Source organism: Thalassospira permensis NBRC 106175, from assembly GCF_000714555.1.
GTDB classification, from domain to species: domain Bacteria; phylum Pseudomonadota; class Alphaproteobacteria; order Rhodospirillales; family Thalassospiraceae; genus Thalassospira; species Thalassospira xiamenensis.
The window spans coordinates 1-57,671 of sequence record NZ_AUNC01000067.1 but is presented as its reverse complement, the minus strand read 5'-3'; the positions used below and the strand labels follow the sequence as shown (position 1 = coordinate 57,671).

The following is a 57,671-nucleotide window of genomic DNA, read 5'->3' as shown; positions in this document are numbered from 1 at the left end:
TCGAAAGCGTTTCAATGCACTGGGTCTGGCCCATGTTATCAACCTTGATCCAGCAAATTTCGGTGCTGCCGCCGCCGATATCAAACACCACCGCATAGGGGCGCTCGTCAAGCAAAGCAGAACAGGCCTGAAGTGCCAAACGGCTTTCTTCGTCCGGATTGATGATTTTAAGTTCAATACCAGTTTCGTCAAAGACCTTCCGGACGAATTCATCGCGATTTTTGGCCGTCCGACAGGCTTCTGTCGCCACCGCATGCAGTTTTGCACCGGGATGCTTGCGCAGTTTTTTCGAACAGACCTTTAACGCGTCAATCGCACGATCCATTGCCGCCTGACAAAGATAACCTTTTTCACGCACACCTTCGCCAAGACGCACAACGCGCGAAAACGCATCAATCACCTTGAACCCGTCTTTGCAAGGGCGCGCGACCAGCAGACGGCAATTCGAACTGCCCAGATCAATCGCGGCATAAAGCGGGGGATGACTGGTCGTCGGGTGCAGCGGGCGATCCACAACAAGGCTGTCGGCAGGCAAACTCGATGATGGCACAACACACGGCGCATCCATCACGGCATTTCCGGCCATGGCAGCACCGCCTTCAGGGCGGACGGCCCTGTGCGTGTCGCTATGGGGAGATACCTGTTTCACCTGCTCTGATCTGCCTTGCTTGTCGGTTACAAATTCTTTGATCGCATCAACACGACAATTATATGACGTTCCTGCGAATCACACATATGAGTTTACCGACAATGTTGCACAAGGCAAATCCCGTATGCATTTAACTCATGGAGCAGCGGCTTCCCCCCCGTACCCAAAGACGTAACGGGCAAAAAAGGTCTTGCCAAAGTGCCATCGGTTTAATAAATAGCGGCCCACGCCACACGGCGTTCAAGGCTCTGTTGGGGAATAGGTTAACGGTAGACCTACGGACTCTGACTCCGTCAGTCCTGGTTCGAATCCAGGTTCCCCAGCCAGCCTTTGCTTGCTTTGCAAGCTTTGGTGAGGTTCGTCTCGTACAAATATGTACCAAGCAGTAAATCGCACCAAAACCCCTGCTGGGGAATAGGTTAATGGTAGACCCGCGGACTCTGACTCCGCTAGTCCTGGTTCGAGTCCAGGTTCCCCAGCCATCTTTCTGATCTGCATATCCCGAACCATTACGATTTTTTTGCAGCACAACACCGTGATTGTCTTATGTGGTGCAACAGTTCTTTTCCTGTCAGGCAGGAAAGCCGGGAACGCAGAGAAAAGATATTCGACGCTTTTTGGAACCTGCCGCCTATGCGGCACGTTGGGCTATCACGATCTGTGACAAATCACAGGCAACGAATGCACATTTGGCAACAAAGGAGCATGAGATGCTTACCGATATGTACCGATCCCGAAACGCTTCCCATCCAACCATCATCGATCGTGTTGATCCGGTAATCTGGTCCGATCATGGCCATTGCCCGATGATCACGGCCGAGGATGAGAAGTTTTATGAAAAGAACGGATTTCTGTTTCTGAAAAATGTTTTCAGCGATGGGGAAATCGCCAAGCTCCGCCGCGAGGCAGGGCTGGTCGAAAATTCCGACCCGACCGACGAAGAGGTCATTTCAGAACCGGGCAACGACGAAGTCCGTAGCGTTTTCCGTGTTCATGACAAAAGCGATGTGTTTTCGAAGCTGATATCAGATGACCGCCTGGTCGCGATTGCCGAACATTTCCTTGATGACGATGTTTACATTCATCAATCACGGGTCAATTTCAAACCTGCCTTCAAAGGCAAGGAATTCTTCTGGCATTCGGATTTTGAAACCTGGCACACCGAAGACGGCATGCCCCGCATGCGTGCCCTTTCGATGTCGATCACTTTGACGGATAACTCGGCCCATAATGGCCCGTTAATGCTGATCCCGGGATCGCATAAAAAGTTCATTTCCTGCGTCGGAGAAACTCCCGATCAGAACTACAAAAACTCGCTCAAGATACAGGAAATCGGCACTCCTGATCAGAAAAACCTCTCGGAAATGGTCGATAAGAACGGGATTGTCGCACCTGTCGGCCCCGCCGGGTCGGTTCTGATTTTCGAATGCAATACACTGCATGGGTCGGGCAACAACATTACCCCCTACCCGCGGTCGAACCTGTTTTTCGTTTATAATGCGATGTCAAACAGGCTGGTTGCGCCGTTTGGCGGTACGAAACCAAGACCGAACTTTCTTGCCACGCGCAAAGATATTGTTCCGGTACGTAGCGGCCGTCAAAAAATACAGGCCGCCGAATAACCCGCTCAGGATGACAGGAAGCAGGGCGGCGACGCTCCCTCCGCCCTGTTGAAATCGCCGGTTGCCTTTTCGCTTACCGGGCGTATGCCAGCCTCGGTCAGGATGATATCGACCGGAATGTCATATTCATGTGGAAAGATATCGGCGATGCGCGTGGCTTCAAAGCCGACACCGATAACAAGTGGACGCACCGCCATCGCGGCAAGTGTCCGGTCAAAAAATCCGCCACCATATCCCAACCGATAGCCACGACCGTCAAATCCGACCAGTGGCGCGATCATGACATGGATAGGCACGGCTTTGGTCCCGACCGGTTCGGGAATTCGGGCAAAACCCGGCGCCATTTCGGTCTGTTGCGTCCAGTCATGAAACACCATTGGCTGATCCTTGCCCGATACTATTGGCAAGGCGGCCTTTCCACCATGTTCGATATGATCGGAGATCACCGGACGCAGATCGATTTCATTCTGGATCGGCCAATAAAAACCGATTGTGGCATTGGGACGCACGGAGAGGATATCGGCAAGTTTCGCGCAAATAGCAGCTGATCGTTGCGCGTAACACTTCGGGTCCATTTGACTGCGCCACGCCAAAAGTTGCTTGCGCACCGCCTTTCGCCACCCGGATACGGCGATATCGTCGGGCTTTTCAGGCGGGTTGGGCAAAATGATCCGGGTCATGGGGCGTAACCTGATGGCGATGTCGGAAACGGGCGTGATAGACAAATTTAACGCAAAAAGGCCCTGAAACGAATAACGCGCCGGAGACCGGCGCGTTAACGGTTGTCAGCAAAAGCTGCAATCCAAAATCAAATTACATGATGGAGAGTTCTTCTGCCGACATGCGGCCGTTACGACCTTCAATCAGCTCGAATTGAACCTTCTGACCCTCATCAAGTCCCTGCAAACCAGCGCGCTGAACAGCGGTGATGTGCACGAATGCATCCTTGCCGCCTTCGTCCGGGGTGATGAAGCCATAACCCTTGGTCGCATTGAACCACTTAACCGTTCCGGTAGCCATATCCGTAGTCGTCCTTAGTTTTGGTAATCGCATTTCCCAAGCGCGGAAAATGCTTAAGTTACGTCCCTGCAATACGCTTTTGAACCAGCGTTAGAAACCTCAACCAGAAGGCAACAACACAGACCAAAGATGCACTGCATCGTTTCAACATTTACGCGAATTTGGACCTTCACGCAACGAATTCGTGTTTGAAGTTCTTTATTCAACCCTGATGGTTAGCCGGTATTTTGCGAATATTGCTTGCTGATCGACGTTCAACTTTCAGCACAACCTGATCGCGCCGGGGAGCACATTGATTTCGAACGAATTTCAATTTTGACCTGCCTTGTCGTGACAAGCTACCGCCTGGCAACCTGATCAAGATCAGTGAACCCGGCCCAAACGCTTGGATTTCCCTTGGCTTCCGACGGAAGCGGCATTATTCGAACCACATTTTTCCGACCTCAGATCCGTCACCATTCCCATTCAGCCCCCCACACGCAAGAAGGCAGGCCGGATCAATCTGGCCATACCTGATTTAACAAGCAACAGAGCGGGCCATCCGTCGCATCAGGCGCGACGGCCAAATGTGAACATTTTCACAAAATTGAACATAGAAAGATTGTTTTTCAATGCCCCAACATATGTCAGAAATCACTTTATTGCACCGAGTCCCTCGATAGTTTTGCAAAACCAAACGAGAGGCCAAAAGCGAATCACATGGCGCTTGCCCCGGCTCCACACGAAGTACCACCCGCAAATACACGATGCATTCCCTGAACAATAAAACAGGAATATAAAGCATCAATATTCAATCAAAAGAACCAACCACCTGTAGCCGTTAGGATTTCTGGCGTCCCTGTCCGTTCGTATTTCGAATGTTCGATTTTGTCATAATTGTTGACGCGGTTTCTCGTGACAAGCAGAGGCAATTCGGTTGAAGATAGAAATAAATGTGTGAAAAGCAGCACGCCGTCACAACATATTAAAAAAACGAGCAAACCGGATAATTCCGGACGGATTGGGACACAAGCAGTTGGTAAAAAGGTTAAGCCGAAGACCGGATCGGAAAACATAAATTGACTGCCACGACAAAGATCGCCAATCCACGCGACATTGCGCACAATGTCATGACGCTGATCTCCGAGTTGAATCTGCAGCCCACGCCGCAGGTTTATCACGTATTTTACAGCTATCTGACCGATGAGATTCCCGAACTGAGCCAACTGATCAAGGTCTTGATCCGCAACACTCAGGAACTGGATGAAGAAACCGTTTTCCGGATTTACCACAAATTCCTTGGCACACATGCCCTGCAACAGCGACTGAATATGGGGGTCGAAGGATTACAGGCTGCGGTCGAACGGGTCGAAGAAGCTGTTCACAGCGTCCTTCGTGAAACCGAAGGCTTCTGCGAGCATCTGGACAATGCCTCTGATCAGTTAAGCTCGGACGATATCACGCTTGAAATCGCGCGCGATGTCACACGCGGACTTTCAAGTGCCACCCGCGATGCGCATGGCCGTTATAGTGAATTCAACGGTTGCCTTGACGAGTACCACAATGAAGTTCGCCGGGTTCGCAGCGAACTGGAACTGGTCCGCCGTGATGCATTGACCGATACCCTGACCGGGATAGCCAACCGTAAGAATTTTGATGCATCGCTTCGTGATGCGGTCACGACAACGATGGAAACCGGTGCCCCGTTAAGCCTTTTGATGATCGATATCGATCATTTCAAAAACTTCAATGACAATCACGGCCATCGTGCCGGGGACGGGGTTTTGAAGGCTGTTGCACGGGTTCTCGTCAATTCGACCAAAGGGGCGGATACCGTTGCGCGTTACGGTGGCGAAGAATTTGCCGTCATCCTGCCCGACACGACATTGGAAAACGCCACGAAGCTTGCCAACAAATTGCGCGACAATGTCTCAGGTCAAAGAATTATCAACAAGAAAACAGGCAAGGATTTCGGTAAGTTAACCGTTTCAATCGGCTTGACGTCTTATAAGCTTGGCGAGAATATACTGGAGTTTGTTGACCGTGCTGACGGCGCCCTTTATCAAGCCAAACAGGAAGGCAGAAATACCTGCATTATGATAATGTGACATATCTGTCAGGTTGAGACTGGAAACATCGATACGTTCTCCCAACCTTATCGGTATGAGAATATGGACACTACCAGTCCCGGGGGCTGCTGCAATAAACTGACTGTCAACCCTATCGCAGGAGCTGACGATAAATCAGACCAGCAGTACCAATCCGGGCGGAGCAAATAAATGAACAAACCGACGCGCGAACGGAAACTTGATCTTGAACACAAGGTCTTTAAATCGTTCGAGGAATGCCATTTCCAAAAGTCTGACCTTTCGGACGAGGCTCTTTTTGTGCTGAAAATGGCCGAAGGATCGGTTGTATCCCTGCCCCTTAAGGCGGTTTGCAAGGAATTCGGGATCGACCCGGATTCAAATGATGGTGAACTGATTGGCCTTGTCGACAAGTCACTGGATTTCGTCAATGTGCTGCGCCCCGGCGATGATTTGCCGCTCGAAGTTCTGACGGGCGAGGCGTCGTGGGATGTCGATGAAGATCACCGTGCAATCGCCTATAACCGCCTGACCATGCAGCTTGTCACCTGGATGTCCGGGAATGAAGAACTGATCACTGATCCCGAACAGCTGATGCAGATCGCCGAAGACCCCGGCACCAAGAAAAAGATCAATCAGGCATTCGACGAAGTCGCCGATAAACTCAATATCGGCCGCGAAAACCGCGAGGAAGTCGTCAATCTGGTTCATCAGGTCGCCGAGGAACTTTCTTATGTCGAAACGCTGCGCGACAAGTACCGCAATGTGAAAAAGATCGACACGAAGCTGCAGGAACTGCGCCGTATCTATGCACATGAAAAGGGCGTTCTGGAAACGGTCACACAGGTCATTCGCCTTATTGATGATGCGATGAAAAAGTTTGAAACCAGCTTTGACGAGATTGACGCCAATACCGGCGAAATCATGTCAGTCCTGCGTAACTTCACGACCCAGCGCCAGTATATCCGCAACAAGCGCGATGATCTGTATCGCCGTCTGCGGGCATGGGAACCGCTTTTTGAACGCTGGGATACGATGGCACTGGAACGGGGCGCACCGGCGGTGCGTCTGGTCCGCGATACATATCAGTTCCTTGCCCCACGCTTCATGAAGGTCAAGGAATGGCTGATGATGACAAAGGTGCAGGACGGGATTGCCGCAGGCCAAAGCTTCAAGAATGAAGACGAACGCATGGGCGCTCTCAAAGGCAAGATGATGCAGTGGTAACACTGATCCGACCTTGATCGCCCTGCCCTCAATTGCAAAAGCGCAGCCAATGCCGCGCTTTTTCTTTTGGGCGTTAAAGTCGTCCCTATTGCTTCATGATCTTTAGCGCGACATGCCCATCAATCATGGTAATCGACTTTTTCGAAGATGCCGGTACCGGCACGCGCACATCAATGCAATAGGCAATCAGGGCTGCCGCCAGTTCTGCACCTGCCGCCGGGACAATTATCGGGTCACCATGATCGGCAATGATATTGAGCCGTGCCGCAATTTCAGGAGATTTTTCAATTTCGAGCCTCCCGATCTGACCGGGCGGCAATGGCTTTCCGGTGCGGCGGCGATATCCGACCAGCGCCTTGATCAGCTCGCTTTCCTCGAAAATGATGCAGCGCAATTCGCGCATGATGGCTCTTCCTGCAAATAAACTTATACAACGATATAAGGCAGGATAATCCGATTTAAAGAGGTTTTACAAACAAATAGGCCCCTAGCTTGACGCCAGCCAGATCCCGACCGCGATCATCAGCGTCCCGGCGATCCGATTAAGGATACGGACATTCCCGCTTTTTTCCAGAAAGTGTCGCAACGACCGGCCGCCGGTCGCATAAAGCGTCATGCAAATCAGTTCTGTCACCAGAATGATTGCCACCAGCACGGAAAGCTGCGGCGCGATAGCATGATCCAGACTGATAAAGGGTGGCAATAGAGCCACCATAAACGCCCAGCCCTTCGGATTGGCAATCGCAGTCACAAACCCCTGAGAAGCAAGCGCAAATGGGGTCGCGGGGCGGGAGGCATCAATTTCAGCGTTAAATGCCATGCGTCCGCGCGAACGCCACATCTGGATACCCAGCCACGCCAGATAGGCGCCACCCACATATTTGAAAACAGCAAAGACCGCCGGATATTCCAGCATCACCGTTGCAACACCAAGGGCCGAGGCCACCACGACAATCCCCACACCGACAAGTTCGCCCATCATCATCCAGACGGTACGGCGCACGCCGATCGTCATTCCCATTGTCAGCGCAAGGGTCATGCACATGCCTGGCGTGATCGAGACAAAGAAGGCCGTCGGGATAAAGGCCCCGATCAAAGACAGGCTTACCATCGTGTATATCCGTAAGTTGGTGGCGGCACTTGATACGAAACGTTATCGGAAAATTTTCTGGGGCATTTCGCATCGATACTGCAACAGATAACCAAGAATTTGAACACTTCAAGCGCAATCTTTGGCTTGGGTGGTTTGCCATTCTCGTATTTGATCAATTTAGCTCTATCCTATGCTGCACGCCGCCATATGGGCCCGCGACAATACCGTCGCGCTAATTTCCACCCTTAAAAGCGCATCAAAGATACAAAAATTACTTGACCTTGGCGGGCCGTCCGATGAAATTGGGTGCGTCGCCAGCACAGCCTGGCACTTCGATACCATTTGATGAAGACCGATGACCGCAGACATTTGCAACATTCCTGCAATTGCCGATCGCACCGAAGCCGATGCTTCGGGTGCCTTTGTGTTGTCTGCTCTAAACCTAATTCTCGGTCTCCTTGGTCTCGCAGCGCTCGGGTCGCTACGACTTACCCGCCCCTGAGCGTACGAAGACGGTTCGGATTACCAAATAGGTCAATCCATTTACCGCAGCTCAGGGGAACAAGTCGCGCCAAAAGGCCCGCACTCTTTCCAAATTAACGTTTCAAATTTCGGGCAAAGTCCCGCTTGATCAGGAATTACGGTAATGGCTAGTGCTAACGACAATCGCGTCATCATTTTTGACACCACCCTGCGTGACGGCGAACAGTCCCCGGGTGCATCAATGACGCTCGATGAAAAACTGCGTGTGGCACACGCATTGGCAGAAATGAAAGTCGACATCATCGAGGCAGGCTTTGCCATCGCATCGAATGGCGACTTCCGGTCAGTCAATGAAATCGCCAAACAAATCAAGGGCCCGACCATCTGTTCGCTGGCCCGCGCGGCCAAAGGTGACATCGAACGGGCCGCCGAAGCACTGGAACCGGCAGAAAACAAACGCATCCACACCTTCATTTCCACAAGCCCCCTGCATATGAAATTCAAATTGCAGATGGAACCGGAACGCGTTCTGGAAAAGGTGATTGAAAGTGTTACACTGGCACGCAAATTTACCGACGACGTTGAATGGTCGGCCGAGGACGGATCGCGCACCGAGCATGACTTCCTGTGCCGTTGCGTTGAAGCCGCGATTGATGCCGGCGCGACCACCATCAACATCCCCGATACGGTTGGCTACACCACCCCTACCGAGTACGCCGACCTGATGACCATGCTGTTTAACCGTGTGCCAAATATCGACAAGGCGATCCTGTCGGTTCACTGCCATAACGATCTGGGCATGGCGGTTGCAAACTCGCTGGCGGCTGTCCATGCTGGTGCTCGCCAGATCGAATGCACGATCAACGGTCTGGGCGAACGCGCAGGCAACGCGGCACTGGAAGAAATCGTCATGGCGCTGAAAACGCGCAACGATGCCTTCCCGTATGAAACCGGGATCGATTCAACCAAAATCATGAACGCATCACGTCTGGTGTCGGCTGTGTCGGGCTTCGTCGTACAACCGAACAAGGCGATTGTCGGCGCAAACGCCTTCGCTCATGAAAGCGGCATTCATCAGGACGGCTTCCTGAAGAATTCTGAAACCTATGAAATCATGAAACCGGAAAGCATCGGCCTGAACAAATCAAGTCTGGTGATGGGCAAGCATTCCGGCCGTCATGCCTTCAAGGAAAAGCTCAAGGAACTGGGATTTGCCGAACTGGGCGACAATGCCATCGAAGACGCGTTCGCCCGCTTCAAGGAACTGGCCGACAAGAAGAAAGAAGTCTATGACGACGACATCGTCGCACTGGTCGATGATGGCATGCGTGATAACGAACATATCAAGTTCGTGTCGCTGGCTGTCACCTGTGGCTCCAAAGGTCCGCAGACCGCCGAACTGGAACTGAATGTGAATGGGGAAACCCGCACTGCCAAAACCACCGGCGATGGCCCGATTGATGCAACCTTCAACGCCATCAAGGCAATCTATCCCCATGACTGGAAGCTTAAACTCTATCAGGTTCATGCTGTCACCGAAGGCACGGACGCACAGGGTACGGTTACCGTCAAACTGGATGGTGAAGACCGCACCGTGGTTGGCAATGCATCGGATACCGACACCGTTGTCGCATCCTGCGTGGCCTATGTCACCGCGGTCAACAAGCTGATCGAGAAAAGCCAGAAAACGGCACCGGACGCCATGGCTTCCTGATCAGGCATTCTGCATTTTGAGAATAAAGGGGTGGTATTTGCCGCCCCTTTTTCCGTTTCAGGGCCGGTTTCCGTCAGGTACCCCTGCTGTTTAGCAGGTAAGATCGCTGTGAACCCGCGCATTCTGTGATACACTATGCCTCTTGAACGAAGGGGCCAGAGCCATGACCATGCAGCCTGTTCTTCAGTTTCATCACCGATCTGTTGCCATTACGATATTGGCGTTTTGTGCAGTTGTGATTGTCGCTATGACGCCACACGCAAAAGCCGCTGCGATTAATGATGTGCAGAAAATCGACATACCATCTCAACCTTATCCGGTAAGCGGACTGCGGCAGCGTTTGATTGACGCGGGAAAAGCCATTCCTGATGTCGATAGCAGCCTGCAATTCGATATTCCCGGCCTCTATTACCCGCCTGTGGATGAAAACGCTAAAACCGCAGCGGTAATTGCTGTTCCTGATTGTGACGACCGTTTTCCGGAAGACTGGATTACCGCGCTGCATGATGCAGGTCTTGCGGTTCTTCGCATATCGCCCGGAAAAGCCCACCCTTCGCAAAGCTATTGCACGGCCGGAACACTTGATAATCCGAAACACGGCGTGACCTATTGGGCCTTTGATGCACTAAGCGCGCTTGAGTATCTGGCAGGACAGGATGGTATCGATCCTGATCGGATTGCGATTTTCGGTTACGGATACGGTGCGGCTGCCGCCCAATTCGCGATCTATCGCCACGGTCACGCCAAACGATTTGATCAGCGGTTCGTCTCGATGGTGGGACTGCGTGCCCAATGCATGTCGGAAATGGATAATTTCGTTCCCGCATTGCTGGTGACGGTAACGGGGGATCGGCTAAACCCGCCGGCATGGTGCCAGTGGCGCATGGATCGGGACCTGCATGCGGATCGCGAACCGGTAATGTTTAAGATGCTTCAAAGCAATGAAACACCGGAAAAACAAGCGACTCGCAAATTTCTGAAAGTGGAAACCGGCCCCGAGACAACTGCCCTGGTCATGGATTTCCTGCTTAAAACTGGAATAATTCTCAGGGAAGATAAACCTTGAATGAAAACGCCAACACCATATGGCGGATCATCTTTTTGCATCTTATTTCAAGTCTTGTGACCCGTCTTAATTATTCCTCAATTCCCTGAGCAGATTATTCGTGCATCGACTGGCGCGTTACGCTATCAAAGCCGGTACATTCGTATTCAAGATTTTACTATTAACCGGGGCATAGGGCAGGAATGTTTTCCAAGCTTCTTGGGGTTTTATCCTCCGACATGGCGGTGGATTTGGGCACCGCCAACACACTGGTTTACGTCAAAGGGCGTGGCATCGTCCTTAACGAACCATCCGTGGTAGCCATCACCGACGAAAAAGGCAAGAAACAGGTACTTGCCGTCGGGGAAGAAGCTAAGCAGATGCTCGGGCGTACGCCCGGTTACATTCAGGCCATTCGCCCGCTGCGCGATGGCGTGATTGCCGAATTCCACATCGCCGAAGAGATGATCAAACACTTTATCCGTAAAGTGCATGGCCGTCGCAACTTCGCAAGCCCGGAAGTCATCATTTGCGTTCCATCTGGCTCGACCGCCGTTGAACGCCGCGCCATTCAGGAAAGTGCTGAAAGTGCCGGCGCCCGCAAGGTCTGGCTGATTGACGAACCGATGGCAGCCGCCATTGGCGCGGGTCTTCCGGTCACCGAGCCGACCGGCTCCATGGTTGTCGACATCGGCGGTGGCACCACCGAGGTCGCGGTTCTGTCGCTTGGCGGTATCGTTTATGCCCGTTCGGTGCGTGTTGGTGGCGACAAGATGGACGAGGCGATCATCGCCTATATCCGTCGCACCCATAACCTGCTGGTAGGTGAAAGCACCGCAGAACGCATCAAGAAAGAAATCGGTTCAGCCTGCGCACCAGACGATGGTGATGGTGCAACGGTTGAAATCCGAGGCCGTGATCTGATGAATGGCGTTCCGAAGGAACTGATCATTTCCGAACGCCAGATTGCAGAAAGCCTTGCAGAACCTGTTTCGGCAATCATCGAGGCGGTGAAAGTCGCCCTTGAACAGACCCCGCCGGAACTGGCAGCCGACATCGTCGACAAGGGTATCGTTCTGACCGGTGGTGGCGCAATGCTTGGCAATCTGGACTATGTCCTGCGCCATGCAACCGGCCTTCCGGTTTCTATTGCCGATGATCCCCTGTCCTGCGTTGCGCTTGGTACGGGTCGTGCACTCGAAGAAAAGAAGATGCTTCGCAACGTGTTGCACACCGCCTACTAAGGCGAAATGGCAAAAAACATCTCACCGGGTCATGTCCTGACTGGACGCGACTCGGTGATTTCGTTAAGGTTGAATATCCCACGGGGATTTCGGGACAACTTTTCTGATCTAATGCGGGGAATATAGTGGCTCAGCATGGCGGTCCGCAGCAGCGTATCTTTTCGCCGTTACGTACGGCGCTTCACCGCTTCGCCTTCATCCTTCTGATCGTTTCGGCGTTTGGCCTTATGCTTCTGGGCAAGGCTGATACCGTTCTGATCGAAAGGATACGAGCCGCTTCGGCCGATCTTGTATCCCCGATCATGAATGTTGTTTCCCGTCCCGCCGCCAGCATCAACGAGCTGACGGAACAGGCGACCAATATATTCAATCTCTATGAACAGAACGAACGCCTGCGTCGCGAAAACCGCGAATTGCTGGCGTGGCAGCAGGTTGCCCGTAATCTGGCGCATGAAAATGCCCGCCTGCGCGACCTTGCCGATTATACAAGCCCGCCGCCATTGCGCCTTGTCACCACCCGCGTGATTGCCGATATGGGCGGTGCCTATGCGCACAGTCTGATGGTATCGGCCGGTTCGCGCGATGGCGTGATCAAGGGACAGGCTGTTATGTCCGACGAAGGGCTTGTCGGACGTGTTGCCGAAGCAGGCTATCAGGCTTCGCGCGTTCTGTTGATTACAGACATCAATTCGCGCGTCCCGGTGATTGTTGAAAATTCGCGTGACCGTGCGTTTCTGTCGGGCGACAACACAGACCGCCCGCTTTTGACCTTCCTGACTGCGGATGCGGCGGTTGCGCCGGGTGATCGCATTCTGACATCCGGTCATGGTGGTGCCTTCCCGCCTGGCATTCCGGTTGGTGTCGTTTCATCCGTTTCGGAAAATGCTGTGCGTGTCGCACCACTGTTCCGCCGCCACCAACTTGAATATCTGCGCATCGCGGATTATGGCCTGCAAGGCATCCTGAGCGATCAGGCCATGCGCCGTGATCAGCAGAATGATGGCGTTATTCCCAACGGTGTTGGCATCGTACCCAATGACGGGAACGATGCAGCAGCAAATATGCCAACGCTTGGCCCCGCACAGCCAACGGATCGACTTCCGTGAAGCCCGGTGTCTGGCACAGGCTGGATATCATTGCGCGAGGCTTGTTTCCGGCATTCAGCGTTTTCATTCTGTTGCTGTTTAATCTGCTGCCGATCAGCGTGCCATTGCTCAGCACCGCATCACCTGCATTGCCTTTGATGGCTGTATTTTACTGGTCGGTGAACCGCCCGGATTTGCTAACCGCGCTGACGGCATTCTTTCTTGGACTGTTGCAGGATTTGCTGACAGGCCTGCCCCTTGGCGTCAGTTCGCTGGTCTTGCTGCTCGTGCAGACCGGATCTGCAAGCCAGGGCCGTTTTTTCCATAACAAGCCGTTCAGCGTAATGTGGTGGGGTTTTGCGTTGGTCGCGATCCCGGCACTGCTGGTTCAGTGGCTTTTGAGTTCGGCATTAATCGGGGCCTTCTTGCCGATCAAGTCGACATTGATTAGCTATGTACTGACTGCGGCACTTTTCCCGCTTGTTGCATGGGTTCTGGCACGGGCGCAAAATACGCTTCTGCGCCATATCTAGAACAGCACCAGCTGGATCAATATTGATGTTTTGGCAATAGCTACCGGCTATGTTTGAAAGACAGTTTTCAACATGCACCGCACAGGATAAAACGGGCACGCAAGTTTCCGGAATTCCGTCGGGGCACTCCGACCAGCAGGTTTGACGACGCCGATGTGGCACCGTGACTCAGACAGATATCGCATGTTTACCCGCCGCGCCCTGATGCTCGGCGCGGGGCAGGGTATATTGCTGACCGGTCTTGCCGCACGCATGTACTATCTGCAGGTAATGGAAAGCGACCGTTACAGGGTCCTTGCCGATGAAAACCGGATATCCCATCGCCTTTTGCCGCCACCGCGCGGCCTGATTACCGACCGTTTTGGTGCTCCGGTCGCGGTAAACCGGCAGAACTATCACATCATGATCGTTCGCGAACAGGCGCAGGATGTTCGGAGGACCCTGGAAATTCTGGGTCAGATCATCGAACTTGGCCCCGACACCATCGAACGGGTTGAACGTGACGTCGCGCGCAGACGGTCCTTTGTCCCGGTTACGGTGCGCGACAATTTAACTTGGGAAGAAGTTGCACGCGTCGGCGTTAACGCCCCGGACCTGCCCGGTCTGATCATTGATGCCGGTCGTTCGCGCGATTATCCCGAAGGTCCGCATCTGGCGCATACTTTGGGCTATGTGGCGGCCGTGTCGGAAAAAGAACTGACCGGCGATCCATTGCTTGAACTGCCCGGGTTCCGGATTGGCAAAAGCGGGATCGAGAAAGTTTACGATCTGGCACTTCGCGGCAGTGCTGGCACCAGCCAGGTCGAAGTCAATGCACTTGGCCGTGTCATCCGCGAACTTGACCGCGAAGAAGGCGACAGTGGCAACACGGTTGTCATGACCCTTGATCTTGAATTGCAGCGTTACGCCAACCAGCGCCTGTCAAACAAGGAAAGCGCATCTGCCGTTGTGCTTGATATTCATAACGGCGAAGTGCTTGCGATGGCATCGCATCCGACATACGACCCGAACGCCTTTACCAACGGCATTTCGCACAAGCTATGGAACAGTCTGGTCAATAACGAATACGCACCACTGTCTAACAAGGCCGTCACCGGGACCTATGCACCGGGTTCGACATTCAAGATGTGTGTCGCCCTTGCCGGACTTGAAGCCGGTGTGGTTACAGCCAATCAGCGTTTCTTCTGCCCGGGTCATCTTGATCTTGGCAATGCACGGTTCCATTGCTGGAAACGTGGCGGGCATGGCTGGGTCGATATGCATGACTCGATGAAACATTCCTGCGATGTTTATTACTATGAAATATCGCAAAAGATCGGCATCGACCGTATCGCCGCCATGGCCAATAAACTGGGCCTTGGCGAATTGACCGGTATCGACCTTCCCAATGAACGTTCCGGCCTGATCCCGACCAAGGACTGGAAGGAAATCCAGCTCGGCAAACGCTGGCAGGGTGGTGAAACCCTGATTTCGTCAATCGGTCAGGGATACGTCCTGGCAACGCCGTTGCAACTGGCGACCATGGTTGCACGCATTGCATCGGGCAAGGCTGTTAAGCCGCATCTGACACGCGATCATGTCACCGCAGAAGGCATCACCAGCCGGGCGAATGAGGAATTCCCCGAACTTCAGGTCAACCGTGCCCATCTGGCGCGTATTCGCGACGGCATGAATGGTGTCACCAACGAATTGCGCGGCACGGCACATCGGTCGCGGATTGATATCAAGGGCATGGAGATGGCCGGTAAGACAGGCACCAGTCAGGTCCGCCGCATTACCATGCGCGAACGCCAAACCACCGGGGTTCTTGATAACAATGATCTGCCGTGGAAATACCGCGACCATGCGCTGTTTGTTGCCTTTGCACCGGTCGACAATCCCCGCTATGCCTGCGCGGTTGTTGTGGATCACGGTGGATCCGGTTCGGGCATCGCTGCACCGATTGCACGTGACATTCTGATCAAGGCGCAGGAACTGAAATCTGCACGCCCGGGCATATCGGCGGCCAACATTCAATCCACCGCGCAATTATCGCACCCGTCACAGACAGACCGCGAAGAAGAAGGCTAGAACGATGGCAAGCCGCAGATATCGTATCGGCGAAGATCCGGATTACGTGCCAATCGGTCGCCGTCTTTTAATGCTTAACTGGACGCTGGTATTGCTGATTTCCGCACTGTCGGGGATCGGTTTTGCCATGCTGTATTCGGCTGCCAACGGTTCGGTTGAACCATGGGCGGAACGTCAGATGATGCGTTTTGCTGTTGGCGCCATCCTGATGATTGGTATCGCGGTTACGGATGTCCGTGTCTGGTTGAAACTTGCCTATTTTTCCTATTTCGTCGCGCTGATCCTTCTGATTGGGGTTGAAATCAAGGGGGATATTGGCATGGGGGCGCAACGCTGGATCAATCTTGGTTTCTTCCAGTTGCAACCATCCGAACTGATGAAAATCTCGCTTGTGCTGGCACTTGCGCGTTATTTCCACGGCCTGACTGTCGAAGAAGTGGGGCGCATTCCGCTTTTGATACCGCCACTTTTAATGGTTCTGGCTCCTGCGGCACTGGTGCTGCGCCAGCCTGATCTGGGTACTGCCCTATTGCTGATTGCCGGTGGCGGCGTCATCTTCTGGCTTGCCGGGGTTCGGATGTGGAAATTCGCCCTGATACTTGGCGCGGTTCTGGCAATCATTCCCATCGGCTGGCAGTTTCTGCGCGATTATCAGAAAAACCGCGTTCTGACGTTCCTGAACCCTGAAAATGACCCGCTTGGTGCGGGCTATCACATTACCCAGTCAAAGATTGCCCTTGGGTCGGGCGGCCTGTTTGGCAAGGGTTATATGCTGGGATCGCAAAGCCATCTGAACTTCCTGCCGGAAAAACAGACCGACTTTATCTTTACCATGCTGGGTGAAGAGTTCGGGCTGGTTGGCGGATTGGCGTTGCTGCTGCTTTATACCATGGTAATCATGTATGGTTATGTGATTGCGCTTCGGTGCCGCAACCAGTTCGGTCGCCTTGTCGCAATCGGGATCACCTCGACCTTTTTCCTGTATGTCTTCATCAACATCGCCATGGTAATGGGACTTATCCCTGTGGTCGGTGTTCCGTTGCCGCTGGTATCGTATGGCGGCACGGTGATGATGACCATTCTTGTCAGCTTTGGCCTTCTGATGAGTGTATCAATCCACCGCGATATACGGATTTCAAGACAGGGAAATGACGACGGCCGTCAATAGCCCCCAACTCAGGTGCTGATCTGATCGGCCAGATTGGCAAGGTCGACAGGCACACAGCGATTTCGCCCTGTTTCCTTGGCTTGATAAAGTGCGGCATCGACCAGCGAATAAAGAATGTCGGCAACATCTGTGTTTTCGCGGGATTTCAGCAATGCAACGTTTTTGGCAACTTGCGCATCCAATTTGCCAGCCGTCCCCTGTGCAGGCAGGGATATCACCCCGAAACTTGACGTGTAGTTCAAATGCTTGCCGCCGAAGCCAACAGCATCCTGTTCAAACGCGCTCCGAAGACGCTCTGCAAGGATCATGGCACCTTCCGCCCCCTCCCCCGGAAGAAGAACCGCAAACTCTTCCCCGCCCAGTCGGGCTGGCAAATCGATATCACGCAGGCTGTATTTCAAAAGCTTTGCCAGTGATACCAGAACCGCATCTCCGGCCTGATGACCATAGGTATCATTCAAAAGCTTGAACCTATCAATATCGAGCAAAATGATACTCATCGGCGTATCGCGACGCTTCCAGATCGAAAGGTTTTCTTCAAGACGCATCATAAAAATGCGACGGTTGGCAAGACCGGTCAACGGGTCTGTCGAAGCCAGCACTTCAAGCTTTCCCATGGCTTCATTCAATGCGCGCGTCCGACTTTCAACCCGCGTTTCCAGATTGACATTTGCGTCCTGCAAATCATCACGCGCGCGCTGCAACTGCCCGATTTGCCCCCGTATCATGCCAAAAAGCCCTACCGTAACCGAACTCAGCAATTGCACTTCATCGTCATGACGGTACGTTGGCGGCATATCCAGCGACCGTTTAACATCCGACGGATCGGAATTGACGATGTAATGCGCCAGCTTCACCAAGGGGCGCGAAAACACAAAATAACTAAGCGAGGCAAATACCACCGCCATGGTGACCGCAAAAACCATGTTGGCCAAAAACGACCAGGCAGACCGCGACATGAACGCAGTTACATAAACCTGGGGATTCAGGCCAACGACCAGTGTTCCCAAGGCATCGGCAGACGGGTTGTTTTCATTTTGAAGCGGGATTTCAAGCTGCTGCAAACCGCCAAACAACTTTTCCGCCCATCGCGAGGTTGGAATTTCCCCTAACGGACGTTTTCTTTGATAAAGAACGGAGCCATCGCCAAGCTGTATTTTGACACTGGAAATGGATCTTTGCAGCATCATGCCGCGCGCCATGACCTCGGCCAATGCTGCATCCTTTTTTGTCACCGCTTCGGCCGCCACAGGCAGGCTGCTATCAACAACACGCTCGTTGGCCTGCTGATAGACACCCTCAAGCCATTGATAGTCGGTGAAAATCTGAAAAGCCGTGATAACAAAACCAAGTAGCATTGCGGCCAACAGGGAATATTTAAGCTGCCTTGTCGCAACAGAACTGCCAAGCTTCAGTCCAGACAGGTCCTGAACGGTATCCTTTCCTGTCTTAGACACACGGCACCCTTTCCATTAAAGCCAGTCCAATCAGCGCGACGGTATTGGCCAATCACGTTCCTGCGCCGAATTCAGTTCCTCGATCCTGAACCGATAGTCCCTTTGTTCCGGATTGTTGACAAGGCTGAACTGTGAAAAATCAATCTTATTCCAGTCACGGTCGCCAAGAACCTGCTTGTAGGTCTCGAAATTATCCCGTGTTATTGCCTGCATTCCGAAAGATACTTCGGGATTTGTTATCAGTTTTTCAATGCCTTCAAGGTAATCTTTTAGCAATACCATAATCCACGCACCCGCCAGAAAATGTCCGCCATGCGTCATCGTCATTTTGCCACTGGCAACATTTTCCAATCCTTCGGCGGACCAGTTCAAGCCGCCAACAAAGACATCCTTCCCGGGAACTTTTCCGAATTCTTCGATCGCCTTGATTGCACCAAGGGCGATACTGTCATTGGCAGCCCACACCGCATCCAGACAGCCACCTGTGGCAAGCCATTCCGCAGTCCTGCGATAGGCCTCCTCAAATGACCAATTGACCACAAGGCGACGCTGTTCACGAAGCAAGGGATACTGTTCCAATGCCATATCAAGCCCCCGGAGCCGCTGCAGCGACGCCGGTGTCATGCTGTCCCCGGCCAAAGACAAAAGGCAAAGGTCTTTGCGCAAACCGCCATTATGTGCGTCCTTCGCGGCAATAGCCAACGACTGGGCAATTTCAAATCCGGCACGCTCGTTATCAGGAACCAGCGTCGCAATCCAGAAGCCGAGTTCCCTGCCCGGTCGGCCAAATCGCTGCTTTTGTTCATCGGTCAGATCATTGAGCAGCATCAGAACCGGAATGTTGCGTTCCTGCGCCTCAAGAACGATCCGGGTACCTTGCTGATGTTCATTAACCGCGATGATGTAATCGGGCGGGGGATTCATGGCAAAAACACGATTGGCGCTTTCGGCCATCTGTTTCCAGTCACGGTCACTGTCAAATACAACAAGGTCAAAACCGAACTGATCGGCTGCGGCCTGCATGGTGTCGCGCACGTCTTTCCAGAAACCGCGATCACCATAACCCGGATTGATAAAAGCGATGCGCGGTTCGGAAACATTGTTCAGGTCACGCGCATCAACATGCATCGCGCCCCCCAAAATCGCGCACAGCGCAGCGATCCAGCTTACAAGTTTCAAAGACTATTCCCTCGACACCGGTCACAGGCCTTTCCCACCGTGCAAAGGACGATGATCGCCTGTTTATTTTCAGTGTCGCCGCATTAACCAATTATATCCGAAAGGTCAAATCAAGTTGGCCTACGGAAGGATCAGATCGTCTGGGCTGCACCATCCAAACGCAACATGACTTCCTGCTGAACCGCGCGGAAAAGCGCCGCATAATCCAGATTGACATAGTCAATCTGCCATTCGACAAGTTTGGCAAAAAGTTCCGCATTGGGCGTATCGATGAAAATCATCGTCTCAAGACCACGCGCCTTTGCTTCATGTATTGCGTCGCGCGTCACATTTTCCTCAAGAAATTCGAAAATATGTGCCTGTTCATGATGGATCGCCTGTTCTAGCGAACCGGCAATATGAAGCTGCACATTGCGCCGGATATCCGGTGCAATCCGGCGCAGGTCGTCACGAATGTCGGCAGAAAAAGAACTGACAAAAACATCGTTTCCGAAGGCAAAACCATCAAGCATGTCGACAACCCTGCCCGCATCTGCCTGCTTGATCTCGCAATATATTTTCACCCGCCCCTTTAGACGGCGCAGAAAGTCTTCAAGCCGCGGCACCGGCTCGCCTGCGAATGCCGGATTGAACCAAGACCCGGCATCCAGCCGGTCAATTTCCGCGCTGGTCATTTCCGCAATGGCACCGGTGCCATCGGTTGTCCGATCCACGGTTGCGTCATGCATGACATACAGAACTTCGTCGGCGGACTGACGCACATCGAATTCGATATAGTCCGCCCCCGCCACAATCGCACTTTCGGCGCTGGCAAAGGTATTTTCCGGCGCATTAAGGCTGTCGCCACGGTGATAAACAAGTTGTACTGGCTTCACGGGATCCTCCATATGGCTCGACTGGCCATAGGGAAGGTAGGTCGACAGTCCCGCGCGCAGCAAGCATGTCAGGTCAATTTAACCTTACTGTTACCTTGCCTGTTACCTCCCAAAACCGCATCCGGAAGATATCAGGCACAAAAATTATGTGGCGCCCCGCAAACAGCAGGACACCCAAAAGTCGCCGAAAGGAAGCCCAGTCTAACCAATATCGCGCAACGCACGGGCCAGTTCGTCAGTCGACATACTCGCGCGGTTCTCGATCCCGTGCTGCTTGGCAAGGTGATAAAGATCGTCGCGCCGCCATTTTTCATAGGCCGGTTCGAACTGTCTTTCTCGCGATGACGTTGCCGGCGCATTTCCAGAAAATTTCTGATAGCTAGCCACTTTTGCCTCCTGAGGGGGATGGTCTTAAGCGGAACTGGCATCGGGCAATTTCGATGCCCTTTGTGACACTGCCATTACATTTCATGTGGGATGGAATAAAAAAATGTCTACGGTTTCGAACAAAATTTACTGACTTCTTTCGGTAATATCATGATCTGAAACGACAATCCCGGAAAGACCGCCGCCCAACAATTGCAATTTATCAACAAAACATCATTGGATCGTATTTTTTACTATTTCGTGTTCACGGAGTTTGTTAGCGTCATTGGCAAATCAACAATCACAATCAGGGAAGCCCCCATGGCATTGCATTTTGAACGCGCCGAACTATCGGCCCGCCGCGCAAAAACGGTTGCACGTCTTGAAGCCGCCGGTCTTGATGGCCTGCTGATGTTCCGCCAGGAAAGCATGTTCTATCTGACGGGGTATGACACGTTCGGTTATGTGTTTTTCCAGTGCCTGTATCTGGGGGCTGACGGCCGCATTGCCCTTATTACCCGCGCACCGGATTTGCGTCAGGCACAACATACATCCGACATCGAAGATATCCGTATCTGGGTCGATGGCCCGGATGTGAACCCTGCATTGCAACTGCGCGACATGCTGGCGGAGTTTGGCTGTGGTGGCAAAAAACTTGGCGTTGAATACGATGCCTATGGGTTGACCGCCGCCAATGGCAAAAAGCTTGATGCAGCACTTGACGGTTTCTGCACGCTTACCGACGCATCCCGTCTGGTATCGGAACTGCGCGTTGTCAAAAGCCCGGCGGAACTCGACTGTATCCGCACCGCCGCCAGTCTTGCCGATGACGCATGGGATGCCGCCCTTGAAACCGTTCATGCAGGTGCGTTTGAAGGCGACATACTGGCCGCCATGCAGGGCGCTATTTTCAAAGGGGGCGGGGATTATCCCGGCAATGAATTCATTATCGGAGCCGGACGCGATGCACTGCTTTGCCGTTACTTCACCGGGCGCAAACATCTGGCTGACACTGATCAGATCACGCTGGAATGGGCGGGAGCTTATCGGCATTATCATGCTGCGATGATGCGCACCATTCCAATCGGCAAGGCAACATCGCGCCACGTTGAAATGCACAAGGTCGCAACGGATGCCATGATCGCCTGCCGCGATGCGCTTAAACCCGGAGAACCAATCGGCAAGGTATTCGATGCCTATGCCCGGGTTTGCGATGCAGGCGGCATGAAAGCCCACCGTCTAAACGCGTGTGGTTATTCAATGGGGACAACCTTTGCCCCGAACTGGATGGACTGGCCGATGTTTTATCATGGTAATCCGGTGATTGCCGAACCGGGCATGGTTTACTTCCTGCATATGATCCTGATGGACAGCGAAAGCGGCATCGCCATGTGCCCCGGCCATTCGGTGATTGTTACCGAAACCGGCAACGAAGCCATATCACGTCATCAACTCGACCTGGTCACGCGCTGATATACAAAGCGGTTTTCCACAAAAAGGCCTGCTCGAATATGAAGCGGGCCTTTTCGTGTATTGCAGCTATCAGTCCTGCAATGCCTTGCGCATGGCATCTGCCGTGTCTTCGGCAAGACGATCCAGTTTGGCAATCCGGTCATGGATCACCCCATCAAAGTCGCCTTCATAAAGTTCCAACTGGCGGGCATCGACCGCCAGCTTTTCTGCCGCAAGGTTTGCCGCCATTCCCTTGATCGTATGTGCCGCACGGCGAAGGCTTTCGCGGTCACCATCGGCAATTGCTGCGATGATTTTTTCGCGTTCTTCCTGATACGACGCCGGCAGCAGGTCAATCAGGCTGGCCATCTGATCGGCACCCAAGGCACGACTCATTTCCTCGAAACGTGTTTTGTCGATCAGATTCATTTTTGTCTCTTTGGCAGATATGTTTGCTTTAGCCGGCTCGGGCACGGGTTTTGTGTCTCCCCTTGCGTTATCACTGTTAACCGTTCGCGTCGGACTATCTACGGGCAAGGCGTCGGGCAGGTTCACTTCCATATCGGCATCTGTAACCTGCAAACCGGATGTTACAGAATACCCGCCGCCACGGTTTCTCAGGAAGCGTAACAGAACACCGTAAAGCCTGCGTTCTTCGACAGGCTTGGTCATAACCTCGTCCATGCCCGCCGCCAGAAAGTCACGATGGCGATCACTGAATGCTTCGGCCGTTACACAAATGATCGGAACACGTCCACCTCTGGTGACACGTTCCAGTTCACGGATATGGCGGGTCGCCCCCTCGCCATCCAGAACCGGCATATGGGCATCCATCAGGATCGCATCATAGTCACTCTGCTGGAAGGCATGCACGGCTTGGCGGCCATTGGGTACGATATCGACAACCAATCCATAACGCAGCAACAGCCCGCGGATCACGTTGGCATTAATCTCGTTATCCTCGGCAACAAGAATGCGACTACCCGAAAGAACACTGTCACCACTGCTCTCGGCAATCTGGCTGCCCCCATGCTCATGCCGTTCCGATCGGCGGGCTTCAAACGGCAGCCACACATCAAATCGCGTTCCCTTGCCCTCGGTACTATCGACCTTCATGAAGCCGCCCATCAATTCCGTCAGACTGCGTGCAATCGAAAGACCAAGTCCCGTTCCACCATATTGCCGCATGGTGGAATTGTCGGCCTGGCTGAAGGGGGAAAATATCTGTTCCTGACGATCCCGCGGAATTCCGATGCCGGTATCGATAACGGCAAAATGGTAAACTTCCTCATCCGCAATCAGGTCGCGCACCCGTTCCGGTACATTTTCCTCCCGGGTGACTTCCAACCTTACCGATCCCTTCCGGGTGAATTTCACTGCATTTGATAACAGGTTCCACAGGATCTGGCGAAACCGGACTTCATCACCGGTAAACATCCTTGTTGCCAACGACGCATCATCACAATGCAGGGAAAGGTTCTTTTCGCGTGCCATGTCGGCAATCGCACGAAACAGATCATAGGTAATGTCGGATGGGTGAAAGGGGCGTTTCTCCAACTCGACCCGACCGGCCTCGATCTTGCTCATATCAAGGATATCGTTCAAAAGCGCCATCAGCGCCCGCCCGGATGACAAGATCGCACTGACCCGTTCCTTTTGCGCATCGTCAAGCTGACTTTGCCGCAACAATTGCGCCATGCCCAGAATGCCATTTAACGGCGTTCTGATTTCGTGGCTCATGGTCGCCAGAAATTCGCTTTTGGCCGAACTTGCCTGAAATGACTGTCGATAATGGCTGCGCAATTCCAGCAACATGAAAGCCAGAGCAAAACTGTAACTGATCAGGCGCGATGGAATGATGAAGCGCGCGACAATATCGGCGTGTTCCGGCCCGAATACGAAAAATGCCAGATGATTGAAGCAGCCAATCAGCAGCGTGAAACAGATCAGGCTTTCGGAAAGGGAAAACCGGTAATGGCACCGTACCAGATACCCCGCCGCCCCGGCAAAAATCATGATTGTCGTCGGAAACAGGATAAGCGTGCTGATATTTTGCAATGCCCCGCTGACATCGCTTGAAACACCGGGCATGAACCAGACCAGAAATGCCTGAACCGCGACACCGGCGATGATCAGCCCGGGCACCATTGCCCACACCTGATCAGTACCCTGACGGCTTTCATGACGGTTTGCGACATGCCAGCTCATGACAACCAGCCAGAAAGAGCCCAGTCGTAACACAAGAACCAGAAGGCCGGTAAAGGAACCAAGTGCCTGTTCCTGCCCCAACAGGCTGCTGGCCGCAAGAAGGTTGGGAATACCCAAAAGGTCGCTGATCAGCAGCACCCCCATCGCGGCCGCCAAATAGAAAATCTGCTTGCGCTTGGTGATGTCGAACAGGATCCAGCCAATGCACATTGACAGCAGCGCGATGAATTCCACGACCACCAGAACCGAGACGGTAATGCCCGACACCAGATCGTCATCAAGCGACGAGAAAAGCAGAAACACAGGAGCGATGGCACAGAAGGCAAGAAATGCGACACCGGGAAGGCTCAGCATTTTTGGCATATTGGCATCGACCCCGGTTCTGGTCTTTTTGACCGTTGTTAGTGTGCCATTCCGGCATCTGGAACGCGATGCAGGGCTTTTGTCATGCCCAACCTGACAGTTCGGCATGAATGCTGTTTGCCCATCGCAGGGTATCGTCGTCCATCGATTGCATATGCCGGTATTTCGCAAATTGCTGCACGATCAGTTCAAGCCGTTCATGAAACGCCGGTGGCTGGTCCAGATCAAGCAGACGATCCGCCAGGGGATCAAATGCTGCATTCTGAAATTCAAGCGACAGACTGATCCTTGGTTCGGTGGCAAAGGTACTGGCGCGCCCACCCCAATGATACAAGTCCTGCCGCCATCCCATCACGGTCCCCGGTCTCGCGGGTAGTGCCCGAACATCTTGCAAAACAACATCTTCCGGTTTAGCAACAGGGCAAGGATAACACTTTTCAAATGAACGCGGCAATACGTACATACAGCCGTTGTCGGGGCTTGCAACGCCCAGTGGCACCCAAAGTGACAGGCTGATCAGCATGTCATCGCCAATAACACTTTCTCCCTGATAATCGCGATGCGGCGGCCACCCGCGCCCGCCCCGCCCCGGATCGACATGCCATGCCCAGAAATGCGGAAGCAGCTTTACCCGATCCCCCAGAAAATGGGTCAGCAACGGGCGAAGCCGCATGAAAACCTGCCATGCCTCGTCATACAGATAGATCATCGCTGGCGGCAAACCGTTGACCACCAATGTTTCAATCCCGGTGCGCAATTGCGCAAGACTTTCAACAGGCAACAGATCATCAATCAGGAAATATCCATCCTGCCAGAACCGGTCGGAATGCGCCGAACCGTCAAATCCGCCCTTGTCATAACCGACCGACGGCACATCACAGATCCTCGCACCGGCGGCGGAAATTGTCAGTTGCGGGTTGATCGAAAGCCAACTTTCACGTTGGCAGGCCTGAAACGCAGTCATCATGTCGGAAAATCCAATGCAGGGTCTGGCGGACGATACGAAGTCACCTGCTGCCGCGCAAGTCCGACTTGCGCCCGACCCTGTCACGCGTTACGCAGATAGCATTAAGTTTTACCGCTCTGTATCCCCATTTCGGGCCAAAGGCACATTCATGATCCTGCAATCCCCATCCCATGGTGGCGCTATCGATGCGGCGGCCGAAAAATATTGCATTGCCGCACCGGACTGGCTTGATCTGTCGACGGGGATCAATGCAACCGCCTGGCCAATCGCCGCGATTGATGCCATCCATTGGCAACGATTGCCGCTGGCAAGTGAACTGGACGCCCTGAAACAGGCCGCAGCGGACTATTACGGCATTTCACATCCCAACCAGATTGCCTGTGCGCCGGGAACGCAGGCATTGATCCAGACCATTCCCTTCTGGTTTGCCGATCAGGACAGAACCGCAACCGTTCACATTATCGGTCCGACATATGCCGAACATGCACTGGGCTGGAAACGTGCCGGGTTCCGAACGGAAACCGTCACAACAACACCGGAAAACCGGGTATCGAACATGGCCGATATCCTGCAATCCCCTGGTGGCCGCGATGACATTGTCATTCTGGTTAATCCGAACAATCCCGATGGCGGCCTGATAGACCAGACCACCCTGACAGAACTTGCCCAAATGGCAACAGAACATGGCAAATGGCTTCTGATTGACGAGGCCTTTATGGATTGCAGCCCGGAATACAGCATTTGCAGACAATGCCATAAATTCGAACACATGATTGTCCTACGTTCATTTGGCAAGTTTTTCGGCCTTGCAGGATTACGTCTTGGATGTGCCGTCATGCCCCCGGAACTGGCCGCTGATCTAACCGACCGGATCGGTCCATGGGCTATCGCGGGCCCGGCACTGACCATCGCGCGGGCGGCATTTGAAGATCGGGTATGGCAAACCGATATGCGCCATCAGTTGTCAATCGATGCAAACCGCCTTGATAATCTGATTGCCAGCCTGACCGATCTGGAACGGGTCGGCGGCACCATACTGTTTCGGCTATATCACGGAAAGAATGCCGCAAAGCTTGCGCACCATCTGGGCACGCAGGGCATTCTGGTCCGGTTGTTTGATGATCATGCTGACCGTGTCCGGTTTGGTCTGCCGGGCTCGGAAAAGGACTGGATCAGGCTGGAAAAGGCGCTGGCAGGCCTTTAAAAGCTGTCTTGTCTATTTCGCCCCGTTTTCTTCCCACGCCTGTTTCTTGCGATAAATCGTCGATGGACTGACGCCCAGGGCATCCGCTGCACGCGGGATCGAGCCACCGCATCGCGCAATTGCTTCTTCAATCGCCTGCTTTTCCACCAGCCAAAGCGGCTTGATCCCGGCATAGCTGCTGTCTATCGGCAAACCGGTTGGCATCGGTGCCATGCCAAACCGGCCATTCGCGCCAATCATGGCAGGGGCCATATCCATATGCTTAGGTTCCACCCCGTCGCGCAGGTTGCGCGCCCCGGCCAAAAAGGCCAACGCATCCGGGTCCCCTTCCCAAAATCGACCGGCATCCTCCAACCCGTTTGAGACGACCGGATGGGGCGGAGGTGCTTCGATGGATTCCGACCCAAAACGTTCGTCGTCCGTGCCGCTGTTAACCGGTCGGGGCACCATCGACATGGTGACTTCGGTGCCATTATTCAGAACGACAATGTTGCGGATGATGTTCTGAAGCTGACGAATGTTGCCCGGCCAGGCATAGCGCGCAAACAGGGCGGCGACATCGGGGCTGAAGCGTTGAAAATCGCGCCCTTCTTCTCGGGTAAAGCGTTGCAGATAGAAATTGGCGATCTGCAGGATATCGTCATCGCGATCACGTAAGGGCGGCATGTGAAGCGGAATTACATGAAGACGGTAATACAGATCTTCTCGGAAACGCCCGGCACGCACTTCTTCAAGCGGATCACGGTTTGTTGCACAAACAAACCTTACATCCACGCTTTCAATCGAACTGCCACCGACTTTCTGGAATGTGCCGGTCTGAATGAACCGCAAAAGCTTGGTCTGCAGATCCAGATCCATCTCGCATATTTCATCCAGAAAAAGGGTCCCGCCATCGGCCCGATGTGCGGCCCCTTCGCGGTCGATTACGGCACCGGTGAACGCGCCTTTGACGTGACCGAAAATCTCGCTTTCCATCAGGTCTTTGGGGATCGCACCACAGTTTAGCGGAATAAACGGCTCGTTAACCCGCTCGGACCGACGGTGAATGGCTTCTGCCGCAAGTTCCTTACCGGTCCCTGACTCACCAGTGATGAAAACCGTTGCCCGACTGGGGGCCGCATTTTCAATGATACGATAGATATCATGCATCGTGTCCGACGCGCCGATGATGTCAAAATACATCTCGTCGACGGTATCGACGCCATCAGATTTTTGGACCGCATGACTGATCGCAGACCGGCCTTCCAAGGCATCACTGACCGTGATCCGAAGCTTGTCGGCGGTAAAAGGCTTCAGAAGAAAATCCCACGCCCCGTCTCGCATCGCCTCGACCGCGACATTGACCGAACCGTGGGCGGTAATCACAACCACCTTGCATTCCGGTGCGGCCTGATGGGCGGCGCGCAGAACATCACGCCCATCCATGTCCGGCAGGATAAGATCAAGAACCAGAACGTCAGGCGGATCATTTCGCAGTCTTTGAATAGCATCACGACCAGTGACGACATGCTCGACCTTGTGGCCATCCGCGCGCAAGTAGTCCTGATACACCCGCGCAAGCGACAGCGTGTCTTCGACAACGATAATGCGTGCCTGTTCTGGCATTTTGCCGTTCACGTCCCGATCTATTCATCTACCGGAACCATACCGATAGTGACATTACATGCACAACTGCTAACCTCTAGTCAGCTGATTCGTTATCTCATAGAAATCAGCTTTTGGTTAAAAAAGGCATAGTTTCAGTAACATTGCTCGCATCCGGGAGTATCACGGCTTGAATTACACCACCGAAAAATCCGGCGACACGATCAAGGTCGAACTGAATGGCCGATTTACATTTGGGGACCATTCCAGTTTTCGCAAACTGATCGAAGAAATCCGCAGTCAGGAAGCCGAAACACAAATCCTTGACCTTTCCGGGGTCGAGTTCATCGACTCAGCCGGGCTCGGCATGCTGCTGCTCGCCCGTGACGAAGGTGAGAAGTCGCGTGCAACGGTCATTCTCAAAGGCGCGCAGGGACAGGTAAAACGCATGCTCGAAGTTGCCCGCTTCGATACCCTGTTCAAGCTGGAAGACTGACACATGCCGACAACCGGCGAGGCCAACCCGCGCCCCCTTGTTGCGGTTGCCGAACCGCTTGACCAAGCCCGCGCGGCAAAGGTTCTGGGGGGGCAGCATATTTTCGGTGATGGCGCAGGCGCGAATGCGGAACTTTTCTTTGGCCGAAGCCCCGAAGATTTTGAACACCGCAACCGATATCAATTATGCCTGATACCGTCCGAAACCGGTCGGGAATGGCTTGGCGCGCTGGTGCGCCTCAACTGCAATTATTTTGTCGAATGCTATGACGGGCTTGATCTGGGTGATCTTGGACCCTTGCGAACCGCCAAACGGGGCGCGAATTGGGACCTTCTGGTCTGCATGTCGACGCAAAGTGCCTATCAACTGCCAATGGCACGAAAATTCGTCACCGCCCTTCGCCACCGCGGCATCATTCACGATACCATCGCGCCGACGGTCGAAATGGCCGTTCAGGAAGCGTTTGCAAATTCGATGCTTCACGGCAATCTGGAAATGAATACGACAGGCCATCTGTCGATGGACCGCTTCAACGAATTGGGCGAGGAAACGGCGCGCCGCCTGGCATCCCCGATCCATGGCGGCCGCGCGATCATGCTGACGGCGAAAAAACGGCGCAACGGCAATGTCGAAATTTCGATCCATGATCAGGGCAGAGGTTTTGTCCCGCCCGATGAGACACCGCTTCCCAAATTACCCGGCGCTGAATCCACCTTTGGCCGTGGCCTGCCATTGATCCGAAGCCTTTGCCACGATGTCACATTTGACCGTGGCGGGCGAACAATCCGGCTGACTTTTGCCCCCGAAACAGCCGCATCACTGCCGCTTAATACCAATTTCGTCGCGGGTCTCGAGGCCGCCGAACGGGCCGCCGGGGAAGGAGACCTTCGCAACCCGCGTGATGCGATGATCCTGATTGCCGATGACACCATGATATCGCGTGAAATCATCGCGTCGTATTTGCGTTCGGACGGGTTTACCAATCTGGTTTTCGCCAAGGACGGCGAAGATGCACTGGCACAGGTGCAAAAGCACAATCCCGACCTGATCATCCTTGATATCATCATGCCCAAAATGGATGGTTACGAGGTATGCAAGAGCCTGCGTGCCGACCCGCTATTTGCCGAAACCCCGATCATTGCCCAGACCGCGCTTGAAGAAAACGAAGGCCGCACGCGGATTTTCGAGGACGGAGCGACCGACCTTATTTTAAAGCCGCTAAACAAGGCGGAAATGATCGCGCGTACGCGTATCCATCTTGAAAATCGTCTGCTGGTCAAACAGTTGCAGGCCTATCAGGAACGTACGCAGTCCGAACTGGAAATGGCGCGTGACATGCAGGAAATGCTGATCCCCAAGGCGGAACAATATCGGGGTACCGGCCTTGAATATGGCATGACCATCAGTGCCAGCTTCCAGATGTCATCTGAACTTGGCGGTGACATGTGGGGACTGGCCCCGATTGATGATGACCGGCTGGGTGTTTACATCGTTGACTTTGCCGGTCACGGACTTGGTGCCGCACTCAATACATTCCGCCTTCATTCCCTGATCTGGTCAGATGACCAGCATGATGATGATCCGGGTGTCTATCTGGAATCTCTTAACCGCCACCTCAAAGGTCTGCTCCCGGTCGGCCAATACGCCACGATGCTGTATGGTGTTATCAATCGAACCGCCGAAACATTCCGCTACGCCAGTGCGGCCTGCACCTCGCCAGTTCTGGGCAACATCAAAACCGGTGAAACCACGTTTCTTGATGGCTCTGGTGTGCCGCTTGGCGTTATCCGCGATGCCCGATATGAAACCCGCGAAATACCCTTCGGGATCGATAATTTCCTGCTGCTTTACAGCGATGCGTTGATCGAAACCGTGCTTGATGATGGGGCTTTTCTTGAAGGTGAACGGCTTTTGAAAATGGTTCAGGACATAATTTCCGAAACAGGCGGCATGACCGACCTGGCATCCCACCTTGCCGATCAATTCATGGATCGCGCACCGGTCAAGCTGCATGACGACTTCACCGTCGTATCATTACAGCCCAATGCCCTTACCCGGTCAGGAAAATAACATCAGGCACAATCAGCTAATTCAAAAACCACGGCTGGGGCGGTGAGAGTTCCCGTTCCGGCATATGATCCTGCAAATCCCAGATATGGGTGGTATCGGTCGTAACCTTTGACGCAGAAGATCTGCTTTCCTGAATGCGGCTTGTGATCACGGATCGTATCAATGCCGCAAGCCCCTTGCGTGCGCCCGCGTGATCCGGCTCTCTCGACAGGACCGCACCCAATTGATCGAATGCCTTCATGCGATCACAGCAAGAGACAAGATCGGCGGCCACCACGCGCAACTCGCGGGCATCGGGCCGCAGGCTGATTGCGATTTCCAGATGTTCAAGCGCGATGTCGCGTGATCCGTTCTGCAAATAGGTCCGGGTCAATCCCAGATGCGTTGCCGGATCAAGATCATCCAGCAACAAGGCCCGTCCAAACGCATCAAGTGCAAGACTGCCAAGCCCCATATCCAGCAGAACATGCCCCATTACCCGTAATCGGGCGGGTTGGTCAGGCAGTGTATCAATCAGATGACGAAGACGGGTGCGAATTTCAGGCGCCAGATCAATGCCATCAATCTTGACAGCGGCTATCTGGGATGAAATGTGCGTCTGGCCTGACATCTGTCCGAAGCCCTGTTCCCGTCTAAGATGGCGAATCGTAACGACTCGCCTGAATCCTTGCAATAGCCAATAAAAACAACGAGTCGTTTCAATTGCTTAGATCGGCCGCAAAATCGGTATCCGGTGCAGTCCGGCGCGCGACGCGGGCATATGCCACTATCTGCCATGCCGGATGACCAGAAGAATACCCTGATTGGGTTGCGGGAAGATTAACCGCGAAACCGACATCAATAGGGCAAAGATGCAGCCGGTTTTGCCCTATTTGCGATCACCCGCTTCATGATGGAAACGTTATGATTTTGCGTCGACCTGTCGGACATCCGATGGGGTTTCTGTCCGATCCCGATCTGCCACATTGGGCAAGGCATCCCAATCAATGCTGGCCGATGGCCGGGCAAAGAAATATCCCTGTGCGAGACGCCCGCCAAGACGTAGGACCTGGTCGCGCTGTTCGTGTGTTTCGATCCCTTCGATCACGCAATCGGTGCCCAGATTGTCGCACATGTCGATCACGGTTTTGACAATCCGCTGGCTGCGTTCGCTGGTAACAATCGGTTCGATAAAACTGCGATCAATCTTCAGACAGTCGAATTCCAGTTCATGAACATAGCGCAGGCTGGAATATCCGATCCCGAAATCATCCAGCGCAACCTTTGCACCATGGCGACGCAGATAACGAATGCTGGCACGGGCCGACACAAAATCGCGCAGCAAAGCCGTTTCCGTCACTTCAAATGTCAAACGTCCCGGATCAATCCCAAAGAATTTGATCTGGTCAATCAGCCAGTGCGCCATGTCGGGCAGAACAATATCGCGGGCCGACAGGTTAAACGACAGCGGCACATCCTGCGGCCAGGTTATCATGGATTTCAGGGCCTTCTGAAACAGGACCGCTGACAAAGTTCCGACCTGTCCGGTTTTTTCGGCCACCGGGAAAAACATTTCCGGCGAAACCCGCCCCATTTTGTCATTGTCCCACCGCGCCAAAACCTCGACCGAATGCAGTTTGCCGCTGCGCAAATCAAAAACCGGCTGATAGTGGATCGACAATTCTCTTTCCAGATCGGCCTTGCGCAACGCCTGTTCAATCTGACTGTCATGACGGATCAGGGTTTCATGATGGGCGGCAAACAGAACCGGATGACCGGGCATGTTTTTCTTGGCGTAATAAAGCGCGAAATCGGCGCGCTCGAACAGGGCATTGGGTTCGCGTGCCACCGCCGGATAAGTCGCAAAACCAAGCGATGCGGAAAGCTGTACTGTACCCCCGCCAACTTCGAATGGATCGTTTAACGTTCCACACAACTCCCGTCCGATGCGGATCAGTTCAGTCGCATCCGTGACACCGTCAAGGATCACACCGAATTCATCACCGCCCAACCGCGCCAACAGGACATCCGGCCCCAGAATCTCGCGCAGGCGGGCGCTGGCTTTGACCAGCACATCATCACCAGCCGGATGGCCATGCACGTCATTGACAGGCTTGAACCCGTCCAGATCAATCATCGCAATCGCAAAACGCCCGCTGTCCTTTGCGCGCGCCACCGCTTCGTCAAGATGGGAAAAGAATGCACGTCGGTTGGAGAGTCCGGTCAACGCATCAAGAAAGGCCAGTTCACGGTTCTGGTTGGAAAGTTCGATGGTTTTAGCGTGCTGCCTTTCCAAATCGATTTGGGATTCCACCAGTCCGGAAAACGCCGCGTAATAGCTTCGGATGATCTGGACGATCATCAACGACACCATCGCCATATTGGCCGCAATCGCGACATAGACCTCGTTCCCGGTGGTCCCGAAATGCAGGATGAAAGATCCCAGAACAATTATCACAACCAAAAGGGCTGCCGGGGGAAAATGCAGAAGGCAAAAGATACAACCGACCACGGTGATCGATATGAAATAGGCGACATGCCCCTGCTGATAGGCATCACCATAGCCAAACATCTTGATTGCCCATGCGGTGAAGACAACGCTGATCACGACGGCCAGAATGCGGATACGGCGCAAATGCAGCACCGCACTGGCAAAATCATTTGCCGTATCACGCAATCGCATCCACGCAAGTCCGCGGATCAGACACACAATCCCCAGAACGGCTGGAATATAAACCGTCATCCAGTCAGGTGCGGTTCCGTAATGCGTGAAAGCCAGCGCGACCGCATTGGCAAACAGAAGGATGTATAGCAGCGGGATTTGACGGGAAAGGGCCTTGACCTGTGCGCGAACCAGTTCGGGTTGATCTTCCCGAACGCGGAACGTCCCGACAATGTTCCGGCACAAATCCTTTAACGCCACACCGATGCGCTTTCCCCGTGGTTTTCTTACTACAGGAAAACCTTATACGAAAATCCGCGGCAAATGCAGCCCTTTCAGTGCGACCTTAAACAATCGGATGATTTTGCCGCGATTTCCCTGAAAACTTTTATCCTTTGCTGCCGGGTTTCAACTTTTTGCGCCTGGCTTTGGCAGCCTTTGCCGATACCACACGATGCGCCGCGCCAAGGGCCATATGGACAAATTCGTTATCGTCCGATGCCATTCAGAATTTCCCCCTCGACGCCTTCGGAAATCAGGTAATCGCGCAATGTCCGCCCTGGTGTCGGGCGAAAATGATCGGTGGTGATCTGCATGTTCTTAATGCGATCTGCGCGAAAAACGCGGAAGGCCTGGCGCAGCTCGCACCAGCTTGCCAACAGCCAGATGGTGCCAAAAAACAGCATCCCCAACGGCCAGACCCGCCGGTTGGTGTCGTCCCCCTTGGCATCGGTATAATCGATATTGATCAGATGCCGTTCGCGAATGGCACGCCGCAAATCGGGCATCGAAATTGCAATCGGGGCCTGGGCGATTTCGGCAATCGCAATCGGCACCCCGCCAATAAGGCCCCGCATTTTTTCCGGCAAGACCGCCTCGATCTTGGTCAGGGCATCGCCCGCGGCACGTGCCATTTGCGGATCGGTCCAGCTTTGCACCATGCGGGCGGCAACCACCAGTGCCTCGATCTCGTCAGCGTCAAACATCAATGGCGGCAGGTCATATCCATCGCGCAGGATATATCCCACACCCGCCTCGCCTTCGACCGGAACACCGGACGCGGCAAGATCGCGAATATCGCGGTAAATCGTGCGTTCGGAAACTTCCAGTTCCTCGGCAAGTTCGCGCGCCCGGCAAAGTTTGCGACGGCGTAAAATCTGCACAAGACGGAAAAGTCGGTCGGCCCTTCTCATGTTCGCTCCTTTCTCAGCATGACCGAGAATTTATCATAACGCTCCTGACAGGCTCCTGTCAGGAGGCATGTGCAAACATGACAATTATCGGGAACAGGGTTTCAACATTCGTCAGGAGAAAACCAATGAAAGTCACCAGCGCCTTTCCGATTATCGTCACCGAAAAGCTGGCAGAAAGCCGGACTTTTTACGAAGAACTCGGCTTTGTCGCTGTCTTTGCCGGCGACTGGTACATTCACCTTGTCTGGCCCGACTGCATGGAAGTCCAGATCGGCCTGATGCAGCCAGACCACCCGACCCAGCCGCCCCTGTTTCAGGGTCGCACAATGGGCGAAGGCAGTATCTTTGGGATCAGCGTCGACAACGCCAAATCCGCCGCCGACGAACTTCGCGCCAAGGGTTTTGAATTCGCCCTTGAACTCCGCGATGAACCATGGGGCCAACGTCATTTCACTCTGCTTGACCCCAATGGAGTAAGGATCGATATCGCCAGTCAGGAAGCGGAAATGAGTGATGAATATGCCAAGGATTTCCTGATGCCGGTCGAAAGCATCCCGGCCTGATCCCTTCGCGTCACCACCAATCGATGTTTTTGCCACAAACATCAAAAGCGGGATGATGCAGTCATTGCATCATCCCGTTGTCTTGACAAAGTTATCAATCGCGGCGACCACACCGGCAATATTGCCTTCCTGTGTGTGGCCCGACTTCTTGCGTGGTTCAAAATCATGATTGCCGTCAGAAACCCAGTGCACCGCCACCGCATCCGAAAGACCATAACCCGCCACTTCGTCCGGGCTACCAAACGGATCGCGCGTTCCGTGGCAGATCAGGGTTGGTGTTTTCGTTTTCTGTAAATGCGCAGTCCGCAGGTTTTCGGGCTTTCCCGGCGGATGAAAGGGATAACCAAGGCAGACAACACCGCGCACGCCAAGATCATCTGCGGCCATACTGGCAATCCGTCCGCCCATTGATTTGCCACCGATCACAAGATTTTCAGGTGTGCCAAGCTGTTCCACAACCTGTTGATGAGTTTCAATCAGAACCGGGACCCTATCCGGCCCACGCTTTTTCCCGTCCACCCGGCGTTTCGCCATATAGGGAAATTCAAACCGCGCCACGCGATAACCACACCCGGCAAGTCCCAAGGCCATTTCATTCATGAACGGGCTGTCCATCGGTGCCCCCGCCCCATGCGCAAGCACAATGGTCTGTCTGGCATCATCTGGCCCGTCAAAGACAAAATCGATGGTCATGGCAATCGGGTTTTCCTGTTCTTGCGGTGTTCAAAAACATAAGCCATCGCGATTAACCGGGCCAAGTTACAATCCCCTGCCTGCCCGCTGTTTCCCCGCTATTCATCCGAAAAACTCGCCATATCAGTATGTTTCGGTTTATCATCACACTCCCCAAAGCAGTGCGCCAACCCAAATGGCGTCACCATCTGCCCCGATCCGATACCTTACCCCAATCAGGTGTTCCCATGTCGAAAGATCAAATCCTGCTGGACCCGGCGCGTACCGCCCTTGTCATGATTGATCTGCAAAACGGCATTCTGGCCCAGCCTCTGCATCCGCGAAGCGGTGATGCGGTGCTCGAAAATGCCCGCAATCTGATCGCCAAATTCCGTTCGGCCAACGCCCCCATCGTTCTGGTCCGCGTGTACTGGTCTTCTGATATGGCCGATGCCCCGCAACAAATGGTCGATCTGCCATCCGTCCCACAGGAATGCCCGCCCGAAGATTGGGGCACCCTTGCTGATGGCCTGCAACAGCCGGGCGACATCGCGATTACCAAACATCAATGGGGCGCGTTTTACGGCACCGATCTTGATTTGCAGCTTCGCCGTCGCGGCATCGACACCATCATTCTTGGCGGTGTTGTCACCAATTTCGGCGTTGAGTCGACCGCACGTTGCGCCTGGGAACACGGCTATAACGTCGTGATTGCCGAAGATACCACCGCCACCAAATCAGCCGAAATGCAACAGTTTTCAATCACTGAAATCCTGCCACGTATTGCGCGCATCCGCCAATCAACCGAACTGACCTTTGCCGCCCAATAATCATCGCTGCCCCAAACAAAGGCTTTCCCGTGCCAGATACCTCGCCCCACGCGCCCAGGCCCAAACAATCCGAACCGCCCTCAGATCGGGAAAAGCTCGGCAAAATGCCGCATCTCCTGCAATGGGGATTGCTGATCGGTGTTTCGCTTGTCCTATCCGTGATCCTGCATGATGCCGATATCCCCGCCGCCCTTTTGCTCGGCCCGATGATTGTCGGCATTGCCATGGGTACCAATGGCGCCACCATTGCCATGCCAAAGCCGATCTATCTTGGCGCACAATCGGTGCTTGGCTGCATGGTTGGCGGGTCGATGACCGCCGGGATCATCACATCCTTCATGCATGACTGGCCGCTTGTTCTGGGCGTTACGGCACTGACATTGATCGCCAGCAGCTTTCTGGGTTGGGTTCTTTGCATCAAGCAGGTTCTGCCGGGGACGGCAGGCATTTGGGGATCATCACCGGGTGCGGCCTCCGCCATGGTCATCATGGCCGAGGCCTTTGGCGCCGACGCCAGGCTTGTGGCCTTCATGCAATATGTCCGGGTGGTGATTGTGGTTGCCGTCGCGTCAAGTGTTGCCAATTTCTGGGTCGATCCAGCACTTGCCGCGGCCAATCCGCATCAATGGTTTAGCCCGTTTGATATTGGCGATTTCGGCATCACATTGGCAATTGCCGTCATCCTCTGCATTGTCGGGGCAAAGTCACGTTTGCCATCGGGGCCGCTTCTGGTGCCGATGATCGTCGTGATGGTGCTAAGCATCACCGGTATGGTCGATATCGTCCTGCCAGAATGGTTTCTTGGTCTGACCTATGCCGTGATCGGCTGGATGATCGGATTGAAATTCACCCCTGCAGTATTGCGCCACGCGGCCTATGCCCTGCCGAAAATCCTGATTTCAATTTTCGTTCTGATTGCGTTCTGTGCCGGGATTTCGGTTTTGCTGGTGATCTTCATGGATGTCGATCCGCTGACCGCCTATCTCGCCACCAGCCCTGGCGGCCTTGATTCGGTTGCCATCATCGCGGCCAGCACCAATGTCGATCTGTCCTTCATTCTGGTGTTACAGGCAACGCGCTTTTTCATGGTGCTGCTGTTTGGTCCGCCCCTGGCCCGCATGGTGGCAAAACGCACCGCACAATTCCCGGATCGGATTGTATAAAAGCGTTGCAGACACCTGCAAACGGGCAAAACCCGTTGGCGGTGTCTGCAAATCGACAAGCCCGCAACGGGTTAACGCAGAACCCTGCGAAAAACACCCGATGCGACCATCACCCCGAAAATCACCAATCCTACCGCAATCGCCAGCGCAAGATTGCCTTCCTCGCCAAGCAGGAACACACCGCCCAACGCGGTCAATGCCGGGGTCATCGCGCCAAAGGCTGATGCACCGGTCGATCCGATGTGACGCACCGCAAGCCCATAAGTCACGACCGCAACGCATCCCGCCAGCAATCCCTGTGTCACAAGCAACAGCAACACATCATCCATCGGCGCATCGGGGATATGGCTTCCGGTGAACAGCGCCACCACCGCCATAATCACAAACGACCAGAACCCGACAAATGCCGCCGCTTCCAGCGCGCCAAGGCCGCTTTGGCGCATTGCATGGGTATAGCACGCCCACATAAACGCCCCGGCCGATACAAGCCCATAGCCATAAAGGATCGTGTCGCCGGTCGAATGACCGGGTTTAAGTACCGCCAGAAGGACGATACCGGTAATCACCGTGGCATAACCCGCCAACCGAACCCAGCCCGGCCGTTCGCTAAACATCACAACCGCGATCAGAACCGCCCAGACAGCCATCACACCGGGCAGCAAAATGCCCACATGGCTCGCCGGAACATATTGCAGCGCACTGGCGACCAGTAACGTATAAAACGCCCCCGATCCCACCAGCATAATCAGACCATTGGCAATCGAAAGCCCCTTGGGCCAGATACCGCGTTTAAGCCAGATCGGGGCCAGCAGCACAAACGGCACGACAAAGCGCAAAAGCCCGATATCGACCGCGGTAAAATCCGATGTCATGGCATAGCGCGTGACAATCAGCCACGCCGCCCAGATCGTCACCGTCGCCAGGGCCGATGTCACACCGACCAGACGGCTTTCCGTTGCCGGTGAAACAGCAACAGCAGAAGTTCGAGACATATCAGCATTCCCGCTAAAGGGTTGATTTTGCAAAAATCAGACCATGCACCACGGATCATGGCAAGAATTTTGACTGTGGGTCAGCTATGCATAACCGACCGGAAACGAAAACAGGGCAGCACGGATTGCCCGCACTGCCCTGTTTCAAATCATCAATCCCGAAATCAGATACCAAATTCGGCAAAGAAGTCATTGCCCTTGTCATCAATCACGATGAAGGCCGGGAAATCTTCGACCTCGATCTTCCAGACGGCTTCCATGCCCAGTTCCGGGTATTCAAGGACTTCGACTTTCTTGATGCAATCCTGTGCAAGGCGCGCGGCCGGGCCACCGATGGAACCAAGATAGAACCCGCCGTGGTTTTTGCAGGCATCCTTGACCTGTTTCGAACGGTTGCCTTTAGCAAGCATGACGAACGACCCACCTGCGGCTTGGAACTGTTCGACATAGGCATCCATGCGGCCCGCCGTGGTCGGGCCAAACGAACCAGACGGCATGCCTTCCGGGGTTTTGGCCGGGCCCGCATAATAAACCGGGTGGTTTTTCATGTAGTCGGGCATGCCTTCACCGGCATCAAGGCGTTCCTTGATTTTGGCATGGGCAATGTCACGCGCCACGATCACGGTTCCGGTCAATGCCAGACGCGTCTTGACCGCATACTGCGAAAGCTGTTTACGGATTTCATCCATCGGACGGTTCAGGTCAACCTTGACCACATTGTCATCAAGATGCTCGTCCGACACTTCCGGAAGATATTTTGCCGGGTTGTGTTCAAGGTCTTCGATGAAAATACCGTCCTTGGTGATCTTGCCCAGAACCTGACGGTCGGCAGAGCACGAAACACCAATCGCCACCGGGCAGCTTGCCCCGTGACGCGGCAGACGGACAACCCGCACGTCATGGCAGAAATACTTGCCGCCGAACTGTGCGCCAATGCCCATTTCGCGCGTCATCTCAAGGACCTTCTGTTCCCATTCAAGATCACGATAGGCCTGACCATGCACCCCGCCCTCGGTCGGCAGGTTATCGTAATACCGCGCCGATGCCATTTTAACGGTCTTGAGTGCCGCCTCCGCCGACGTCCCGCCAATCGCGATGGCAAGATGATAGGGCGGGCAGGCAGAGGTACCAAGCGTTCTGATTTTCTCATCCAGGAACTTGCGCAGGCTTTCCGGGTTCAGAAGCGCCTTGGTCTGCTGATACAAAAACGTCTTGTTGGCCGAACCGCCGCCCTTTGCCATGAACATGAATTTGTATTCATCGCCCGGCGTCGCATACAGATCGATCTGGGCCGGAAGGTTCGAACCGGTGTTCTTTTCTTCGAACATATTGACCGGGGAAACTTGCGAATAACGCAGGTTATGTTCCTGATAGGCGCGCCAGATCCCCTTCGACAGGGCTTCTTCATCGTCACCATTGGTGATGACCTTGCCACCGCGCTTGCCCATGACAATCGCCGTACCGGTATCCTGGCACATTGGCAAAACGCCGCCCGATGCGATATTGGCGTTTTTCAATAAATCCATCGCAACGAACTTGTCGTTCGGGGTTGCTTCCGGGTCATCAAGGATTTTGCGCAACTGTTCGAGATGCCCTGGGCGCAGCAAATGCGAACAATCGAAAAACGCCTGAAGGGTCAGCTTTTCAATCGCCTCGGGTTCGACTTTCAAAAACGTCTCGCCATTGACTTCAACGGTTGAAACGCCTTCGTCGCCGATCTTGCGGTATGGGGTCGTGTCCTTCCCCTGCTCGAACATGGGTTTATAGACAAAATCACTCATGGGATAAGTTCTCGTCTCTCTCAAAAACAAGGTGGGTTTGTTTTAATTTGTGCCGTTCATAACGCCAAACGCGGTAAATTTCCACGATACGTTAGATGAACAGACTTCCGGCAATCGGCGGAAAACCGGACCGGGCATGCGGGAAAGAAAAAAGGGCGAGCCAAATGCCCGCCCCTTTGAAACTCATTTTTTCCGAAACGCATCAAGGGCGATGACTTCGCCGGTTTCACCCTGCTCCGCAGGTTTTTTCTTTTTGCGTTTGGCGGGTTCGGTCACCAGTTGCGGGGTTGCATCCTCGTCACCATCGACCAGATCGGCGTCAAGATCGTCATCTTCGTCGTAATCGAAATCATCGTCACCCATCTCTTCTTCGACGCTAAAGGTCAGCATGAAGTTGGCGGACGGATCGACAAAAGCCAGCATGGCATCAAACGGAACAACCACCGTGGTTGGCATGCCATCAAAGCTCATACCGACTGAAAAATGATCGTCTTCCGCTTTCAGGTCCCAGAACCGGTGCTGCAATACAACGGTGATGTTATCCGGGTGTGCTTTACGCTGTCCTTCAGGCAAAGCAACGCCGGGATGGTTGGTCTGGAACGTGATGTAATAGTGATGCTCGCCGAAAAGGCCTTCTTCGGCCACGCGCGAAAGGATCTGCTTCACCACGCCGCGCAGCGCCTGATCGACCATAAGGTCGTAACGGAATTCTTCCGGTTCCTGCATCGATAATCCTGTGTCTGGCGGGTTCCCTGACGTTTTCAGGGCATGCCCGTCATTTATATATGGCACCTGATCGCGTCATTTGCAGATGACGCAATTGAATTGCTTCTATTCATAACGGAGAGGGGGAAAAATACAAGAGCGGGGCGTTCTGTTGCTAGGTGCCCCATCCCCCACCAGACTACCGCTCCCGGCAATCGGAATTTCGCTTTGGTGCTAGTACCGCTTAGGCGGCAACAGCAACCGGAGCATTGTTGTCGTTTGCGTTTACAAACATTAGCCCGATAACGGTGGTACCATGCCGAGCGCCAACAGAGGCTTTTACTACACACGTCGATCCTATTTCGGCCCCAACATCTTCGCCTGAGTCGGACGAAGTCAGATAGATGAAAGTTGGTGGAGCCGCCGGGTACCGCCCCCGGGTCCGTAATGTCTATTCTGCCAAGTCGTGTAACGCCATAGTCGGGTTGCCCCGACAGCCCCTATATAGGGCAAACGCCCCCCTTTTCACAAGGGGATTCGGGAAATCTTTTTTTGATTTTCGGCGGAACACTTTGTGATCGGGGCAAAGTACGATCTCCAATTTTTCGCGAAATCACACGCGACGGAAGGTATCCGGATAATCGGTAACAAGCCCCACATCATCGATCTCAAGCTCTGCAGCGAAATTGCGAAACAGCCCCTCGTAGCTATAGAGACGACCAGGGACCAGACAAGTGTAACGTTGTCGCGCGCTACGTGGCAGGAAATCGCCCTCAATCTGGCTTGGAAGCGGTACGTAAGCCGCCAAAACATCACGCGCTTCTCCCTCAACCAGTTTCAATCGTTTGATCGGAAGCATGTTTGTCGCGGGGGTTATACCGATATCAACGTCAAAGCACCCCGACAAGGACGGCAGCTCTTGCTTCGCGATGCAATCAAACCATGTTCCCTTGCCATCTGAGGTCACATGCATGTTCTCCCCGCCGACATAGCTTACCTTCACTTCGCGTGTGGCAAACATCGCGTCAGTCATCACAAGGTAGGACCCGCCATAGTGGCCGTGACGCGTACCAATCACGACTCCTTCAAGCTTTATCCCATCCGGGCCAGACTGACAGACACAGTATTCAAGACCGTTTCCATCCCAATCAACCCACTGAACTGCTTCTTGCATGATCAACGCTCCGATGCGGCAAATACGTCCCCGATTCAGGCGGCCAAGTATACCCGCACTTGCCAATTTTGCGCGACGTATGCTGACAAGTATTGTCAGCAGGAAGCGTTTAGTAAAGCTGCGCCAAAGATGGGATAGCGCCGCTTGCCCGTATCCGCCGACCTGACTATGCTGCGACAAAAGCGATTCCAAAAATGCAGGGAACACCATGCAGCAATATCTCGATCTGATGCGACTGGTGCGCGATACTGGCGCACATAAGGAAGATCGCACCGGCACTGGCACAGTATCGGTCTTTGGTCACCAGATGCGGTTTGACCTGTCAAAGGGCTTTCCGATGGTCACCACCAAAAAGCTGCATCTGAAATCGATCATCCATGAATTGCTCTGGTTCCTGGCCGGTGACACCAATGTCAAATATCTTCAGGACAATGGTGTACGCATCTGGAACGAATGGGCCGATGAAAACGGTGAACTTGGCCCGGTTTATGGCGGCCAGTGGCGGTCATGGCGCGGGGCAACCGGCGAAACCATAGACCAGATCACCCAGTTGATAGACCAGATCAAAAACAATCCCGACAGCCGCCGCCTGATCGTTTCGGCATGGAATGTGGCCGATGTGCCCAACATGGCGCTGCCGCCCTGCCACTGCCTGTTCCAGTTCTATGTCGCGAATGGCAAACTGTCCTGCCAGCTTTATCAACGCAGTGCCGATATCTTTCTGGGCGTGCCGTTCAATATCGCATCCTATGCATTGCTGACCATGATGATCGCGCAGGTCTGCGATCTTGGTGTGGGTGATTTCGTCCATACTCTGGGCGATGCCCATCTTTACACCAACCATCTTGAACAGGTCGAATTGCAGCTGTCGCGTGAACCGCGCCCGTTGCCGACCATGAAAATCAATCCGGCGGTCAAATCGATCTTTGATTTCAAGTATGACGATTTCGAACTGACCGGCTATGACCCGCATCCGCATATCGCGGGCAAGGTGGCCATCTGATGCCCGCCAACAATAACGACCGGATCGAACGGGTTGCCGTGGTTGCCGCCGCCCAAAACGGTGCGATTGGCAAGGATGGCTGGATGCCCTGGCACCTGCCCGAGGACCTTAAACGGTTCAAGGCACTCACCCTTGGCAAACCAATGATCATGGGGCGCGTGACGTTCGAGGCGATTGGCAAACCGCTTCCCAAACGCACCACCATCGTGGTGACACGCGATAAGGACTGGACATTTGATCACGAAAATGTCCGCGTCTGCCATGACATCGAAAGTGCGATCAAACTGGCCGATCAGATCGCGGCCAGGGATGATGTCAACGAGGTCGTCATTGCCGGTGGGGCGCAGATTTACAAACTCGCCCTGCCTTACACCACGCGGTATGAATTGACCGAAGTCCATGATGATATTGATGGCGATGCGTTTCTTGATCCCCTGCCCGCCGAAAAATGGCAGGAAACCGCGCGTGCCACCATCAAAAATCCCGATGGACCGGATTACAGCTTTGTCACGTTAAATCGCCTTTTGGTGGCGGGCTGATCGGATAGCCTTCCTAAACCAAACAAAACAATTCCTGTTTTCGCATTTCAATTCTAAAGTTTTTTTATCGGTAGGGCATCAAACCGCCTGTCCGATAAAACCAAGAATGAAAGAGGACAGGTAAACATGTTTGAAGAATTCAAGAAGTTTGCCCTGCGCGGCAATGTTGTCGATCTGGCAATCGGTGTGATCATCGGGGCGGCATTCGGGCGGATTGTCACATCTCTTGTCGGGGACGTCATCATGCCGGTGATCGGTTATATTTCTGGCGGGCTCGATTTTTCCAACTATTTCATTGCCCTGTCGGACGCGGTAACCGCAACGAATTACGCCGATGCCAAGGCACAGGGTGCCGTGATCGGCTATGGCGCATTCATTACCATTGCGCTTAATTTCGCGATCATTGCCTGGGTCTTGTTCCTTGTCGTCAAGGCAATCAACAAGGCCAAGAAAAAAGAAGACGAAAAAGCCGGTGAAACGCCCCCGTCCGCAACGCCCGAGGATGTCGCCCTTCTGCGCGAAATCCGCGACCTGCTGGCAGAGCGCAAGGAACAATAGATATCGGGAATGTGCGCACTACCGGTTGTTTCTGACTTTGTCAGTTGATATCGCGCGCTCCCGCGCCTATTTTTGAATATGTTTCAGAACACCCATTCCAGTTACTGGAACAAGGAAGGATTGCCGATGGCCCGCCCCCGCACATTTGACGAAGAAAGCGTTCTTGATAACGCCATGAACATTTTCTGGAGCAAAGGCTTCGAGGCGACATCGGTGCAGGATCTCGTCGAGGAAACCGGTATTAACCGTGCCAGTATGTATTCAAGCTTCGGCGATAAAAAGGCCCTGTTCCTCCGTGTTTTAGACCATTACAGCCAGAAGGTCAGCACGGTTCGCTTTGCCAAACTGCGCGAAACCGTCGATGGTCGCGAGGCCATCGTCGCGACCTTCCGCGATGCCGGACGACAGGGCTGTGGCGAAGGCCGCCACAAGGGTTGCCTGATTGTCAATTCCGGCATGGAACTGGCCCCGCACGATCCCGAAACCGCCGCAATTGCGCAGGCGTCATTCCGCCGGGTTGAAGATATGTTTGCCCGCGCACTTCACCGCGGTGTTGAACAGGGCACCATCGGCAAGGATAAAAATATCCGCTCCTTCTCGCGATTTCTGGCGGGCTCCATTCAGGGCGTGCATTTGATGGCCCGCCGTGGTGCGGACAAGGATACACTTGACGATTACGTCAATACCATCCTGTCCACGCTCGACTGATTCCCGATCTCGGCAAAATATCGCCCTGCTCCCAACGGGTGAATTCACATTCACCCGTTTTGCGTGTATATCCATCGCGGGTCACGGAACCATATACGGGGGATGGCATGGACCAAGACACAAAATTCTGGGACAAGGCAGCAGCGAAATATGCCCGAAAGCCCGTTAGAAACCAGACGGCTTATGCCGAAACCCTGGATCGTACCCGTCATTACCTGACTCCGGATCAAAATGTTCTTGAAATCGGATGTGGTACCGGTTCGACAGCCCTGTTGCTTGCCCCGTCAGTCGGACATCTTACCGCAACCGACCTGTCCCCTGCCATGATCGCCATTGCGCAGGACAAGCTCGCCGATGGGAACCATCCGAATGTTCACTTTCAGGCGGCCCGCCTGTCCGATGGCAATCTTGCCGATCAGGTATTTGATGCGGTTCTGGCGTTTAATGTCCTGCATCTTGTCCGAGATATTCCCGCTGAAATCCGCACAATTCATCGCTTGCTTAAACCCGGCGGGCTGTTCATTTCAAAAACCGGCTGTATTGGTGAAGCGGGTCGCTTGCTTGCCATTTTGATTGCCGTCATGCGCAAGCTTGGCTTTGCGCCATTTGTCAATTCCCTACGCTATGGCGAACTGGACGCAATGATCGCAAGCGAGGGTTTCGAAATCATCGAAACCGGCCTTTACCCTGCCTCGGACCATGCCCGTTTCGTGGTTGCCCGCAAACTCTGATTCCAGACCATCCGCCATCACAGTTCGGTGATGGAACCATTTGTTTGTTGTTATTTCGGAATGATCATTCCACATTATTCGTCATTCAGTCAGATAACATTCATGAGGAACGAAATGTCCGCAATTACGCCCCTGATGCCACGCCAAAAGGTCCCTGCCCTGTCCGTCCCGCTTGTCGGTGGTGGCACATGGTCGCTTGCCGATCAGACGCCGGAAAGCTTTACCATGATCGTGTTCTATCGCGGCCTGCATTGCCCGATCTGCGGCAAATACCTTAAAGACCTTGATGACAAGCTCGCCGACTTCGCCAAACGAGGTGTCAATGTGATTGTCCTGTCATCGGATACACAGGACCGCGCCGAAACGGCCAGAGAAAAATGGGCCCTTGAAAACCTTGATCTCGGTTATGGCCTCAGCCTCGAAAAAGCCCGCGAATGGGGCCTGTATATTTCGTCAAGCAACGGCGTGACCTCGTCCGGGTTCGAAGAACCGGCCCTGTTTTCCGAACCGGGCCTGTTCCTTGTCCGGCCTGATGGCACACTTTATTTTGGCACCGTTCAAACCATGCCATTCGCCCGCCCGGCCTTTGCCGAGATTCTGGGGGCGCTTGATTTTGTCATTGCCAAAAACTATCCGGCACGCGGCGAAGTCATTGATCATACAAATATCTGATCACTGCGCGGCGACATTTTGAAAAACGAAACGGCCGGTTTCATTTTGCAGAAACCGGCCCTTTTGTTTCGATAGCTCTTCGGGTTATCGCCGAAGACCGCGGGAATTTTGATAGCCGGATGTGATCCACGGCAAGACAGTAGCGACAGCGATCACTTATTCAGGATCACTGTCATCATCTCTGCTACGCCTTGAACGCAGAACGATCCATGCCGCCACCAGCGTCAGCGCCGCCATGCCAAACCACGTTATGGCATACATCAGATGATTGTTGGGGAAACTGATCCGTGTCAGCCCGCCCACCGGCAGTTTTCCGGGATTGTTACTTCCATTGGCATCAATGAAATATGGTGCGACATCATCCGGGTTAAGGCCGCGTTTCGCGGCCATGGCGCGCACATCGCGCGAATACCAGCGGTCTTCGTCAGGCACGTTATCGCGGATAAAGGTACCGCCCGGCTCATCCATCCGCAAAAGACCGGTGACGCGCGTATCGCCCGAAACCAAGCCATCCGTCCGGCTATCGGGTTCGCGGCGGTCGGTTGGGACAAAGCCGCGATTGATCATGATAATGGTGCCATCGACCCGTTCGAACGGGGTCATGACCCAGTATCCCGCACCATAATCCGTGGCAGCATAAACGTGGCTTTCCAGATCGTTGCGATAACGGCCTAGCAACGTAACCTTGCGGTATTCGTCACGTTCGCGGGTAACATTTTCCCAATCCGCCCGGTCCGGTGCGGTTAACGGGTCACCATGAACGCGGGCATCAACCCGTTCAATCAGATCAAGCTTCCACGCCCGGCGTTCAACCTGCCAGACACCAAGGCCCGCAAAACCCGAAAACAGGATCGCGGCCAGAATGCAAACCACGATGCGGGTCCTGATCGACGGTCCCTTGGCGGTAGACATATCCGTATCAGCCATAATCTTCATGACCTTCAAAACATCATCGGAACAAAAAAGGGCGCGATACCGGTGAAAGTATCGCGCCCCAATTACATCAGCAAAACCTAGCCGAAGCTTCGGATCATTTCATGATCCATCTGCGGCATCATGTTGGTGTTCAGGTGATACATCACCCACAGCGAACCGGCGATGGCAATCGCCACGATCACAAGAGTAAAGATCAGCGCCAGCATGTTCCAGCCGCCTTCGGACTTGGTGTTCATGTGCAGGAAGTAGACCATATGGACGACAATCTGCACGACACCAAGGCCCATGACCCAGGCCGCGGTTGCCACCTTGCTGTCAAGAACTCCATCCATCACCAGCCAGAACGGGATGGCGGTCAGGATTACCGACAGGATGAAACCGATCAGATAGCTGTTGAAGGTGCCGTGGCTGGCACCGTCAGCATGATCGTGACCGTGATGGTCATCATGTGCATGAGAATGCGTGCTCATCCCAGAACTCCCAACAGGTAAACAACGGAGAATACGCCGATCCAGATCACGTCAAGGAAGTGCCAGAACAGCGAAAGGCACATCAAACGACGCTTGTTTTCGACGATCAGACCACGCTTTGCAACCTGAACCATCAGGGTGACAAGCCAGATGATACCAAACGTCACATGAAGCCCGTGCGTCGCAACCAGCGTGTAGAACGACGACAGGAAACCACTGCGCATCGGGGTGGCGCCGAGACTCCAAAGATGATGGAACTCGTAAATTTCCAACCCGACGAAGGCAACACCGAACAGGCCGGTAATCGCCAGCCACATCTGGGTTCCCTTGATGCTGCCCTTTTCCATCGCCAGCATGGCAAAGCCATAGGTGATCGAGGAAAACAGCAGCATGGAGGTGTTGATCGCAACCAGTTCCAGATCAAACAGATCCACCGGTGCCGGCCCGGCCGCATAATTGCGGCCAAGCACGCCATGAGTTGCAAACAGGATCGCAAAGATGAGGCAGTCGCTCATCAGATAGAGCCAGAAGCCAAGCATCGTCCCGTTCTGCGGGTGATGCTCTTCCTTCAGGTAAAAGACCGGCGCTTCGGTCTGAGAGGCAGTTGTATTCGCCATTGTCATTCCCTTACGCCTGCTGCTTTGCCAAAAGGGCGGTACGTTCGTCTTCGGTTGCGACAACTTCGCTGGCCGGGATGTGGTAATCACGGTTGTAGTTGAAGGTGTGCGCAATCGCGGTACCGATCAGGGCGATGAAGCTGACGGCGACAAGCCACCAGATATGCCAGATCAGCGCGAAACCGAGAACAAGCGACATACCCGCAAGGATCGCACCGGCACCGGTGTTTTTCGGCATGTGAATGTCGAGGAACCCGGAAGTCGGACGGACATAGCCGCGCTTCTTCATATCAGCCCAGGCATCAAGATCGTGAACGACCGGGGTGAAGGCAAAGTTGTATGCCGGGGGCGGCGACGAGGTCGACCATTCCAGCGTACGGCCATCCCACGGATCGCCCGTTTCATCCCGCAGTTCTTCGCGTTTGATGAAGGACACGACCAGCGACATCAGGAACGATGCAATACCGATGGCAATCAGAACCGCACCAAAGGCAGCAATGATGAACCAGATTTGCAGCGAGCCGTCGTCGAAATGGCTCATGCGGCGGGTAACGCCCATCAGGCCAAGAACATAAAGCGGCATGAAGGCGAAATAGAACCCGATCAGCCAGAACCAGAAGGACATTTTGCCCCAGAACGGGTCAAGCTTGTAACCGAACGCCTTCGGGAACCAGTAAACGATACCGGCAAACATCCCGAACACCACGCCACCGATGATGACATTGTGGAAATGCGCAATCAGGAACAGGCTGTTATGCAGCACGAAGTCCGCAGGCGGAACCGCCAGCATCACACCGGTCATGCCACCAATCACGAAGGTCAGCATAAAGCCCATCGTCCACAGCATCGGGACGTCAAAGCTGATGCGGCCCTTATACATGGTGAACAGCCAGTTGAATATCTTGGCCCCGGTCGGGATCGAGATGATCATCGTGGTGATACCAAAGAAGGCGTTCACACTGGCACCCGACCCCATGGTGAAGAAGTGATGCAGCCAGACCAGATAGGACAGGATGGTAATAACGATCGTTGCGTAAACCATCGAGCTGTAACCGAACAGGCGTTTGCGGCAGAAGGTCGAAACCACTTCCGAAAATACGCCAAATGCCGGCAGGATCAGGATGTAAACTTCTGGGTGGCCCCAGATCCAGATCAGGTTCACATACATCATGGCGTTGCCGCCAAGATCATTGGTGAAGAAGTTCGTGCCGACATAACGGTCAAGCGACAGCAGAACCAGAACCGCGGTCAGAACCGGGAAGGCCGCAACGATCAGGATGTTGGTGCAAAGCGCGGTCCAAGTGAAGACCGGCATTTTCATCATCGACATGCCCGGTGCGCGCATCTTGACGATGGTCACAATCAGGTTCACGCCCGACAACAATGTACCGACACCGGCAATCTGCAAGGCCCAGATATAGTAATCAACCCCGACCCCCGGACTGTAAACAATGTCCGAAAGCGGCGGATAGGCCAGCCAGCCGGTTTTGGCAAACTCGCCAACAAACAGCGAGATCATCACCGTGATCGCACCCGCCGCCGTCATCCAGAAGCTGAAATTGTTCAGGAATGGGAAGGCAACGTCACGCGCACCAATCTGAAGCGGCACGACGAAGTTCATAAGCCCTGTCACCAGCGGCATCGCCACGAAGAAGATCATGATCACGCCGTGGGCGGTAAAGATCTGGTCGTAGTGATCGGGCGGCAGATAGCCAGCAACATCGCCAAAGGCAATCGCCTGCTGGGCACGCATCATGATCGCGTCGGCAAAGCCGCGCAAAAGCATGATCAGGGCAAGAATGATATACATGATACCGATCTTTTTATGATCGATAGATGTAATCCATTCATGCCACAGGTAACCCCACAGTTTGAAATAGGTCAGCGCGCCAACAACGACGATACCACCCAGAACAACTCCCGCGAATGTCACAGCCAGGATCGGCTCGTGGAACATCGGGAAGGAGTCGAGTGAAAGCCGGCCAAATATAAAATGCAAAAGGTCCGGATTTGAAAACATCGGATTACTCTTCTTTTCGATGCGGCAACGCACCGGCCAGGCCGGTGCGCAAGCCGCGAAGGGCCGGTCGACTTACATCAACCGGCACTGCTTCAGAACCCTGTCGATACGCTGGCAGGAACGGGGCTGAACCGGCTGTCTTCAGACCCGTTTTCAAACAGCGGGATCGAAGAAATTTCCTGGCTCAGACCGCCTGTCGGCGTCGTGCAAAGCGTTGCCACGAATGATTCGGTCAACGGCAAAGGCTGGCTGCCACGTTCGCGCGGGGTGTCGTATGTCAGCGACATAACGTTATAGATACCCGCAAGACCGCCACCGCCATTTTTGTCGATATGCATCATTTCGTTCATGCACATTTTCGACTGATCGACGCACATATTCAGGATGGCCGTGTACAGTTCCGGATCGACATTACCGAAATAGTGGACCGGTTCCGCAATACTTGGCTTTTCAAGTTCCAGATATTCCGAACGGCCCAAAGTGGCGCTATCGGATTTGACCTTGGCAACCCAGTCATCAAAGCCTGCGTCGCTCAGCCCGTGGAACTTGAAGCGCATATGCGAGAAACCCTCGCCACTATAGTTCGCCGAAAACCCGTCATAGACGCCTTCCTCGTTGATCACGGCATGGAGCTTGGTTTCCATACCGGCCATCGAATAGATCATCCCGGCCAGTGCCGGAACATAGAAGGAGTTCATGATCCCCGAAGAGGTGATTTTGAACTGGATCGGCGTATCAATCGGTGCGGCCAGCTCATTGATGGTCGCAATCCCTTGCTCGGGATAGATGAACAGCCATTTCCAATCGAGGGAAACGACTTCTACCACCATCGGCTTGTGATCTTTCTCAAGCGGACGTTCCGCATCGATACGATCCAGGGGGCGGTATGGGTCCAGGGTGTGCGTACTGACCCAGGTGATCGCACCCAGCGCGATAATGATCGCAAGCGGGGCGGACCAGATGACAATTTCCAGCTTGGTGGAATGGTGCCATTCAGGATCGTACTCTGCATCCTTATTGGATTGACGATATTTCCAGGCAAAGAACACTGTCAGCGCCATCACCGGAAGGATGATGATCAGCATCAGGATCGTGGAAACAACGATAAGGTCGGCTTGCTGTGACGCAATATCGCCAGACGGATCCATCACGACCAGATTACATCCGGTCAGTAACGTGAACACAGAAGCAATTGCGACGCCGCGTGCAAGTTTTGAGAGCATGCGCTTCTACTTTGTCAGTCTCTGGAAGATGTTCTCACAAGCAACCATATGCTTGCGAGCCGCATAACCAGCCCACCGGACCGGCACACGTCGTACCCCAACCGTAGCGGCATATAGGAATTAAAATTCCAAACTTCCACGGAAGAGACACAAATTTGGCGAACTTTTTTCTTAAAGATCACCAGCAGAAAATTTCGCTCACTAGCTATAGCTGCGCCGCAACAATGTCAAGCAGGCCGCCAAACATCGGTTGGTGTTTATGATAATTATCAAAAAGCTGTAAACCATGCGTTGTGCAACGCAACACAATAATTGACACTGACGTTTGCAATTCACATGTCTATAATTAGACTCGATCCAATCAAGATGGCCAATCAAGATGGGTCCAATGAGAAGCAATGAAGTCAGATAATTAGGGAGACAGGCGTGAATCAACCCACTCATACCTTAGCGACCTCCACCTCCTCTGGACTGGAACGCGACGCACGCCAACACTCGGCTGGCACAGTCAACGACCCCGGACAGATCGCGCTTGGCGTGATTATCGGTCGGTCATCGGAGTTTTTCGATTTCTTCGTTTATTGCATCGCCTCTGTGCTGGTGTTCCCCCAACTCCTGTTCCCCGGCGAAAGCGCGATCGTCGGTACCATCCATTCCTTCTTTATATTCTCGCTGGCTTTCATCGCCCGCCCGATCGGGTCCCTCGTCTTCATGACAGTGGACCGGCGCTATGGCCGCGGCACAAAGCTGACGGTTGCCATGTTCCTGCTGGGCGGTTCAACCGCCGCGATGGCCTTTTTGCCAAGCTTTGACAGTGCGGGCATGTTTGCGATCTATCTGCTGTGCGTGCTTCGCTTTACGCAGGGGCTGGCACTTGGCGGTGCATGGGATGGTCTTGCCTCCCTGCTGGCACTCAACGCGCCTGATAATCGCAAGGGCTGGTATGCCATGATGCCACAGCTTGGCGCACCGCTTGGCTTCATTCTGGCATCCTCGCTGTTTGCCTACCTGATCCTGACCCTGTCGCCCGAGGATTTCCTCGCATTCGGCTGGCGCTATGCCTTCTTTGTTGCCTTTGCGATCAACGTGGTGGCGCTGTTTGCCCGTCTGCGTCTGGTCGCAACGTCCGAATTCGGAAGCCTGCTTGAAAAGAACGAATTGCAGGCCGTCCGTGTCCGCGACACCATCCGCCATCACGGCCGGACCGTGCTTCTCGGCGCGCTTGTGCCACTCGTCAGCTACGCGCTTTTCCATCTGGTCACTGTCTTCGCGCTTAGCTGGGTCGTGCTTTACACCCCGGCCAATCCGGGGCAGTTCCTGTTGACCCAGGGTGTCGGTGCGGTGCTTTGCGCGCTTGGCATTATCGCATCAGGCTTCATTGCCGATCAGATCGGTCGTCGCCGGTTGCTGGGGTATTCGGCAGCCATCATCGCGGTCGGTGCGCTCCTGACCCCGCTGCTTTATGCCTATAACATCATCAATGAAGGCATGATCGTTCTGGGCGGTTTTGCGGTTCTGGGTCTGTGCTTTGGTCAGGCGGCCGGGACACTGGCATCGAACTTCAAACGTGAATATCGCTATACCGGTTCGGCCCTGACATCCGATCTTGCATGGTTGCTCGGTGCCGGCTTCGCCCCGCTGATTGCCCTTCTGCTCTGCGTGGCTTATGGCCCGATTGGCGTTGGGGCGTATCTGCTTTCGGGGGCGGCAGTCACTCTGCTCGTCCTGCATTTCAACAAGCAGTTCGGACAGAAAAACACCGACTGATTGATCTTTCCCTATGTGAAACGAAACACCCCCGGCAGTCATCTACCGGGGGTGTTTTTGTTAAAATCGGACTATCAGCTGTAATTCGACGGGAACAGTGCCCGTTTGGCAACGTCATCCATTTCCGATTTGAAGGCATGGTCACTGCCAACCTTGCGTGCGCGTTCCACCGCAGGGCGGGTACAGATACCCTGATACCATTTTTTCAGGTTCGGATAAGGATCAAGCGGCGCATCATTTTTCATGACGAATGCCGCCCGCTCGATCCAGCCCCAAAGCGACATATCGGCAATGGTGTAACTGTCACCGACAACAAATTCGCGCTGGACCAGGTGATCATCCATCACCTTGTAATGGCGTTCAATTTCCTTGCGATAGCGGTTCACACCGTAATCGTTGCCCGCCGGTGCCACATGCTGAAAATGCACCGCCTGCCCGGAAAACGGGCCAAGGCCCGATGCAATGAACATCAACCATGACAGCAATTCACCGCGATCTTCCGCCTTACCAAGGAACTTTCCGGTCTTTTCCGCCAGATAAATCAGGATGGCATTTGAATCAAAAACGCGGGTTTCCTTGCCACCCGCCCCGTCGGTGTCAACAATCGCCGGGACCTTGCCATTCGGGTTGATTGCCAGGAATTCCGGGCTGTGCTGTTCGCCCTTTTTGGTGTCGACCGGATGGATTTCATAAGGCAGACCAGATTCTTCAAGGAAAAGCGAAATCTTGGCCGGGTTCGGGGTCGGGTGGAAGTAAAAGCGGATCATCGGGGTCTCCTGATAAGGGGGCGAAACCGTGTTTTTCGCCTGCCCTTGAATTATGGAACGATCAGTTTAAATTGACGTATCAGAAACGTGTTGGCAAGGTCATAGTTTGAGATGAGCCACACATCGTGAAAGTCAAAGGAGGCTTCGCCCCATGATTGATCTTTATTACTGGCCAACCCCGAACGGCCACAAAATCACGCTTTTCCTTGAAGAAGCGGGACTTGAATACAAAATCCATCCGGTCAATATCGGTGCCGGGGATCAGTTCAAACCGGAATTCCTGGCCTTTTCACCCAATAACCGCATGCCTGCGATCATTGATCAGAGCCCGGCAGACGGCGGCGATCCGATTACGGTTTTTGAATCCGGTGCCATCCTGCAATATCTGGCGGAAAAAACCGGCAAGTTCCTGCCGACCGATGTCCGGGCCAAGAAAACCGTAATGGAATGGCTGTTCTGGCAGATGGGCGGGCTTGGCCCGATGGCAGGCCAAAACCATCATTTCAGCGGTTACGCGCCGGAAAAAATCCCTTATGCCATCACGCGCTATGTCAATGAAACCAACCGCCTTTACGGTGTGCTGAACAAGCGCCTTGATGGCCGCACTTTCATCGCCGGGGACGATTATTCGATTGCCGATATGGCCTGCTATCCCTGGATTGTCAGCCATGAAAAACAGCAGCAGAACCTGAATGATTTCCCCAACCTGAAACGCTGGTTTGAAAACATCCAAGCCCGCCCGGCAACCATCGCGGCCTATAAGGCTGGCGAAGGTCTGCGATCTGGCGAGATGAGCGAAGAGGACAAAAAAGTCCTGTTCGGCCAAACCGCCAGAAGCACCCAAAACACCTGATCCAATTTGTTCTGCGCAATGCCCCTGCCCGTTCGGGCGGGGGCATCTAAAACCGGTTGCATCGTAATCCCAAACCCAATAAATGTTATGTTATAACATAACATTTAAAAGGAACCATCATGCAACGCCTTCCTGTTACGGTTCTGTCCGGGTTTCTCGGTGCAGGCAAAACCACCCTGCTTAATCATGTGCTGAACAATCGCGCCGGGCTGAAGGTCGCGGTAATCGTCAATGATATGAGCGAGGTCAATATAGATGCCGACCTGATCCGTGACGGCGGGGCAGCACTTTCGGCAATGGATGAAAAGCTGGTTGAAATGACCAATGGCTGCATCTGCTGCACGCTGCGTGACGATCTTTTGATCGAAGTCCGCCGTCTGGCCGAAGAAGGCCGGTTTGATTATCTGCTGATCGAATCAACCGGCATATCCGAACCCTTGCCAGTTGCCGCGACGTTCGATTTTCGCGATGAAACCGGCCAGTCTCTTGGCGATATTGCCCGACTTGACACCATGGTGACGGTTGTTGATGCCGCGCGCATGATTGCCGATTACAGTAGCACCGATTTCCTTAATGACCGGGGCGAAAGCCTTGGCGACGATGATGACCGCAGCATCGTCGATCTTCTGGTCGATCAGATCGAATTTGCCGATGTGATTGTGCTGAACAAACTTGATCTGATTGGTGCAGACGAACGCAAAATCGTGCTTGGCATCATTCGCGCGCTCAATGCCGATGCCAAAATCATCGAAACCGATCATGGCCGGGTTGATCCGCATGAAATCCTCAATACCGGGCTGTTTGATTTCGACCGCGCGCAGGATCATCCGCTTTGGGCCAAGGAACTTTACGGCTTTGCCGATCATGTGCCCGAAACCGAAGAATACGGTATCAAAAGCTTTACCTTCCGCACGCCTTTGCCGTTTCACCCCAAACGGTTTTACGATTTCATCCATTCCGAATGGCCGGGCATTATCCGCGCCAAGGGGCATTTCTGGATCGCCACACGCCCCGACTGGGTTGGCGAAATCAGTCAGGCCGGTGCCGCGGTAAAGCACGAAGCCCTTGGCACATGGTGGTGCGCCGTCCCGCGTGATCGCTGGCCCGATAACAATGACTGGCGCGATAAGGTACTGTCGAACTGGGATCCGACTTTCGGCGACCGTCGGCAGGAAATCGTCTTTATCGGCCTTGCCGATCAGATGAACGAAGCAACCCTTCGCGCCCGCCTTGCCGCCTGCCTGATTGACGAGGACGCGGCATTGGACGCCGGAAGCTTTGAACCCGACCGCTATAAATCCCTGCCCGATCCGTTCCCGGTTTGGGGCCGCAAAGCCGCAGCATAAAAAAACCGCCAGCCTTTCAACAAGGCTGGCGGCAATAATGTCCCTTGCGAACCCGCAGCTTAGGCGCTGCGAACCTCGGCCAGGAACGCTTCGACGGCATCGTTCAGAACCGCCGCCTGACGCCCAAGACCTTCGGCAAGGCCAAGCACCTCGTTCGAAAGCTTTTCGGCATCATCGGCGGCCGACGAAACGCCCGTGATGTTTTCCGAAACATCACGGGTACCGTGTGCGGCCTGCTCGACATTGCGTGCGATTTCCTGTGTTGCGGCACCCTGTTCTTCAACGGCTGCTGCAATCGTGGTTGTCGCACCGTCAAGACGGCGGATGGTTTCGGCAATCTCGGCAATGGCCGTTACCGCGTTGGATGTCGCAACCTGAATATCACCGACCTGGGATCGGATATCCTCAGTCGCGCGTGCGGTCTGGTTGGCAAGGTTTTTGACCTCGTTGGCCACCACGGCAAAGCCTTTGCCGGCATCACCGGCTCGCGCCGCCTCGATGGTAGCG

The 57,671-nt window shown here is 53.9% G+C and carries 53 protein-coding genes, 2 tRNA genes and 1 other RNA gene (1 of these 56 running past the window's edge); 28 read left to right on the top strand and 28 right to left on the bottom strand.

Annotated features, from left to right (window positions below; translation table 11 throughout):
* Positions 1-649 carry the 5' portion of a Ppx/GppA phosphatase family protein gene (locus SMB34_RS18825; RefSeq protein ID WP_240478874.1) on the bottom strand. It extends 530 nt beyond the left edge of the window, so only the first 649 of its 1,179 coding nucleotides appear in the window; the start codon lies at positions 647-649; its stop codon lies beyond the left edge, outside the window.
* A 252-nt stretch (positions 650-901) separates the two neighbouring features.
* Between SMB34_RS18825 and SMB34_RS18820 the strand changes: the two genes are divergently transcribed.
* From SMB34_RS18820 to thpD, 3 genes are all read left to right on the top strand, one after another.
* Positions 902-975 (top strand) — tRNA-Gln (locus SMB34_RS18820).
* 82 nt (positions 976-1,057) lie between these two features.
* Positions 1,058-1,131, top strand: a tRNA-Gln gene (locus SMB34_RS18815).
* A gap of 228 nt (positions 1,132-1,359) precedes the next feature.
* Complete coding sequence (gene thpD / locus SMB34_RS18810; RefSeq protein WP_037992458.1) at positions 1,360-2,271, top strand: ectoine hydroxylase; 912 nt, start codon at positions 1,360-1,362, stop codon at positions 2,269-2,271.
* Between the two features lie 5 nt (positions 2,272-2,276).
* Here thpD and SMB34_RS18805 read toward each other — a convergent pair whose 3' ends face one another.
* Positions 2,277-2,951, bottom strand: a complete 675-nt coding sequence (locus SMB34_RS18805; RefSeq protein WP_051682419.1) for a 5-formyltetrahydrofolate cyclo-ligase — start codon at positions 2,949-2,951, stop codon at positions 2,277-2,279.
* 133 nt (positions 2,952-3,084) lie between these two features.
* Positions 3,085-3,291, bottom strand: coding sequence for a cold-shock protein (locus tag SMB34_RS18800; RefSeq protein WP_007090786.1), 207 nt, complete (start codon positions 3,289-3,291; stop codon positions 3,085-3,087).
* A 1,058-nt stretch (positions 3,292-4,349) separates the two neighbouring features.
* Between SMB34_RS18800 and SMB34_RS18795 the strand changes: the two genes are divergently transcribed.
* Both SMB34_RS18795 and SMB34_RS18790 read left to right on the top strand, forming a co-directional pair.
* A complete protein-coding gene (locus SMB34_RS18795; protein WP_007090785.1) occupies positions 4,350-5,378 on the top strand; it encodes a GGDEF domain-containing protein in 1,029 nt (342 codons plus the stop codon).
* A 171-nt stretch (positions 5,379-5,549) separates the two neighbouring features.
* Entirely contained in the window at positions 5,550-6,584 is a 1,035-nt protein-coding gene (locus tag SMB34_RS18790; protein WP_007090784.1) for a hypothetical protein, read from the top strand.
* Positions 6,585-6,669: 85 nt separating this feature from the next.
* Here the strand turns inward: SMB34_RS18790 and SMB34_RS18785 are convergent, their stop codons facing one another.
* Complete coding sequence (locus SMB34_RS18785) at positions 6,670-6,987, bottom strand: hypothetical protein (RefSeq protein WP_007090783.1); 318 nt, start codon at positions 6,985-6,987, stop codon at positions 6,670-6,672.
* A gap of 84 nt (positions 6,988-7,071) precedes the next feature.
* On the bottom strand, positions 7,072-7,695 hold the full coding sequence (locus tag SMB34_RS18780) for a LysE family translocator (protein WP_007090782.1): 624 nt from the start codon (positions 7,693-7,695) through the stop codon (positions 7,072-7,074).
* A gap of 628 nt (positions 7,696-8,323) precedes the next feature.
* Between SMB34_RS18780 and SMB34_RS18775 the strand changes: the two genes are divergently transcribed.
* From SMB34_RS18775 to rodA, 7 genes are all read left to right on the top strand, one after another.
* Positions 8,324-9,874: a 2-isopropylmalate synthase gene (locus SMB34_RS18775; protein WP_007090781.1), complete on the top strand. Its 1,551-nt coding sequence runs from the start codon at positions 8,324-8,326 to the stop codon at positions 9,872-9,874.
* Between the two features lie 163 nt (positions 9,875-10,037).
* Positions 10,038-10,940, top strand: a complete 903-nt coding sequence (locus tag SMB34_RS18770) for an alpha/beta hydrolase family protein (protein WP_037992355.1) — start codon at positions 10,038-10,040, stop codon at positions 10,938-10,940.
* Between the two features lie 182 nt (positions 10,941-11,122).
* The gene (locus tag SMB34_RS18765; protein ID WP_007090779.1) at positions 11,123-12,163 is read left to right on the top strand and encodes a rod shape-determining protein; all 1,041 of its coding nucleotides are present in this window, start codon (positions 11,123-11,125) and stop codon (positions 12,161-12,163) included.
* A gap of 125 nt (positions 12,164-12,288) precedes the next feature.
* Positions 12,289-13,269, top strand: coding sequence for a rod shape-determining protein MreC (gene mreC / locus SMB34_RS18760; RefSeq protein ID WP_007090778.1), 981 nt, complete (start codon positions 12,289-12,291; stop codon positions 13,267-13,269).
* The gene (mreD, locus tag SMB34_RS18755; protein WP_007090777.1) at positions 13,266-13,781 is read left to right on the top strand and encodes a rod shape-determining protein MreD; all 516 of its coding nucleotides are present in this window, start codon (positions 13,266-13,268) and stop codon (positions 13,779-13,781) included. Before mreC ends, mreD begins: the two co-directional genes overlap by 4 nt.
* A 153-nt stretch (positions 13,782-13,934) precedes the next feature.
* Positions 13,935-15,851, top strand: coding sequence for a penicillin-binding protein 2 (gene mrdA, locus SMB34_RS18750; protein WP_037992352.1), 1,917 nt, complete (start codon positions 13,935-13,937; stop codon positions 15,849-15,851).
* Between the two features lie 4 nt (positions 15,852-15,855).
* Complete coding sequence (rodA, locus tag SMB34_RS18745; RefSeq protein WP_037992351.1) at positions 15,856-17,019, top strand: rod shape-determining protein RodA; 1,164 nt, start codon at positions 15,856-15,858, stop codon at positions 17,017-17,019.
* A gap of 8 nt (positions 17,020-17,027) precedes the next feature.
* On the opposite strand, the gene SMB34_RS18740 is transcribed toward rodA, so the two are convergent.
* The 4 genes from SMB34_RS18740 to SMB34_RS18725 form a co-directional block, all read right to left on the bottom strand.
* Complete coding sequence (locus SMB34_RS18740) at positions 17,028-18,476, bottom strand: GGDEF domain-containing protein (RefSeq protein WP_037992349.1); 1,449 nt, start codon at positions 18,474-18,476, stop codon at positions 17,028-17,030.
* 30 nt (positions 18,477-18,506) lie between these two features.
* Entirely contained in the window at positions 18,507-19,655 is a 1,149-nt protein-coding gene (locus tag SMB34_RS18735) for an ABC transporter substrate-binding protein (protein WP_037992347.1), read from the bottom strand.
* Between the two features lie 131 nt (positions 19,656-19,786).
* A complete protein-coding gene (locus SMB34_RS18730; RefSeq protein WP_167332788.1) occupies positions 19,787-20,530 on the bottom strand; it encodes a glycerophosphodiester phosphodiesterase in 744 nt (247 codons plus the stop codon).
* A 201-nt stretch (positions 20,531-20,731) separates the two neighbouring features.
* The gene (locus SMB34_RS18725) at positions 20,732-20,917 is read right to left on the bottom strand and encodes a hypothetical protein (protein ID WP_037992343.1); all 186 of its coding nucleotides are present in this window, start codon (positions 20,915-20,917) and stop codon (positions 20,732-20,734) included.
* Between the two features lie 300 nt (positions 20,918-21,217).
* Between SMB34_RS18725 and SMB34_RS18720 the strand changes: the two genes are divergently transcribed.
* Complete coding sequence (locus tag SMB34_RS18720; RefSeq protein WP_037992455.1) at positions 21,218-22,369, top strand: M24 family metallopeptidase; 1,152 nt, start codon at positions 21,218-21,220, stop codon at positions 22,367-22,369.
* 69 nt (positions 22,370-22,438) lie between these two features.
* On the opposite strand, the gene SMB34_RS20810 is transcribed toward SMB34_RS18720, so the two are convergent.
* Positions 22,439-25,027, bottom strand: coding sequence for an ATP-binding protein (locus SMB34_RS20810; RefSeq protein ID WP_051682418.1), 2,589 nt, complete (start codon positions 25,025-25,027; stop codon positions 22,439-22,441).
* Entirely contained in the window at positions 25,002-25,886 is an 885-nt protein-coding gene (locus SMB34_RS18710) for a phytanoyl-CoA dioxygenase family protein (protein ID WP_037992341.1), read from the bottom strand. Before SMB34_RS18710 ends, SMB34_RS20810 begins: the two co-directional genes overlap by 26 nt.
* A gap of 13 nt (positions 25,887-25,899) precedes the next feature.
* On the opposite strand from SMB34_RS18710, the gene cobD reads away from it, so the two are divergent.
* Entirely contained in the window at positions 25,900-27,090 is a 1,191-nt protein-coding gene (gene cobD / locus SMB34_RS18705) for a threonine-phosphate decarboxylase CobD (protein ID WP_240478873.1), read from the top strand.
* 12 nt (positions 27,091-27,102) lie between these two features.
* On the opposite strand, the gene SMB34_RS18700 is transcribed toward cobD, so the two are convergent.
* Positions 27,103-28,695 carry a sigma-54-dependent transcriptional regulator gene (locus tag SMB34_RS18700; protein ID WP_037992339.1) on the bottom strand — a complete coding sequence of 531 codons (1,593 nt, stop codon included), beginning with the start codon at positions 28,693-28,695 and terminating at the stop codon, positions 27,103-27,105.
* 169 nt (positions 28,696-28,864) lie between these two features.
* On the opposite strand from SMB34_RS18700, the gene SMB34_RS18695 reads away from it, so the two are divergent.
* Both SMB34_RS18695 and SMB34_RS18690 read left to right on the top strand, forming a co-directional pair.
* Positions 28,865-29,170, top strand: a complete 306-nt coding sequence (locus tag SMB34_RS18695; RefSeq protein ID WP_007090765.1) for an STAS domain-containing protein — start codon at positions 28,865-28,867, stop codon at positions 29,168-29,170.
* Between the two features lie 3 nt (positions 29,171-29,173).
* Complete coding sequence (locus SMB34_RS18690) at positions 29,174-31,240, top strand: SpoIIE family protein phosphatase (protein WP_037992337.1); 2,067 nt, start codon at positions 29,174-29,176, stop codon at positions 31,238-31,240.
* Between the two features lie 16 nt (positions 31,241-31,256).
* On the opposite strand, the gene SMB34_RS18685 is transcribed toward SMB34_RS18690, so the two are convergent.
* From SMB34_RS18685 to SMB34_RS18675, 3 genes are all read right to left on the bottom strand, one after another.
* Positions 31,257-31,850, bottom strand: a complete 594-nt coding sequence (locus tag SMB34_RS18685) for a hypothetical protein (RefSeq protein ID WP_037992336.1) — start codon at positions 31,848-31,850, stop codon at positions 31,257-31,259.
* Between the two features lie 291 nt (positions 31,851-32,141).
* Positions 32,142-34,142, bottom strand: coding sequence for a putative bifunctional diguanylate cyclase/phosphodiesterase (locus tag SMB34_RS18680; RefSeq protein ID WP_037992334.1), 2,001 nt, complete (start codon positions 34,140-34,142; stop codon positions 32,142-32,144).
* Between the two features lie 227 nt (positions 34,143-34,369).
* Complete coding sequence (locus tag SMB34_RS18675; RefSeq protein ID WP_037992333.1) at positions 34,370-35,074, bottom strand: helix-turn-helix transcriptional regulator; 705 nt, start codon at positions 35,072-35,074, stop codon at positions 34,370-34,372.
* A gap of 125 nt (positions 35,075-35,199) precedes the next feature.
* Between SMB34_RS18675 and SMB34_RS18670 the strand changes: the two genes are divergently transcribed.
* Positions 35,200-35,637 carry a VOC family protein gene (locus SMB34_RS18670; RefSeq protein WP_037992330.1) on the top strand — a complete coding sequence of 146 codons (438 nt, stop codon included), beginning with the start codon at positions 35,200-35,202 and terminating at the stop codon, positions 35,635-35,637.
* 69 nt (positions 35,638-35,706) lie between these two features.
* Here the strand turns inward: SMB34_RS18670 and SMB34_RS18665 are convergent, their stop codons facing one another.
* Positions 35,707-36,330, bottom strand: coding sequence for an alpha/beta family hydrolase (locus SMB34_RS18665; RefSeq protein WP_037992329.1), 624 nt, complete (start codon positions 36,328-36,330; stop codon positions 35,707-35,709).
* A 227-nt stretch (positions 36,331-36,557) separates the two neighbouring features.
* Here SMB34_RS18665 and SMB34_RS18660 point away from each other — a divergent pair, with 227 nt between their 5' ends.
* Both SMB34_RS18660 and SMB34_RS18655 read left to right on the top strand, forming a co-directional pair.
* Entirely contained in the window at positions 36,558-37,139 is a 582-nt protein-coding gene (locus SMB34_RS18660; protein WP_037992328.1) for a hydrolase, read from the top strand.
* A gap of 104 nt (positions 37,140-37,243) precedes the next feature.
* Positions 37,244-38,302, top strand: a complete 1,059-nt coding sequence (locus tag SMB34_RS18655; protein WP_037992326.1) for an AbrB family transcriptional regulator — start codon at positions 37,244-37,246, stop codon at positions 38,300-38,302.
* 71 nt (positions 38,303-38,373) lie between these two features.
* On the opposite strand, the gene SMB34_RS18650 is transcribed toward SMB34_RS18655, so the two are convergent.
* From SMB34_RS18650 to SMB34_RS18635, 5 genes are all read right to left on the bottom strand, one after another.
* Complete coding sequence (locus SMB34_RS18650) at positions 38,374-39,294, bottom strand: DMT family transporter (protein WP_037992325.1); 921 nt, start codon at positions 39,292-39,294, stop codon at positions 38,374-38,376.
* Between the two features lie 164 nt (positions 39,295-39,458).
* Complete coding sequence (locus tag SMB34_RS18645) at positions 39,459-41,075, bottom strand: fumarate hydratase (RefSeq protein WP_037992323.1); 1,617 nt, start codon at positions 41,073-41,075, stop codon at positions 39,459-39,461.
* Positions 41,076-41,258: 183 nt separating this feature from the next.
* Positions 41,259-41,801 (bottom strand): SspB family protein, encoded by a 543-nt coding sequence (locus SMB34_RS18640; RefSeq protein WP_037992322.1) that lies wholly within the window; start codon positions 41,799-41,801, stop codon positions 41,259-41,261.
* 137 nt (positions 41,802-41,938) lie between these two features.
* Positions 41,939-42,315: a transfer-messenger RNA gene (gene ssrA / locus SMB34_RS20960) on the bottom strand.
* A 78-nt stretch (positions 42,316-42,393) separates the two neighbouring features.
* On the bottom strand, positions 42,394-42,954 hold the full coding sequence (locus SMB34_RS18635; protein WP_037992449.1) for a putative glycolipid-binding domain-containing protein: 561 nt from the start codon (positions 42,952-42,954) through the stop codon (positions 42,394-42,396).
* 208 nt (positions 42,955-43,162) lie between these two features.
* Between SMB34_RS18635 and SMB34_RS18630 the strand changes: the two genes are divergently transcribed.
* From SMB34_RS18630 to SMB34_RS18605, 6 genes are all read left to right on the top strand, one after another.
* Positions 43,163-43,957, top strand: coding sequence for a thymidylate synthase (locus SMB34_RS18630; protein ID WP_037992321.1), 795 nt, complete (start codon positions 43,163-43,165; stop codon positions 43,955-43,957).
* Complete coding sequence (locus SMB34_RS18625) at positions 43,957-44,496, top strand: dihydrofolate reductase (protein WP_037992320.1); 540 nt, start codon at positions 43,957-43,959, stop codon at positions 44,494-44,496. Before SMB34_RS18630 ends, SMB34_RS18625 begins: the two co-directional genes overlap by 1 nt.
* A gap of 126 nt (positions 44,497-44,622) precedes the next feature.
* Positions 44,623-45,054, top strand: a complete 432-nt coding sequence (mscL, locus tag SMB34_RS18620; protein WP_037992318.1) for a large conductance mechanosensitive channel protein MscL — start codon at positions 44,623-44,625, stop codon at positions 45,052-45,054.
* 126 nt (positions 45,055-45,180) lie between these two features.
* Positions 45,181-45,762, top strand: a complete 582-nt coding sequence (locus tag SMB34_RS18615; protein WP_037992448.1) for a TetR/AcrR family transcriptional regulator — start codon at positions 45,181-45,183, stop codon at positions 45,760-45,762.
* Positions 45,763-45,869: 107 nt separating this feature from the next.
* Positions 45,870-46,493 carry a class I SAM-dependent methyltransferase gene (locus tag SMB34_RS18610; RefSeq protein ID WP_037992317.1) on the top strand — a complete coding sequence of 208 codons (624 nt, stop codon included), beginning with the start codon at positions 45,870-45,872 and terminating at the stop codon, positions 46,491-46,493.
* A gap of 114 nt (positions 46,494-46,607) precedes the next feature.
* Entirely contained in the window at positions 46,608-47,165 is a 558-nt protein-coding gene (locus SMB34_RS18605; protein ID WP_037992447.1) for a peroxiredoxin-like family protein, read from the top strand.
* A gap of 156 nt (positions 47,166-47,321) precedes the next feature.
* Here the strand turns inward: SMB34_RS18605 and SMB34_RS18600 are convergent, their stop codons facing one another.
* From SMB34_RS18600 to cyoA, 5 genes are all read right to left on the bottom strand, one after another.
* Positions 47,322-48,092, bottom strand: a complete 771-nt coding sequence (locus SMB34_RS18600; RefSeq protein ID WP_037992446.1) for an SURF1 family protein — start codon at positions 48,090-48,092, stop codon at positions 47,322-47,324.
* Positions 48,093-48,178: 86 nt separating this feature from the next.
* Positions 48,179-48,571, bottom strand: a complete 393-nt coding sequence (locus SMB34_RS18595) for a cytochrome o ubiquinol oxidase subunit IV (protein WP_007090743.1) — start codon at positions 48,569-48,571, stop codon at positions 48,179-48,181.
* Positions 48,568-49,188: a cytochrome o ubiquinol oxidase subunit III gene (gene cyoC / locus SMB34_RS18590; RefSeq protein WP_007090742.1), complete on the bottom strand. Its 621-nt coding sequence runs from the start codon at positions 49,186-49,188 to the stop codon at positions 48,568-48,570. The genes SMB34_RS18595 and cyoC overlap by 4 nt, the downstream gene beginning before the upstream one ends.
* A gap of 10 nt (positions 49,189-49,198) precedes the next feature.
* Positions 49,199-51,208, bottom strand: coding sequence for a cytochrome o ubiquinol oxidase subunit I (gene cyoB, locus SMB34_RS18585; protein WP_037992315.1), 2,010 nt, complete (start codon positions 51,206-51,208; stop codon positions 49,199-49,201).
* 92 nt (positions 51,209-51,300) lie between these two features.
* Complete coding sequence (gene cyoA / locus SMB34_RS18580; protein ID WP_037992314.1) at positions 51,301-52,431, bottom strand: ubiquinol oxidase subunit II; 1,131 nt, start codon at positions 52,429-52,431, stop codon at positions 51,301-51,303.
* A gap of 426 nt (positions 52,432-52,857) precedes the next feature.
* On the opposite strand from cyoA, the gene SMB34_RS18575 reads away from it, so the two are divergent.
* Positions 52,858-54,198 (top strand): MFS transporter, encoded by a 1,341-nt coding sequence (locus tag SMB34_RS18575; RefSeq protein ID WP_007090739.1) that lies wholly within the window; start codon positions 52,858-52,860, stop codon positions 54,196-54,198.
* Between the two features lie 74 nt (positions 54,199-54,272).
* Here the strand turns inward: SMB34_RS18575 and SMB34_RS18570 are convergent, their stop codons facing one another.
* The gene (locus SMB34_RS18570; protein WP_037992312.1) at positions 54,273-54,965 is read right to left on the bottom strand and encodes a glutathione S-transferase family protein; all 693 of its coding nucleotides are present in this window, start codon (positions 54,963-54,965) and stop codon (positions 54,273-54,275) included.
* A 151-nt stretch (positions 54,966-55,116) separates the two neighbouring features.
* Between SMB34_RS18570 and SMB34_RS18565 the strand changes: the two genes are divergently transcribed.
* The gene (locus tag SMB34_RS18565; RefSeq protein ID WP_037992311.1) at positions 55,117-55,818 is read left to right on the top strand and encodes a glutathione binding-like protein; all 702 of its coding nucleotides are present in this window, start codon (positions 55,117-55,119) and stop codon (positions 55,816-55,818) included.
* A gap of 119 nt (positions 55,819-55,937) precedes the next feature.
* Positions 55,938-57,164 carry a zinc metallochaperone GTPase ZigA gene (gene zigA, locus SMB34_RS18560; RefSeq protein ID WP_037992309.1) on the top strand — a complete coding sequence of 409 codons (1,227 nt, stop codon included), beginning with the start codon at positions 55,938-55,940 and terminating at the stop codon, positions 57,162-57,164.
* Between the two features lie 59 nt (positions 57,165-57,223).
* Here the strand turns inward: zigA and SMB34_RS18555 are convergent.
* Positions 57,224-57,671, bottom strand: a 448-nt coding sequence (locus tag SMB34_RS18555; RefSeq protein ID WP_037992308.1) for a methyl-accepting chemotaxis protein, incomplete at its 5' end; no start/stop codon positions are given.

Coding starts and splice junctions, on each gene's coding strand:
- thpD (WP_037992458.1), top strand. CDS start 1,360: ATGCTTACCGATATGTACCGATCCCGAAACGCTTCCCATCCAACCATC.
- SMB34_RS18805 (WP_051682419.1), bottom strand. CDS start 2,951: ATGACCCGGATCATTTTGCCCAACCCGCCTGAAAAGCCCGACGATATC.
- SMB34_RS18800 (WP_007090786.1), bottom strand. CDS start 3,291: ATGGCTACCGGAACGGTTAAGTGGTTCAATGCGACCAAGGGTTATGGC.
- SMB34_RS18790 (WP_007090784.1), top strand. CDS start 5,550: ATGAACAAACCGACGCGCGAACGGAAACTTGATCTTGAACACAAGGTC.
- SMB34_RS18785 (WP_007090783.1), bottom strand. CDS start 6,987: ATGCGCGAATTGCGCTGCATCATTTTCGAGGAAAGCGAGCTGATCAAG.
- SMB34_RS18780 (WP_007090782.1), bottom strand. CDS start 7,695: ATGGTAAGCCTGTCTTTGATCGGGGCCTTTATCCCGACGGCCTTCTTT.
- SMB34_RS18775 (WP_007090781.1), top strand. CDS start 8,324: ATGGCTAGTGCTAACGACAATCGCGTCATCATTTTTGACACCACCCTG.
- SMB34_RS18770 (WP_037992355.1), top strand. CDS start 10,038: ATGACCATGCAGCCTGTTCTTCAGTTTCATCACCGATCTGTTGCCATT.
- SMB34_RS18765 (WP_007090779.1), top strand. CDS start 11,123: ATGTTTTCCAAGCTTCTTGGGGTTTTATCCTCCGACATGGCGGTGGAT.
- mrdA (WP_037992352.1), top strand. CDS start 13,935: ATGTGGCACCGTGACTCAGACAGATATCGCATGTTTACCCGCCGCGCC.
- rodA (WP_037992351.1), top strand. CDS start 15,856: ATGGCAAGCCGCAGATATCGTATCGGCGAAGATCCGGATTACGTGCCA.
- SMB34_RS18720 (WP_037992455.1), top strand. CDS start 21,218: ATGGCATTGCATTTTGAACGCGCCGAACTATCGGCCCGCCGCGCAAAA.
- SMB34_RS20810 (WP_051682418.1), bottom strand. CDS start 25,027: ATGCCGAACTGTCAGGTTGGGCATGACAAAAGCCCTGCATCGCGTTCC.
- SMB34_RS18710 (WP_037992341.1), bottom strand. CDS start 25,886: ATGATGACTGCGTTTCAGGCCTGCCAACGTGAAAGTTGGCTTTCGATC.
- cobD (WP_240478873.1), top strand. CDS start 25,900: ATGCAGGGTCTGGCGGACGATACGAAGTCACCTGCTGCCGCGCAAGTC.
- SMB34_RS18700 (WP_037992339.1), bottom strand. CDS start 28,695: ATGCCAGAACAGGCACGCATTATCGTTGTCGAAGACACGCTGTCGCTT.
- SMB34_RS18690 (WP_037992337.1), top strand. CDS start 29,174: ATGCCGACAACCGGCGAGGCCAACCCGCGCCCCCTTGTTGCGGTTGCC.
- SMB34_RS18685 (WP_037992336.1), bottom strand. CDS start 31,850: ATGTCAGGCCAGACGCACATTTCATCCCAGATAGCCGCTGTCAAGATT.
- SMB34_RS18675 (WP_037992333.1), bottom strand. CDS start 35,074: ATGAGAAGGGCCGACCGACTTTTCCGTCTTGTGCAGATTTTACGCCGT.
- SMB34_RS18670 (WP_037992330.1), top strand. CDS start 35,200: ATGAAAGTCACCAGCGCCTTTCCGATTATCGTCACCGAAAAGCTGGCA.
- SMB34_RS18665 (WP_037992329.1), bottom strand. CDS start 36,330: ATGACCATCGATTTTGTCTTTGACGGGCCAGATGATGCCAGACAGACC.
- SMB34_RS18660 (WP_037992328.1), top strand. CDS start 36,558: ATGTCGAAAGATCAAATCCTGCTGGACCCGGCGCGTACCGCCCTTGTC.
- SMB34_RS18655 (WP_037992326.1), top strand. CDS start 37,244: ATGCCGCATCTCCTGCAATGGGGATTGCTGATCGGTGTTTCGCTTGTC.
- SMB34_RS18650 (WP_037992325.1), bottom strand. CDS start 39,294: ATGTCTCGAACTTCTGCTGTTGCTGTTTCACCGGCAACGGAAAGCCGT.
- SMB34_RS18645 (WP_037992323.1), bottom strand. CDS start 41,075: ATGAGTGATTTTGTCTATAAACCCATGTTCGAGCAGGGGAAGGACACG.
- SMB34_RS18640 (WP_037992322.1), bottom strand. CDS start 41,801: ATGCAGGAACCGGAAGAATTCCGTTACGACCTTATGGTCGATCAGGCG.
- SMB34_RS18635 (WP_037992449.1), bottom strand. CDS start 42,954: ATGCAAGAAGCAGTTCAGTGGGTTGATTGGGATGGAAACGGTCTTGAA.
- SMB34_RS18630 (WP_037992321.1), top strand. CDS start 43,163: ATGCAGCAATATCTCGATCTGATGCGACTGGTGCGCGATACTGGCGCA.
- SMB34_RS18625 (WP_037992320.1), top strand. CDS start 43,957: ATGCCCGCCAACAATAACGACCGGATCGAACGGGTTGCCGTGGTTGCC.
- mscL (WP_037992318.1), top strand. CDS start 44,623: ATGTTTGAAGAATTCAAGAAGTTTGCCCTGCGCGGCAATGTTGTCGAT.
- SMB34_RS18615 (WP_037992448.1), top strand. CDS start 45,181: ATGGCCCGCCCCCGCACATTTGACGAAGAAAGCGTTCTTGATAACGCC.
- SMB34_RS18610 (WP_037992317.1), top strand. CDS start 45,870: ATGGACCAAGACACAAAATTCTGGGACAAGGCAGCAGCGAAATATGCC.
- SMB34_RS18605 (WP_037992447.1), top strand. CDS start 46,608: ATGTCCGCAATTACGCCCCTGATGCCACGCCAAAAGGTCCCTGCCCTG.
- SMB34_RS18600 (WP_037992446.1), bottom strand. CDS start 48,092: ATGGCTGATACGGATATGTCTACCGCCAAGGGACCGTCGATCAGGACC.
- SMB34_RS18595 (WP_007090743.1), bottom strand. CDS start 48,571: ATGAGCACGCATTCTCATGCACATGATGACCATCACGGTCACGATCAT.
- cyoC (WP_007090742.1), bottom strand. CDS start 49,188: ATGGCGAATACAACTGCCTCTCAGACCGAAGCGCCGGTCTTTTACCTG.
- cyoB (WP_037992315.1), bottom strand. CDS start 51,208: ATGTTTTCAAATCCGGACCTTTTGCATTTTATATTTGGCCGGCTTTCA.
- cyoA (WP_037992314.1), bottom strand. CDS start 52,431: ATGCTCTCAAAACTTGCACGCGGCGTCGCAATTGCTTCTGTGTTCACG.
- SMB34_RS18570 (WP_037992312.1), bottom strand. CDS start 54,965: ATGATCCGCTTTTACTTCCACCCGACCCCGAACCCGGCCAAGATTTCG.
- SMB34_RS18565 (WP_037992311.1), top strand. CDS start 55,117: ATGATTGATCTTTATTACTGGCCAACCCCGAACGGCCACAAAATCACG.
- zigA (WP_037992309.1), top strand. CDS start 55,938: ATGCAACGCCTTCCTGTTACGGTTCTGTCCGGGTTTCTCGGTGCAGGC.